The organism is Gemmatimonadaceae bacterium (genome assembly GCA_040882285.1).
In the GTDB taxonomy this organism is placed as follows: domain Bacteria; phylum Gemmatimonadota; class Gemmatimonadetes; order Gemmatimonadales; family Gemmatimonadaceae; genus JACDCY01.
Map to the genome: position 1 here is coordinate 408829 of JBBEBQ010000010.1, position 44247 is coordinate 453075.

The window sequence follows — 44247 nt, forward strand, 5'->3', positions numbered from 1 at the left end:
CGAGGTCTGTGCCGTTGAAGGTGGTTATGCGCGCAAAGGCCGGGCTACGAGGATCCCGGTCGACCGCCGTATCGCGGCCACGTACTCCGGCAGTGTCGTCCGCGTGATCTCGACCACGCCTCCGGACAAAGGCGCGTGCAGCACGCGCAGGACGTTCGCTGCATCGCGGTACGCGAACGCCGAGTGTGTCACGTCCAGACCGGGGATCGCGGTGGCGAACGCCAGAATGTCGCCCGACTCGATGCGGTCGGATACTTCCGGGATGCGCGCGGTGGGGATCACGTGCCGCGGCCGGCCGTCGAGCGTGCGCTCCATCTCGCCGATCTCGTGGTACACGTCGTCGTTCGCGAGCGCGGGGTAGCTGCTCCGGTGCTCCGTCATGAACCGCAACGGCCGCCTGTCTTCGACTCCGCCCAGCTCGGCGCCGAGCTCGCGGTGCAGGCCGCGCTTCGCGCCGTCGGTGATCCACTCGCTGAAGTAGTGCAGCCGCGACGTGTAGCCGCCGCGCATGCCGCCGCGGTAACGCATGCGCTCCATCTCGTGGCCGTACTTCTCCCAGGAAGGAGCGCCGGGCTCGTCCGCGGCGCGGGACACGGCGATGCACGATTCGACCAGCGAGACGCAGTCGAATTTCGTGAGCGACAATGTGAGCGGCTCGGTGCGGACCGGGCTGCCTCCCGCGCGCAGATAGGCTTCCAGCGTGTACGCCTCGTACGGCGTGCCGACCGCGAGCTCGCCGACGCGGGTGGCGCTGCGTCCGAGCGGCACGTCGGTGCGGGTGAGCTCTTCACGGCGAATCGTCGCGATCCAGGCATCGAGCCGGGCTTCGTCCGGACTCGCCGGTGCGGCGGTGTCGGCCGCCGCGGTGCTCGCGTTGGCCCGCGGCCTCTCGCAGGCGACAAGTCCTATGCCCGCCGCGGTCAGGGCAACGTTCTTGATGAGGGCGCGTCGGGAAATGGCGTCTGACATGGTGCGCACCGGGGAAAGGGCTCCGGACTACAAGCTATGCCTATCATTATAGATACACCTGGACCGAAAGGAGAGAAATATCCCGACCGACATGCGCTCTCCGCCGACTGACGAGCGATACTCTTCGACCGCTCTCAGCGTGGACCGCGCCCGCGTCCTCGCGCGCTCTCTCGACAGCGCGGTCCGGATCCCGGGCACGAACATGCGCTTCGGGCTCGACGCGGTGATCGGGCTCGTCCCCGGCCTCGGCGACGTCGCCGGCGCGGCGATGGGGAGCTACCTCGTTGTGCTCGGATCCCGGCTCGGCGCGCCCAAGCCCGTGCTCGCGCGCATGGTGCTCAACGTCGCGCTCGACACGCTCGTGGGGATAGTTCCGGTGGCGGGCGATCTGTTCGACGTCGCGTGGAAGGCCAACATGCGCAACATGGCCCTGCTCGAGCGGTACATCGACAGGCCGGCCGCGACGAGAAGATCGAGCAGCGCTTTCGTGTTGGCGATCGTCGCGGCGCTCGCGCTGCTCGCCGTGGGCGGGATCATGTTGGCGGTCGTCGTGGTCCGCTGGCTGTTCGGGGCGCTGAGTTGAAGGAGATACTCGGCCTGCACCACGTCACCGCGATCGCGGGCGACGCGCGCGAGAACCTGGAGTTCTACACGCGCGTGCTGGGCATGCGCCTCGTGAAGCGCAGCGTGAATCAGGATTCGCCGGGCACGTACCACCTGTTCTACGCCGACGCCGTCGCGCACCCCGGCACCGACCTGACTTTCTTTCCCTGGCCCGAGATGGCGCCGGCGAAAGCGGGGATCGGGCTGACCATGGAAGTCGCGCTCGCGATTCCGGCGGGCGCGCTCGAGTTCTGGATCGAGCGGCTGGAGAGCAGCGGAGTGAAGACCACCGCGATCGAAGAGCGCCGCGGCGAGCGCTGCCTTCCCTTCGCGGATCCGCACGGACTGCCGCTCGTGCTCGCCGAGACCGCGGACGCGCGCGAGTTCGCCGTGTGGGACAAGAGTCCGATCGCCGCGAGTCGGCAGATCATGGGTCTGCACTCGGTGCGGTTATGGGAGCGCTCGCTCGAGGAGACCTCGACATTCCTCACGCGCGTGCTCGGCTTCGAGGAGCTCGGCGCGGAGGGTGAGTGGCACCGCTTCGGCGTACATGGCGGCGGGTCCGGCAAGTTTCTCGAGATCCGCGAGCTGCCGGAGATCGCGCGCGGCGCGTGGGGCACCGGCGGAGTGCATCACATCGCTTGGCGCGTCGCCGATCTCGACGCCGAGCTCGCGGTGCGCGAGCGCATCAGCGTCGCCAAGAGACGACCGACCGATGTGATCGATCGCTTCTGGTTCAAGTCGGTGTACTTCCTCGAGCCGGGCGGCGCGCTGTTCGAGATCGCGACCGACGGCCCTGGATTTACGGTGGACGAGAAGTTGGAGTCCTTGGGGGAGAAGCTCGTCCTTCCGCCTTGGCTCGAACCGAGCCGTGCGGTGATCGAAGCCGCGCTGCCGCCATTAAAGCGGTGACTAGTGACTAGTGACTAATCACTAATCACTAGATCACTAATCACTAATCACTAATCACTAATCACTAACGCTCAGTCGGCTAACAGTTCAAATCCGCGGCTTGCCGGGCCCACGGCGGCGGCTCGAGACCGGTCCTTTGCGTCGCAGGCCGGTCTTCTGCGGACCCGCGGGCTCGGGCGCTGCCTTCGGACTCGAATCCGCGGCTTTCGGCGCGGGCCTCGCTTTCTTCTCCTTCGAGCGCGTACGGTCTGCGCTCCGCTGCGCGCGCATCTTGGCCAGGCGCTCGGCGAGCGGGATCTCCAGACTCTCGGCGGTCTTCGCGGAGTAGTCGAAATCGGGGACGGTGACGCGCAATAGCGGGTGACCGACCACCCGTTCGATCGCGTGCAGGTCGCCGAGCTCGCCGGGCGCGACGAATGTGAACGCGTCGCCGGTCAGCTCGGCACGAGCGGTGCGGCCGACGCGGTGGATGTAGTCCTCGGGCTTGTTTGGCACGTCGAAATTCACGACGTGGCCGAGGGCCTCGACGTCGATCCCGCGCGCGGCGATGTCCGTCGCGATCAGCACGCGGTACACGCCGTTCTTGAATCCTTCCAGCGCTTCGGTGCGCTGCGGCTGCGTGCGATTGCCGTGGATGCGCGCGGCGTTGATCCCGCGCTTGTCGAGATACTCCCACAGCCGGTTGGCGCGATGCTTGGTGCGGGTGAATACGAGCGCGTCGTGCATGATCTCGCGCTCGAGCAGCGTGAGCAACAGCTCGGATTTGCGCTCCTGCGGCACGAGGTAGATCGCCTGCGTGATCCCGACAGCGGGCTTGGACTGGCGCTCAAGGTTGATCGTCGCGGGATCCTTGAGCATCTCCCGCGTGAGCTGCACGATCTGGCCGGGTATCGTCGCGCTGAAGAACAGCGTCTGGCGCTTGGTCGGCACGTAACGGAGCAGGCGGCGGATGTCGGGGAGAAATCCCATGTCCAGCATACGGTCCGCTTCGTCGAGCACCAGATGCTCGATCTTGTCGAGCTTCGCGTACGGGAAGCGCAGGTGGTCGAGCAGGCGGCCGGGAGTCGCGACGATGACGTCAACGCCGGTTCGGAACGCGTGCTCCTGCGGTCCCATCGCGACGCCGCCGAAAACCGAAGCGGAAGTGATGGGCGTGTGGACCGCGAGATCCTCGAGGTCTTCCAGGATCTGCGCGGCTAGCTCGCGAGTGGGAGTGAGAATGAGCGCGCGCGTGGTGCGGCGCGGCTTGGCGAGCAGGCTGTTGAGGATCGGCAGCAGAAAAGCCGCGGTCTTGCCGCTTCCCGTCATGGCGCAGGCGAGGACATCCTTGCCCGCAACGGCGGGCGGAATGGCGTCGGCCTGGATGGGCGTGGGCCGGGTGAAACCCAGCTCCTTGACACCCTTGAGAAGATCGGGGTGGAGGTCGAACGAACCGAAAGGCATGAAGTGTTTTATGGGCTTAGGTAAGTGTCTTACATAAGGAAGATAGGCCGTTGCAGGGCCAACCACTGCGATTCCGGGCGCTTTCGGGGCGGCTTCAACCTTGACTAGTCTGACTAGATAACATTACAGTAGAGGATGAAATACACCTACTCCCTCTACGATGCGAAGGCCAAGCTCTCGGCGCTCGTTCGGAAGGTCCGGGAGGGTCATCACGTGACCATCACGCTTCACGGCGAGCCGGTCGCCGAGCTGCGGCCGGTCGCCAAGACGGAGGGAGGACTCGCCGCGCGCCTGAAGGACCTGAAAGAGCGGGGAGTCATTGTTCCAGCCGCGACCCGTCCAGGTCCCATACGCGCCGTCGCGAGGCGTCCTGGGGCGCTCAAGCGTTTTCTGGACGAACGCGACTGAATGAAGGTTGGGTACGTAGATACGTCGTGTCTTGTCGCATTGGCCCTGGCTGAGCCGGCCGCGGCCAGGATACAACGCAGGCTGAGTGGCTTTGACGAGCTCCATGCTTCGAATCTGCTCGAGGCCGAGTTGAATTCAGTCATGCTGCGCGAGCGCTCCGCTTCTACGCCAGCGCTGTTCAAGGGTATCAGCTGGGTAGTTCCTGATCGGCCGTTGCACGCGGAGATCGCGCGAGTTCTCGAGGCAGGATACGTGCGTGGCACCGATTGCTGGCACCTCGCCAGCGCGTTGTATCTGGCTCGTGAGCCGGAAACGTTGATCTTTCTGACACTGGACATGAGGCAGTTGGCCGTCGCCCGCAAGCTCGGATTCCAGGAATAGCGATGCCCAGGCTCCCGCTCGTCCTCGTGCACGGCTACTCCGCGGACGCGGGCTCGTTCCGGAAGTGGTCCGCCGAGCTTGGCGCGCGCGGCTACGACGTGAGCACGATCCACGTCTGCAATTACCGGTCGCTAACCAACGAAGTCACGATCCGCGACATCGCCGAGGGTTTCGACCGGGCGCTGCGCGAGCGCGCGGGACTCGACCGGGACGAGCCGTTCGATGCCATCGTGCACTCGACGGGAATGCTCGTCGTGCGCTCGTGGCTCACCGCGTACGCCAAGCGGCGCGACCGGCTCAAGCACCTCGTCGCGCTCGCGCCGGCGACGTTCGGCTCGCCGATCGCGCACAAGGGACGCAGCTGGCTGGGCGCGCTGTTCCAGGGGAATCGCGAGCCGGGTCCCGATTTTCTCGAGGCAGGCGACAAGATCCTCGACGGGCTCGAGCTGGGCGGCCGGTACACGTGGGACCTCGCGCACCAGGACATGCTCGGCACGGAGACGCACTACGGCCCGACCGGCAACACTCCCTTCGCGTTCGTCTTCTGCGGTGACCGCGGCTACAGCGGACTCGGCGCGATGGCCAATTCGCCCGGCAGCGACGGTACCGTGCGCTGGGCCGGCTGCGCGCTCAACATGCGGAAGATTTCGCTCGATCTCACCGTCGATCCCGCGCGCGTCGGGGCGACCGGACGCGTGAACGTGGAGCCGTGGCCGAACGTGGACATCCCGGTGATCTTCGTGGCCGGGAAGAATCACGGGACGATTCTGAGCGATCCCGGGCGGTGGCTCGTGGACATGGTGGACCGCGCGCTCCAGGTGTCGGACGGCGAGCAGTTCGACAAGTGGCTCGCGACGGCCGAGCGCGACGCGGATGCGGCGCGACGGGGGGTGGACGAATGGCAGCAGTTCGTGATCCGCGCGGTGGACGAGCGCGGCGATCCGATCACCGACTACAACGTGCAGCTGTTCTCGCGCCGCGGGCACGACGAGCAGCCGATCCCGTTCGCGGTGGACGTGCACACGTACCTGGCCGACGCGAGCTTGCGCTGTTTTCACGTGAACTTGACGCAGCTTCGCGTGGAGGACATGACGAGTCTGTGGATTCGCGTGATCGCTTCATCTGGTTCGGCGCTCGTCGGCTACACCGGCTTCGGCAGCGACAAAGTCGGCGATGTGTCCAGCGGCACCTCGCGAGATGGGAAGTGGGACGGAGAGCTGAACCTGTCGTCGCTGGTCGGCGACGCGAAGGTGAAGTTCTTTTATCCGTACACGACGACGCTGGTCGAGCTGAAATTGAATCGCGAGCCGTTGCCATTGGCCGGGCGCAACGAGGTGTGCTGGTTCTGAACTACAGCTAGCTGCTAGCTGCCAGCTGCTTGTTAGACTTCGGCATGAGTTCCGTATTCCTCCTTTCTCCCGCTAGTACCGCCGGCAAGCGGGCGGCGATTCTGATGAATCCCGGGGCGGAGTTCGAGCTGGCGAGGCGGCTGCGGAACGACGAGCTGAGTATCGGAGAGGTATTCAGCTTTCTCAGTGGTTTGTACTTCCGTGGAAAGCTCGCCTACGCCAGGAAATTTGCGGCGGCGCCGGAGAGCATCTTCGTCATCACGTCGAATCACGGGTTGGTGTCGCCGGACACGCTCGTCGACCTCGACGAGTTGCGCGAATTCGCGGCGGTACCGATAGATCTGGAGGAGCCGCGGTACGTGCGGCCGATGGCCGCCGGCGCGCGCAATCTCGCTGCCTCGGCTGACCGGACAACGCGGATCGTTCTGCTCGGCAGCATCGCGACCAGGAAGTACGTCGAGCCTCTCGGTGAAGTGTTCGGAGAGCGACTGGTCTTCCCATCCGAGTTCGTGGGCCGCGGCGACATGAGTCGCGGCGGGCTGATGCTGCGGAGCGTGCTGGCGGGAAAGGAGCTGGACTACATCCCCGTCGCCACTGCCGTACGTCGCGGAGCGCGGCCGCCTAAGCTGGAGAAGATTCCCCGGTAGCGGTCAATCGCGCAACGAGGATGCGCATCTCGACGCCGTCGGCGTAGTAATCGTTCACGCTCGCCTCATCGGTGAAGCCGGCGAGCGTGAGCAGCTCGGCGTAGCTCTTCATCTCCGGCAGATCGGGAAGCTCCGCGACGATCAACCGGGCGCCGCCGGCCGAGAGCTCCTTGACCGCGGCCGAGAGCGCCGCGATCCCGCTGGCTTCGTCCGCGCGCGCGATGCACGAGATCGCGCCCGTCCTGTCGGCGCCGGCCACGAAGTTGAAAGAGACGAACGCGCGCAGCTCGGCGCCTGCGAATGAGCCGAGCGCGGAATGCTCTCCGTCAGCGTTCGCCGCGATGGTGTCGAGCACCCAACTGGGTCGCTCGCCGTTGTCCGCCCAGCATGGATCACACGACAGCAGATCAGCCGCGGCCGGCACGTCGGCAGGGCCAAGCGCCCGCTCACTCATACAAGCCAGCGCGCAGGCCGCAGGACGGAGGGCGCAGGGTCGTTAGCACGCAGCACGCAGCGCAGTTCAAATGTGAATCGACCGCCCAAGCACGCCGAGCGCCGCTTCCTTTACCACCTCGGACAGCGTCGGATGCGAATGCACCGTGATCCCGATGTCCTCCGACGAGCCGCGGTACTCGAACGCGAGCACCACTTCCTGAATCAGCTCCGATGCGTTCGCGCCGATGATGTGGCAGCCGAGCAGCTCGTCGGTCTTGGCGTCGGCGATGAACTTCACGAAGCCGCTCGTCTCGTTCATGCTGCGCGCGCGGCCGTTCGCGGAAAAGGGAAACTTGCCGACCTTGAACTTGCGGCCGCTGTCCTTCACCTCCTGCTCGGACAGGCCGACGGTCGCGATCTCGGGCCAGGTGTACACCACCGAGGGCATCGACCTGTAATCCATGCGCGCCTTATGGCCCGCGATCACCTCCGCCGCGACGACGCCTTCCTCTTCGGCCTTGTGCGCGAGCAGCTTGCCGCCGACCGCGTCGCCGATGGCGTACACGTCCGGGAGATTGGTGCGCATCTGGCCGTCCACCACCAGCTCGCCGCGCTGACCGACGTTGAGGCCAAGCGCCTTCGCGTCGATTCCCTGAAGCGACGGCTTGCGTCCGACGGAGACGAGCACGCGGTCCGCTTCGAGCGTCTCGGTCTTGCCGTTCGCGTCTATGTCCACGAGCACGCGGTTCTTCTCGACGCGCGCGCCGGTGACCTTGGTGCCGACGCGGAGGTCGAGCCCCTGCTTGCGGAAGATCTTGTCTGCTTCCTTGACGACCTCGTGGTCGGTGCCGGGAAGAATCGTCGGCGTCAGCTCGACGACGGTCACTTTCGCGCCGAGCCTGCGCCAGACGGAGCCGAGCTCGAGTCCGATGATTCCGCCGCCGATGACGACGAGATGCTTCGGCACTTCGGCAATCCGCAGCGCGCCGTCATTGGAGAGCACGCGGTCCTCGTCGAACTTGAGAAAGGGCAGCTCAATCGGGATCGAGCCCGTCGCGATGATCACGTGCTTCGCCTGGTAGCTGGTGGTCTTGCCGTCCTCGCCCGCGACGTCCACGACGTTGCCGGCCTTCAGCGTTCCGCGTCCCTTCGCCCAGGTGATCTTGTTCTTCCGGAAGAGGAACTCGATTCCCTTGGTGTTCTGCGCGACGACGTCGTCCTTGCGCTTGAGCATCGCGGCGAGGTCCAGCTCGACGCCGGACGTTTTCACGCCGTGCGCGGCGGCGTGCAGCCGCGCGAACTCGTAGTGCTCGGACGAAGTCAGCAGCGCCTTCGAAGGAATGCAGCCGATGTTGACGCACGTTCCGCCGAGCGTCTTCGCCTGCTCGACGCAGACGGTGGCGAGTCCGAGCTGCGCGGCGCGGATCGCGGCGACGTAGCCGCCGGGGCCGCCGCCGATGATTACTACGTCGACGGTGGACGGGGAATTGTCAGGCATTGGAAAAAGCTAACGGCAACGGCGACAGATAACTGCGAGGGGCGGGGACCGGCGTGGGGGCAACTCCTCGCACCTACGCGCTCGCTGCGCTCGCGCTAAGACGGTGCTTCGGAGTTGCCCCCACGCCGGTCCCCGCCCGGGGTGCGCCCGCCGGTTCCTCTACTGCCGCCTGGCTGTGAACCGGCCGCTGACGCGGTCGCCGCCACCGGTCGGCGTCGCGACGAACGATCCGACCAGTGAGTCGCCCTCAACCCGTCCGTCGGTCGTGGTGTTCACCTCGGCGCTGCCCACCGTCGGGCTGGTGTAGGGCCCGAACGCCGTGCGCATGCCGGACTCGGTGGCGGATTCTACGCGGATCGGGATATCGGTCGTCTGGCCGCTGAAGCGAAGCGTGCCGGTCAGATCGGGGCCCGCCGGGGTGAAGGTCATCGTCCAGGCCGAGCCGGTGTCCGATGCCGGCGCATTGAGGCGGTACGAGCGGCCGTTCCACGTCCCAGCGTACATGGACTGCGCGGGCGTCAGTGCGGGCGTGGCCGGCTCGATCGCCGCGGTGGTGTCGGTCTCGGCGTCGTCGCCGCCCTTGCATGCGACGAGCGCGAGAGCCATTGAGGCGAGAATCAATTTTTTCATGCAGCCTCCTGTGGGGGAAAACGGTGAATCCGAATCAATCAGTCCACCAGCATCGCCGCGGGGTCTTCCATCAGCTCCTTGAGCCGTACGAGGAAAAGCACGGAGTGCTGTCCGTCCACGATGCGGTGGTCGTACGACAGCGCGACGTACATCATCGGGCGCGCCTCGATCTTCCCGTCGATCACGACAGGCCGGTCCTGGATCTTGTGCAGCCCGAGAATGCCCACCTGCGGGTAGTTGATGATCGGCGTGGACACCAGTGAGCCGAAGACGCCGCCGTTGGTGATGGTGAACGTTCCGCCGGTAAGGTCGTCCATCGTCAGCTTGCCGTCGCGCGCGCGCTTGGCGACGTCGGCGATGCCGCGCGCGATCTGGATCATCCCTTTGCTGTCGGCGTCCTTCACGTTCGGGACGACGAGCCCCTGGTCGGACGCGACCGCGATCCCCATGTGCACGTAGTGCTTGTACAAAATGCTGTCGCCGTCGAGCTGCGCGTTGATGTTCGGGAAGCTCTTCAGCGCGAGACACGCGGCCTTCACGAAGAACGGCATGAACGAGAGCTTGACGCCGTGCTCCTTTTCCGTGCGCTCCTTCAGTCGATCGCGCAGCGACATGACGGCGGTCATGTCGATCTCGTTGAACGTGGTCAGGTGCGCGGTCGAGTGCTGGCTCTCGAGCAGGTGCTCGGCGATCCGCTTGCGCCGCGTCGACATCTTTTCGCGTGTCTCGCGAGAGCCGTCGGTGGCTGGTGTCTGTGTGCGGGCGCCCCGATCCGGGCCGACTGCAGCGGCTAGCTTGGCTCCCTGCGGCGCCTGCTGCGCAGTCGCCTTGGTCGCCGAAGACGCCGCCTCCGTCGATCCGGCATCGGGGCGCCCCTCGGGCACGGTGCCGGCCGCGGTTCCGGCGCGGGCAGCCTCGAGAACATCAGGCTTGCTCACGACGCCGCCGCGCCCTGTTCCTTGAACCGCACTGATGTCGACCCCGGACTCGTCGGCAACGCGGCGCGCGGCGGGCGAGGATTTCATTTCGGCAGCCGGCGCGGGCGGCGCTTCGGCTTTGGACGGGGCGGCGGCGGGCGCGGTACTCTCGGTCTTCGTGTCGTCGATCTCGCCCAGGACTTCGTTCACCTTCACGACGTCGCCTTCCTTCTTGGCGTGTCGAGCGACGACCCCGGCTTTCAGCGCCGGGACCTCGACGGTGATCTTGTCCGTCTCCAGCTCCACCACGGTGTCGCCGGCCGCGACGGCTTCGCCTTCCTGCTTGGTCCAGCGCGAGACGGTCGCTTCCACGATGGATTCGCCGAGCGGCGGGACTTTAAGCGAGATCATGCGTTCAGTGCCGGAGTGCGGGAAACCGAAGAGGGCCGTAAACTTCACCGAGCCAACAGCCAACAGCCAACAGCCAATAGCCAACAGCCAACAGCTTCGTTTCAAAATATAGCCGCAAGCAAAGTGCGAGCACTCACGATATCCACTCACGGCGGGCTCGACTCGCTCGAGTACCGTACGGACCTGCCGGTGCCGGAGCCCGGACCGGGGCAGCTCCGCGTCCGCGTGCGCGCGGCGGCCCTCAATCATCTCGACATCTGGATGCTCGGCGGTCTGCCGGGCGTCACGATCCAGCCGCCGTGGACGCTCGGCGCCGACGCGTGCGGCGTGGTGGACAAGCTCGGTAAGGACACGGCGGATGCAGCCGCCAACGTCGGTGACTACGTCGTCATCAACCCCGGCATCAGCTGCCGGCGCTGCGAGTTCTGCCTGCGCGGCGAGCATTCACTGTGCGTGAAGTTCGGGCTGCTCGGCGAGCACCTTCCCGGAACGCTCGCGGAATACGTGATCGTGCCCGCGACCAACGTGCGCGCCATACCGGCCGAGACTCAGCCCGAGATTGCGGCGGCGTTCACGCTCGCGACGATTACCGCGTGGCGCATGATCGTGTCGCGCGCGCAAGTGCAGGCGGGAGAGACGGTGCTCATCTGGGGGATCGGCGGCGGCGTCGCGATCGCGGCGCTGCAGATCGCCAAGCTGCGCGGGGCGACGGTGTGGGTGACCTCGAGCAGCGACGCCAAGCTCGCGCGCGCCCGCGAGCTCGGCGCGGACAAGGCGCTCAATCACGCGGCGGTGGACGTCGCGGCCGAAGTCCGCGCGCTCACCGGCAAGCGCGGCGTGGACGTGGTCGTGGACGACGTCGGGCCGGCGACGTGGGAGAAATCGCTCGGCTCGCTGGCGAAGTCCGGACGGCTCGTCACGTGCGGCGCGACTTCGGGTCCGAAAGTCGAGACCGACGTGCGCAAGCTGTTCTGGAACCAGTGGACGATCCTCGGCTCGACGATGGGCAGCGACGCCGAGTTCGACGCGATCGTCGGCGAGCTGGCGCAGGGACGGCTCCTGCCGCCGGTAGACAGCGTGTTCGACCTGGAAGACGGACGCGCGGCGTTCGAGCGGCTCCAGACGGCCGGCCGGTTCGGAAAGGTCGTAGTGCGTATCTCTAATGAATGAAGAGCAGGCGGGTGGCGAAGCGCAGTACACCGCGGCGGAGGTGGACCAGATCCGCCGCGCATGGTCGGGCGAGCACCCACCCGACTGCCCGCGGTGCGGCTCCAGGCTGACCCGGCGGCGGATCGGCGGGGGATCGTTCGGCCTCGGCTACGCCCGGCGGCGGGAGTGGCTGATCTGCCCGGGGTGCAAGCGGAGCGCGCTGTTCGACTTGAAGCGGGGGACCAGGAACTAGGTGACTAGTGTCACAAGTCACTAGTCACCAAAACGTGCTAATTTCATCGACACATGCAACATTCCTTCGCGCAGCTAACAGACACCTTCCCCAGCCAGCTTCCCGACGTCGAGCCGGTGGGCTTCGCGGAGCGGCTGCGCTACAGTCTGGAGCAGCTGTACCAGTACGTGCCCGCGCTGTTCGGCGCGCTGGTCATTCTCTTCGCGACGTATCTGCTCGCGCGACTGGCGGAGAAGGGACTCGAGCGGCTCCTGCGAAAGATCCACTTCAACCGCCTGCTCGAGCGCGGCGGCGTGATGCAGGCGGTCGAGCGATCGGGGTCGCATCTCAACCCGACGCGGGTCACGGCGCACGTCGTCTTCTGGTTCATCATGTTCCTGGGGATGCTCGTCGCCGCGAACGCGCTCGGCCTCGAGTCGCTGGCGAACGTGTTCTCGCAGCTCGTCAGCTACATCCCGAGCGTGATCGCGGCGATCGCTATCATCATCATCGGCATCGTGCTCGGCAGCTTCGTCGGCGGGCTGATCATGGCGTCGGCGGGCGGACTCCACGGCGGCCCGACGCTCGCGCGCGTCGGGAAGGCGGGAGTGGTGCTGCTCGCGGTGTTCATGGCGCTGCAGGAGCTGGGGATCGCGACCGAAATCGTCACGACCGCGTTCGCGCTGCTGTTCGGCGCGGTGTCGCTGGCGCTTGCACTGTCGTTCGGGCTCGGCAACCGCGAGCTGGCCGGCGAGATCACGCGCGAGTGGTACAACCGGTACCGGGCGGAGCGCGAGGCGATCGACCGGGAGAACGCGGAGCTGGACCGGGAGGAGGAGATGGAGTTTGGGACGTATACGGGTCAGCATTCCGCGCCCCGCTATGGAGATGAGCAGGGGGATGAGACCGGGGGATGATTTGGCGGGGAAAAACGCTGCGTGCTGCGTGCTGCGTGCTGCGTGCTGCGTGCTGCGTGCTGCGTCCTCGCGGGTAACGGTGAGTAGTTGACCTTTCGTCATTCAGCCGCTGGGTACTGAACAGCTTCTCCTTTTCGTCCTTGCGGTCGCATCCGGGGCGACGGCGACGGTAGCGGGGTTCGGAATTGGCAGCGTCCTTACGCCGTTCCTCGCGCTCAGGATTGGGACACCCCTCGCCGTTGCCGCCGTAGCGCTACCACACGCATTGGCCGCGGGATTTCGACTCACATTACTGTGGACTGAAGTTGACTGGGCCGTGCTCAAGCGGTTCGGGATCGCGAGCGCGGTGGGATCGCTCGTTGGCGCGCTGCTGCAGCCGATGTTTGGATTGCGCGGGCTCACGCTCGTGCTCGGCGCGCTGCTCGTGCTCACGGCGATCGTCACGATCACGGGCTGGCTCGAGGCGCGCGCGTTTCCGCGCGAAGTCGCGTACGGGCTCGGCGGAGTCTCCGGCTTGTTCGGCGGGCTCGTGGGCAATCAGGGAGGCGTGCGATCCGGCGCGCTGCTCGCTTTTGATCTCTCGCCGCGCGCGTTCGTCGCGACGGGCACTGCGTCGGCGGTGCTGGTGGATCTCGCGCGGACGCCGGTGTACCTCTGGCGCGCGGGGGGCGAGCTCGGCGAGCTGCTGCCGACGATCGCGGTGATGGCAGTCGGCGTGCTTTTAGGAACGCTCGCGGGGGAGCGGTTTCTCCGTCGGTTGCCGAAGAAGACGTTCAGGAAAGTGGTGGCGATCGCTGTCGGATTGGTGGGGATCTGGTTGATCGTGAGCGAGCTGTAGGACAAGAACAGTTCTTGACGAGTAGGCCGAAGGCTTGCCGAGAACGCCGCTCCAGGTGTGCGACTGGATTTCTTAAGCCTAATCCCTGGAGCCTGCTCCGGGCTCGCTCAACCCAGTACCAAACCGTAGTTTTGGCGCGGCATGCTTCCCCCCCAAACAACCCTGAATCGGCTCGCGTCCGCCCTCGAGGGCCGCTACTCGATCGTCCGCGAGATCGGCACCGGCGGGATGGCGACGGTCTACCTCGCCGAGGACGTCCGGCACAGGCGCAAAGTCGCCATCAAGGTGCTGCACCCCGAGCTGACCGCGGTGCTCGGTCCCGAGCGGTTTCTCAACGAGATCGAGCTCACGGCGAACCTGCAGCACCCGCACATTTTGCCGCTGTTCGATTCGGGCGCCGCGGACAACCTGTTGTTCTACGTCATGCCCTTCGTGGAAGGCGAGACGCTGCGGCAGAAGCTCATGCGCGAGCAGCAGCTCCCGATCGCGGAGGCGGTCAGGATCGCGAGCGACATCGCCGACGCGCTGGAGTACGCGCACAAGCACGGCGTAGTGCATCGCGACATCAAGCCGGAGAACGTGCTGCTGCACGAGGGACGGCCGCTCGTGGCCGACTTCGGGATCGCCCTCGCCGTGCAGCACGCGGGCGGCGAGCGGATGACGCAGACCGGGATGTCGCTGGGAACGCCGCAGTACATGGCGCCGGAGCAGGCGATGGGCGACAAGGCGGTCGATCATCGCGCCGACATCTACGCGCTCGGCGCGGTGACATACGAGATGCTCACCGGCGAGCCGCCGTTCACCGGGCCGAACGCGCAGGCTGTCGTCGCGAAGATCCTCACCACGGATCCGTCGCCGCTCGTAGCCAAGCGCCGCTCGGTGCCGCCGCAGGTGAACGCCGCGGTGCTCACGGCGCTGGAGAAGATGCCGGCCGACAGATTCGCGAGCGCGGCGGAATTCTCCGAGGCGATCGCGGGCCGCGGGCCGACGCTCGCGCACACCAGCGCGACTGTCGCGACGGTCACTTCCGCCGCCGCGCCGCGCTGGCGAGTGGCTGCGCTGGCGGCGTCGGGAATTGCGGTAGCGGCGCTCGCGCTGGCCGCGTGGATGGCGACGAGTGGCCCGGGCGCCGGCGCGGAAACGCCCAACTGGCAGTACGTCGAGATGGGCGACACCGCCGGCGTCAGCATCGCGAACGCCGGCCTGGCGCTCTCTCCCGACGGAGCGACCCTCGTTTTCCGTGACGCCATCGCGGGCGGCCGTCTCTGGATCAAGCATCGCTCGGAGCTCGACGCGCGCGCGATCCCCGGCACCGAGCGCGCGTCGAATCCGACTTTCTCCCCCGACGGCGAGTGGGTCGCCTTCATAGCCGACGGGAGGCTGAAGAAGATCCGCGTTCGGGGAGGCGCGGCGATCACGATCGCCGATTCCGTCGCCGGCCCATACGGCGGAGCGGCCTGGCTCGAGGACGGGTCGCTGGTCTATGTGGCGCCATCTCTCATCGAGCTCCGCCGAATCGGCGAGGCCGGCGGATCGTACTCGGTGGTGCTGCACGACACGCTGACGGGCGGGCGGGGGATGGGCTATCCCACTCCGCTCCCACGCGGACGTGGCGTGCTGGTGCAGATGTGCAGCTCCGGCTGCGTCTCAGTCGGAGTGCACGCGGTGGATTTCAGAGCGGGGACACGGAAGGCGATCATCGAGGATGCAATCCAGGCCTGGTATCTGCCTTCCGGCCACCTGCTGTACGTGCGCGCCGACGGAGCGGCGCTTGTCGCGCCCTTCGATCTTGAAAAGCTCGAGATCACCGGAGGAGCCGTGCCCGCGCTCGAGAGCGTGTTTCGGGGAGGAGGCTTTGCGCAGCTCGCCTGGTCGCGCTCCGGCAGCCTGGTCTACTTGTCGGGAGCGGTCGACTTCCGCGACGCGATCATCGTCCGCGTCAGCGCGGAAGGAAGCGTCAGCCAGGTAGATACGTCCTGGTCGGGCCAGTTCAATTCGCTTGCGATTTCGCCCGACGGCCGACGCCTCGCTGTCGGCGTCGGCGTGGGAAGCAGCGCATTGAATATCTGGGTCAAGCAGCTGGACCGCGGGCCGCTCACGCGCCTGACTTTCGGGGGTCGGGACCGGCGCCCAGCCTGGTCACCGGACGGTCGGCTCGTGGCATTCATCCGCGACACGCTCACGACCGGCATGGTTGTCACCCGGCCCGCGGACGGAAGCGGCTCGGATCGTCTCCTGCTCCGCCTGCCGCAGCAGCTCCAGGAAGTGACGTGGACGCGCGACGGTCAGTGGCTGGTGGTCCGGACCGACAACGCCGGCCAAGGTGCCGGCGACCTGATTGGAGTTCGCACCAGCGGTGATACCACGCCGGTGCTGCTCGCGGGTAGCGGGTTCACCGAGCTGCATCCCGAAGTCTCGCCCGACGGCAAATGGCTAGCGTACACATCCATCGAATCGGGACGGGATGAAGTGTACGTGCGGCCGTTCCCGGTCACCGGCGGCGGCTTGTGGCAGGTGTCCGTCGGCGGCGGGAGCCAGCCGCGCTGGTCCAGGGATGCGAAGCGGATCTTTTACCTCGACGCGGGCAACCGCCTCACAGCCGCGGACGTGCGCGCCGCTCCCGCCTTCGAGGTTGTCGGACGGCGCGCTCTATTCGCTGCGAACGATTTCATTTTCGACGCGTTTCACCAGTCTTACGACGTCGGCCCCGACGGAAGCTTCTTCTTCGTTACCATCCGCCAGCGGACCGGCGCGCGGCGGCAACAACTGGTGCGGGTGGACAACTGGTTCCAGGACCTCCAGGCGCGGCTGAAGCAGTGAGCAATCCTGTGGAGCGCCTGACGACCGCGCTCGCCGGTCGATACGAGATCGAGCGCGAGGTCGGCCAAGGCGGAATGGCGACGGTGTATCTCGCGCAGGACGTGCGGCACCACCGCAAGGTGGCGCTCAAGGTGCTGCGCCCCGAGCTGTCGGCGATACTCGGCGGCGAGCGCTTCCTGCACGAAATCCGCACGACCGCAAATCTGCAACATCCGCACATCCTGCCGCTGCATGACTCCGGGGAAGCCGACGGCTTCGTCTTCTATGTAATGCCGTTCGTTTCCGGCGAGTCGCTCCGGGATCGGCTCTCGCGCGAGACGCAGTTGCCGGTGGATGACGCCGTGTGCATCGCGCGTGAAGTAGCCGACGCGCTCGACTACGCCCACCGCCACGGCGTGATCCACCGCGACATCAAGCCCGAGAACATTTTGCTGCACGACGGCCGCGCGCAGGTCGCGGACTTCGGAATCGCGCTCGCGGTGAGTTCGGCAGGCGGCGGCACGCGCATGACCGAAACAGGCATGTCGCTCGGCACTCCGCACTACATGAGCCCCGAGCAGGCGATGGGCGAGCGGGAGATCTCGGCCAAGAGCGACATCTACGCGCTCGGCTGCGTGCTGTACGAGATGCTCGTCGGCGAGCCGCCGTTCACCGGGCCGAGCGCGCAGGCGATCATCGCGCGCGTGGTAACTGAGGAGCCGCGCTCGCTGACGTTGCAGCGCAGATCCATCCCGCCGCATCTTGAGGCCGTTGTCCGCCGCGCGTTGGAGAAACTTCCCGCTGATCGTTTCCAGAGCGCAGCGCAGTTCGGGGCGGCGCTCGCGAACCCCGAGCTCGTCCCGGTGCCCCCGCGGCGCGAGAGCGCTCTCACGGGCCACGCTCGACTGCCGGCCGGTGGGTGGCGCTCGCACCGCTTCGCCGTTCCCGCATTAGCCGCGCTGCTCGCTCTCGCAATCGCGGGAGGCGCGTGGGGATGGATGCGGCCAATGCCGGTGCCGGTCAATCCGGTGGCCACGTTTGCGCTGCCGCTTCCGGATGACGCTCCGTTCGTCGAGACGGGTGGACGCGCGATAGCGTTTTCGCCCGACGGCGACCGGATCGTGTACACCGGCAGAACGAAGCAGGGGGAGCAACACCTTTTCCTGCGGAGCCTCCGGCAACTTCAGCCTGCTGCAATTCCTGGAACCCGGGACGCGAGGGACCCGTTCTTCTCTCCGGATGGAGCGTGGATCGGCTTCGTTACCGCGGACGACAAGATCCAGAAGGTCGCGCTCGCAGGCGGGCCGCCGCTGACGATCGCAAGCGCGGACAGCGGGTATCTCGGAGCAAGCTGGGGCGCGGGCGATATCGTGGTCGTGGCTACCCTATTCGGACTGCGACAGGTGCCGGCGGCCGGCGGGCGATTGACGTTGCTGACCAGGACCGATTCGCTGCAGCTTGCGGCGCATCGGTTTCCTGAATTTCTCCCGGATGGAAAAACCGTCCTCTTCCAGCTTCGGGACTCCGCCGGCATAGATCGACTCGCTGCGGCAAGTTTGGGGGATGGGACCGTAAAGCAGCTCAATGAAGTCGGCTCCGATCCTCGTTACGTGAACTCGGGGCACGTCCTGCTCAGCAGCCTCATGGGAACTGTTGTAGCCGTCCCGTTCGATGCATCCCGCGTAGAGGTCACGGGCGCCGCTATCCCGGTCGCGGAGGGTGTCGTTGTCGGCTCCGGAGGTGCCGCGAAAATGGGCGTTTCGCGACGGGGATCGATTGCATATAGCCCGGGTGCTTCCGGCGCCCGCTCGCTGGTGCTGGTAGACCGAAGTGGGGCCGTGCAGCAGATATCAACTGAAAATCGGAGTTACGAGTCTCCCCGTTTTTCACCGGATGGGAAGAGCGTTGCGGTTGCCGTAGACGAAGGTTCGAGCTCGAGCATCTGGGTGTTCGAGCTCGCGCAAAAGACACTCACCCGGCTCACCTTCTCCGGGAATTCCAGCCGGGCCTTCTGGACGCCGGACGGCGCCCGGGTTACGTACACGGCATTCGACGGACCCCCGGCCATCTGGTCGGTTCGCGCGGATGGGAGCGCTCAGCCGGAGCGGGTGATCGCCAGCGGAAGTGGCAGGATCGGCGATGATTGGAGCCGCGATGGTCGAACTCTCGTGTTCCATCAGGGCGGAGCCGCCCGAAACGACATTATGCTGTTGTCCACGGACAGCGGCGCTGCGCCGCGACCATATCTCGACAGCGCGGCGGACGAGTTCGCACCGGCCGTGTCTCCCGATGGTGCGTGGGTGGCTTATACGTCCAGCGAATCGGGTCGAACCGAGATTTACGTGCGCTCGTTTCCTGTTCCGGGTGGCAAGGTGCAAGTCTCGCTCGCTGGTGGATCCCAGCCCCGATGGTCGCGCGACGGGCGCGAGCTTTTCTTCCTGAACGGCGAGCAAATGATGGCGGCCACAGTGCAGCTTCGGCCGACGTTCACCGTGACGGGGCGAACGGAGCTGTTTCGCGGGGCGTTTCGGAGCAACCTGTACTTTGCCCAGTACGATGTCTCACCCGATGGCCGGCATTTTCTGACAATGAAGAGCGAGCAGGAATCGCAGGGGTTGATCGTCATGCTGAACTGGTTCGACCAGCTCCGCGGCAACCGTGCCGACGCGCGAACGCAAGCGGCGGCGGGTCAATAGCATGACTGGTTCCAGCAACGTTCTAGACAAGCTCTCCACCGCGCTCGCGGATCGGTACGAGATCGAGCGCGAGATCGGACAGGGCGGAATGGCCACCGTGTATCTCGCGCAGGACATTCGCCACCGCCGCAAGGTCGCGATCAAGGTGCTGCACCCCGAGCTCACCGCCGTGCTCGGCCCCGAGAGATTTCTCAACGAGATCGAGCTCACCGCGAACCTGCAGCATCCGCATATCCTGCCGCTGTTCGATTCGGGTGCGGCCGACACGCTGCTGTTCTATGTGATGCCGTACGTGCAGGGCGAGACGCTCCGCACGCGTCTTGCGCGCGAGCAACAGCTCCCGATCGCCGAGGCGGTGCGCATCGCCAGCGACGTGGCCGACGCGCTCGAGTACGCGCACAAGCACGGCGTAGTCCACCGCGACGTCAAGCCCGAGAACATCCTCCTGCACGACGGACGTCCGCTCGTGGCGGACTTCGGCATCGCGCTCGCCGTGCAGCAGGCAGGCGGGTCGCGCATGACGCAGACCGGAATGTCGCTCGGTACCCCGCAGTACATGGCCCCCGAGCAGGCGATGGGCGACAAGTCGGTAGATCACCGCGCGGACATCTACGCGCTGGGCGCGGTGACATACGAGATGCTCACCGGCGAGCCGCCATTCACCGGTCCGAACTCGCAGGCGGTCGTCGCGAAGATCCTCACCACGGATCCTTCGTCACTCGTTTCGAAGCGACGCTCCGTGCCGCCGCATGTCGAATCGGCGGTACTCACGGCACTGGAGAAGATGCCCGCGGACAGATTCGCGAGCGCGGCGGAGTTCGCCGACGCGATTGCCGGACGCGGTCCGGTCCTGGAGACGCGCGCCACGGCGAGCGCGCGCGCAGTGGCGGCGAGGCCGGGCGCCCGTCAGCGCGCCCTGCACGCGCTGCCGTGGGCGGTCGCTGCCATGGCGATTGCGGTCGGTGCGTGGGGTTGGTTGCGGGATGAGCCCTCGGTCCAGGCGCCGGTTGCGCGCTTTTCCATAACCTTTGCCGAAACCGCGCGCTTCACCGACCTCCCGGGCAGCGGTATCGCGGTATCGCCGGACGGTGCTCGCTTCGTCTATACGGGTGTGAATGCCGCGGGTGTGGGCCAGCTGTTCATGCGTGCGCTCGGGCAGCTCGAGCCGGTGCCGATCGAGGGGACTCGTGGAGCCACAGCGCCCTTCTTCTCGCCGGACGGAGCGTGGATCGGATTCGTAGCCACGGGGCGGCTACAGAAAATAGCTCTCTCGGGCGGCCCGCCGCTCACCATCTCCGCCCTGGACAGCGGCTTTTTCGGTGCCACCTGGGGCGACAACGACGTCGTGGTTTTCGCCATGGAGGACGGGTTGCGACAGGTGCCTGCGGCCGGCGGCAAGCCGGCGCTGCTGCTGCAGCTGGACACGACCGATGGTGTGACGGGTTACCGTTTTCCTCATTTCATGCCGGGCGGAGATGCCGTGCTGTTCCAGCTGTCGGCGGGGCTTAATACTTTCTCGCCCGCTGCAGTGACGCTGGGCGACCGTCGCGTGAAAAAATTTCAGGTCGCGGGGGGCAACCCCAGCTACGTCTCGACCGGACACATCGTACTCTCCAACTCCGACGGCACGATAACCGCCGCGCCGTTCGATCCGCGATCACTGGAGTTCCGGGGGAACGCCGTACCGATAGCGGAGCAAGTCGCCGTCGGCCTCGGAGGCCCCGCCGAGTTCGGCATTTCCCTGCGGGGGACTTTCGTGTACGCGAGCGGGACCGCCACCGCGAGGTCCGTGGTGGCGGTGGAGCGCGGCGGCAGCGTGAGTGAGCTCACGACGGAGATGCGGACATACAGCGCGCCACGGCTATCGCCGGACGGGACGCGGATCGCCGTGGAGATCGCCGAGAGCGGGGCGAGTTCCATCTGGGTCTACGAAGTCGCGCAGAAGACGCTGACGAAGCTGACGGTCACAGGCACGGCGTCGCGCCCCGTGTGGACGCCCGATGGATCGCGACTTACCTATACGATGGACGTCAACGGAACGCCGGATATCGGCTGGATCAGGGCCGACGGCAGCGCGCTGGCGGAGCCACTGCTCGCGATGCCGGGTCGCCAGTTGGCGGACGAGTGGTCCCCCGACGGCAGGTGGCTCGTGTACCACCAGAACAACGCCTCGGTGAGCCGCAACGACATCATCCTGATGTCGGCAGACAGTGGTCGCGCGGTGCGGACTTACCTGCAGACTCCGAACGACGAGTTCGCGCCGGCCGTTTCACCCGACGGGCGCTGGCTGGCGTACACATCGGATGAGTCCGGCCGCTATGAGATTTACGTACGATCCTTTCCCGAGCCGGGCGGGAAAGTGCAGATCTCACTCGACGGCGGGGGAGAGGCCCGTTGGTCCCGCAACGGTAGTGAGCTTTTTTATCGGAACGGCGAAAGGATGATGGCCGCCCGCGTCGTCACCGCGCCCGGGTTCTCGGTTCAGAGTCGCACCGAGCTGTTTCGCGGGATCTTCACAAGTTATCCCTTCCACGCGCAGTACGACGTGACGAGGGACGGCCGCTTCATCACGACGCAAGGTCCGGCGTCGTCGGGCGCGGTAGTGGTGGTCCTCAACTGGTTCGACCAGCTGCGCGGCGAGGGCCGCGCGCGGCAGCAGAGCGGCGGGCAGTAAATGTGACGGACACCACCAGCGCCCTCGACAAGCTCAACGCTGCTCTCGCGGACAAGTACCTGGTCGAGCGCGAGATAGGTCAGGGCGGAATGGCGACGGTGTATCTCGCCGAGGACGTGAGGCACCATCGCAAGGTCGCGATCAAGCTGCTGCATCCGGAGCTGAGCGCGGTGCTCGGTCCGGAGCGGTTCCTCAAGGAGATCGAACTCACCGCCAACCTGCAGCACCCGCACATACTTCCGCTGTTCGATTCGGGGAACGCGGACGGGCACCTCTACTACGTGATGCCGTTCGTCGAGGGCGAGACGCTGCGCCGCAAGCTCGAACGCGAGCGGCAGCTGCCCGTGCCCGACGCAGTGCGAATCGCTGCCGATGTCGCGGACGCGCTCGACTACGCGCACAAGCGAAACGTGATCCACCGCGACATCAAGCCGGAGAACATCCTGCTGCACGACGGCCGCCCGATGGTGGCCGACTTCGGCATCGCGCTGGCCGTGCAGCACGCGGGCGGCACGCGCATGACGCAGACCGGCATGTCGCTCGGCACCCCGCAGTACATGAGCCCCGAGCAGGCGATGGGCGAGCGCGATGTGGATCACCGCGCGGACATCTACGCTCTCGCCGCAGTGACGTACGAGATGCTTACCGGCGAGGCGCCGTTCAGCGGACCGACCGCGCAGGCCATCGTCGCGAAGGTCATGACCAATGATCCCGTCCCGCTGCGGGAGCTCCGCAAGACGATTCCGCCGCACGTGGAGGCAGCCGTTCTCACGGGCTTGCAGAAGCTGCCGGCCGACCGCTTCGTGACTGCCGGCGATCTTCGCGCGGCGCTGACGGATCCGCGCAGTGACGCGGGCGTCCGCGCCGCGGCGCCGATTCAACCAGCGGCAGGCGCTCTGGCGCGGCGAAAGTGGCTTCTGCCAGCGGCCGCGCTCGCGCTGGTCGCGCTCGGAGCGGCGGCGGCGTGGATCGCGAAGCCGGTGCCGACATCGGGTCGACTGCCCGTGCAATTCGCTCTCTACGTCGATTCGGCGCACCAGGCGGGCACCGCCTGCTGCGGCTACCAGGTGGCGATCTCTCCGGATGAAAAGGAGCTCGTTTACGTCGGCGCGCACAATGGCCTTCGCCAGCTTTATGCGCGGCAGCTGAACGAGCTCGTCGCGCATGCCGTCCCCGGAACGGAAGGCGCCCTCGAGGTATTCTTCTCTCCGGACGGCAACTGGCTCGGATTCAGGACGAGACGCGGGGGAGGCGGAGGACGAGCGGGAGCCGTCGGTGACTACGAGCTGAGAAAGGTGCCGGCGCGCGGTGGAGCCCCACTCACGATCGCGACCGTACAGGGCTTTCCGTACGGCGCGACCTGGCTGTCCGATGGAACCATCGTTTTTGCGGGCGAGGGAAAGTTGTACGCCGTCTCGGCGGACGGCGGCACTCCGACGAGGATCGGCGTGCCTGATTCGAGCTACCGGTACCCATCGAGCGTGGCCGGCACCAGCGCCGTGTTGTACGCGCGCTTCCGCCCGGACGGCGGTCCGCGAGTCGGGGTGGTGGATATCCGCAGCGGCGCCGAGCATTACATCACCGACGGCGCCCGGCCGGTGTATAGCGCCGCTGGATACGTGACCGTCGCACGCGGAGGATCGCTCGTCGCGCAACGCTACGAGCCGCGACGGGGCGCCACGAGCGGGTCACCCCGCACCCTGACCGATAACCTCAGCCGGCCGATCGATTACGACATATCCGCACGCGGACTGTTGATTTATCAGTCCGGCACGGCGGGCGGAGCCGTGGATTTCGTGGAAAACGGGGTGGCGCGGGAGATCAACATCCCGGTGAACGCGAATCATTATGACAGCCCGCGGATCTCTCCCGACGGCCGGCGCCTGGCGGTCGCGATGGGTGGGATTGCGGGCGGGCACCAGATTGTGGTCCACGATCTCGAGCGCAAAACGACCTTGCGGCTCACGTTCTCCGGAAACAGCGAGTATCTCGCCTGGACACCTGACGGGCGCAGCCTGGTGTACGCCGGCGATTCGCTGGTGAGGATCCAGCCCGCCGACCGCAGCGCACCCGAGCGAGTCCTCCTCTCGGTCAGTCCCCGGCTCATCAATCAGGTTTCCGTCGGCGGCAAGTGGCTTGCCTACGCGGTGCAGGACCCAGCCGATGCTAACACTTCGGACATTTTCATAGCTTCGCTCGATTCGACACGGGGACAACCGTACCAAGCCACTCCTTTCAGCGAGACGGCCCCTGCGCTCTCGCCTGACGGCAAGTGGCTGGCGTACGTGTCGGACGAAAGCGGCCGCGCGGAGGTGTACGCGAGCGCGGTGCCGGTCGCGGGCGCGCGCGAGGTCATCTCGAACAATGGCGGGCAGGAGCCGGTGTGGAGCCGTGACGGGCGAACGCTGTTTTATCGCACGCTCGAAGGGGCTGTCATCGCCGTCGCGATCACCGGCCAGGCTGCTCCCACAGTCGCCGGCCGTCGTGAGATCTTCCGGTCGTCACACGAGCTCTCCGAAGACGGCTCAGACTACGACGTCCTTCCTGACGGGAAGGGGCTGGTGATGGTGCGGTCTGCCCGCGCCGGCGCCCCGATCGTGGTTTTCACCGACGCGTTCAGCGACATCTTCCGGGCGGCTAGGTGACCGAGTCAAGCCGCCTGAGCGCGACGCTCGCCGACCGCTATACCATCGAGCGCGAGATCGGCCAGGGCGGAATGGCGACCGTGTATCTCGCCGAAGACGTGAAGCACCACCGCAAAGTCGCGATCAAGGTGCTGCACCCCGAGCTGAGCGCGCTGCTCGGCCCCGAGCGGTTCCTCAAGGAGATCGAGCTCACCGCGAACCTGCAGCACCCGCACATCCTGCCGCTGTTCGACTCGGGGAACGCCGGCGGGCACCTGTATTACGTGATGCCGTTCGTCGAGGGAGAGACGCTGCGCCGCAAGCTCGAGCGCGAGCAGCAGCTGCCGATCGCCGAGGCGGTGCGAATCGCGAGCGACGTCGCCGACGCGCTCGAGTACGCGCACAAGCGCGGCGTGGTGCACCGCGACATCAAGCCGGAGAACATCCTGCTGCACGACGGACGTCCGCTCGTCGCGGACTTCGGCATCGCGCTGGCCGTGCAGCAGGCGGGTGGCGCCCGCATGACGCAAACGGGAATGTCGCTTGGCACGCCGCAATACATGGCCCCAGAACAGGCGATGGGCGACAAGTCCGTGGATCATCGCGCGGATATCTATGCGCTCGGCGCGGTCACTTACGAGATGCTGACGGGCGAGCCGCCGTTCATCGGACCGAACGCGCAGGCGGTAGTAGCGAAGGTACTCACGACGGATCCGATCTCGCTCGCGGTCAAGCGGCGGTCGGTGCCGCCGCACGTGGAAGCGGCTGTGCTTACCGCGCTGGAGAAGATGCCGGCGGACCGGTTCGCGAGCGCGGCGCAGTTCGCGGACGCGATTGCCGGACGCGGTCCGGTCCCGGAGACGCGCGCTACGGCGAGCGCGCGCGCAGTGGCGGCGAGGCCGGGCGCCCGGCAGCGCGCCCTGCACGCGCTGCCGTGGGCGGTCGCTGCCATGGCGATTGCGGTCGGTGCGTGGGGTTGGCTGCGACCTCCGGAGCGGTCGGTCCGTCGTGACCGCATCATGCTGTGGAAGACGGTGACTCCGGTATCCGTCGTGGGGCGCTTCCTCGCGGTGTCCCCGGACGGCGAAACGCTCGCGTTCGTGGATACCATAGGAAAGCAGCAGCTCTGGCTGAAGGAGCCCGACAAGCTCGACGCCGTTCCGATCGTCGGAACGGATGAAGCCGCCGGCCCGGCGTTTTCGCCGGACGGTGAATGGATCGCGTTCGGTGCCGAAGGGAAGTTGAAGAAAGTGCCGGCGTTCGGTGGGTCCGCGATAACCCTGTCCGATTCCGCAGCGATCCAGCCGGCCGTGGCATGGCTGGACGACGGAACGATTCTCTTCACCACAGCATCTTTCAATCTGCTCGCCGTGCCCGCCGCGGGCGGACCAAGCAGACGGGTAGTATCGGCGGACTCCATGGGCCGGGGCGTCGTAAACGTCACGGGACTTCCAGGCAGCGCCGGCGCCATAATCACTACCTGCCGGCCCGGCTGCGACGACGCCGACGTGCGGGCGCTCGATCTCGAGACCGGCGAGTCCAATGTGCTGGCCGCGGAGTCGCTGCAGGGATGGTTTCTCGATGGAAACATCGTGTTCGTGCGACGGGATGGCGGGGCGTTCGCCGCGCCTTTCAACATCCGCAAGCGCGTTCTTACCGGGCCGGCCGTGCCCGTGCTCAGCGGTGTTCGGACCGGTGTCGTGGTCGCGGACATGACGGTCGCGCGGAATGGAACGCTCGTGTACATCCCCGGCGCCTCGCAGGCGGGGTCGTTAGTGGAGCCGGTGTGGGTGACCAGGTCGGGATTGACATCGCCGGTGGACTCGGCGTGGTCGTTCGTGACGTCGGCGAACTGGGGGATGGCGTTGTCGCACGACGGTCGAAGGCTCGCGGTCGGAGCGCGGGTTTCCGGAAGCGACGACATCTGGGTGAAGGAGTTCGACGGGGGCGCGCTTCGGAGGCTTACCTTCGAAGGAAGCAACACGCGCGCGGCCGCCTGGTCGCCGGACGGAGCATCGGTGATCTACACGTCGGTGCAGGGCGGGAACTCGGACTTCCGGATTCGGCGCGCGGACGGTACCGGCGGCGAGGAGATTCTGGTTGATCTGCAGCGGGGCCTTTTCGAGATCGCGCTGACCAGGGATCCGGCGCAGATGATCGTGCGGGTCGGCGCGCCGCCGAGCCGGGATATGCTGCTGTTGTTCCGCCGCGACAGTGGTGCCGTCCCGCTCATCGCCTCGGAGCGGTTTCAGGAAGTCGGACCGGCACTCTCGCGGGACGGGCGCTGGCTGGCATACGCATCGGACGAGACCGGCAGATACGAGGTGTACGTGCGGCCCTTTCCCAACGTCAACGAGGGAAAGTGGCAGGTATCGCGCAATGGCGGGTTCGAGCCCTTCTGGGCGCGCAACGGAAGGGAGCTGTTCTATCGGGAGGCTGCCGGGAACATCATATCGGTCTCTCTAGTGTCCGATTCTACGTTCCGCACCGGCGACCAGCGCATTCTTTTCTCGACCCGCGGCCTCAATCTTCTCCCTCAGGGTCGATCGTACGACGTCATGCCGGACGATCAGCGCTTCATTTTCACCCGCCCAGTGGGTGCCGAGGTGAGCAATGCCCCGGTGCCGGTTGTGGTCGTCCAGAACTGGGGCGCCGAGATCAGAAACCTGGCGCGCGGACAGCGCTAACCGTTCGCCACACCGGGTAATTATCTGACCAGCATCGACAAGCTCTCCACCGCGCTCGCCGACCGGTACGCCATCGACCGCGAGATCGGCGTCGGCGGGATGGCCACTGTATACCTCGCGCGCGATCTCAGGCACGACCGCCTCGTCGCGCTCAAGCTGCTCCGCCCCGAGCTGGGAGCCGTGATCGGCGCGGAGCGATTCCTCGCGGAGATCAAGCTGACCGCGAACCTGCAGCACCCGCACATTCTCCCGCTGTTCGACTCCGGCGCGGTCGACGGATTGCTCTTCTACGTGATGCCGTACGTCGAAGGCGTGTCCGTGCGCGAGCGGCTGAATCGCGAGAAGCAGCTCCCCATCGCGGAGTCGGTCAAGATCGCGACCGAAGTCGCGAGCGCGCTCGACTACGCGCATCGCCGCAACGTGATCCACCGCGACATCAAGCCGGAGAACATCCTGCTGCACGACGGGCAGGCGCTCGTCGCCGACTTCGGGATCGCCCTCGCGGTCAGCACCGCCGGCACGCGCATGACCGAGACCGGGATGTCGCTCGGCACCCCGCACTACATGAGCCCCGAGCAGGCGATGGGCGAGCGCGAGATCACCGCGCGCTCCGACGTGTATGCGCTTGGCGCCGTCACGTACGAGATGCTGGTCGGCGAGCCGCCGTTCACCGGCCCGACCGCGCAGTCAATCGTCGCGAAGGTTCTGACCGAGCAGCCGCGGCCGCTCCTGCCCAAGCGGCACACGATCCCGCGGCACGTCGAGCTGGCGGTGCTCACCGCGCTGGAGAAGCTCCCGGCCGACCGGTTCGCGACCGCCGCGGAATTCTCCGCGGCGATCAACACGCCCGGCGTCGTAACGGCGGCGGCGCGCGCGACCGGCGCCGTTCGCTCCGCCGCTATTCCGTGGTGGCGGCGGCCTCTCGTGGCGCTCCCGGCGATCGCGCTGGCCGCGATCGCGCTCGGCTACGCCATCGGAAGCGCGGCGTCCGCCGATCAGCGCGCGGTTCCCGCCGTATCGCGCTTCGTCGTCGCGACGCCGCCGGACCATCGCCTGGACGGATCGGGGCTGACGATGCTCACGATCTCTCCCGACGGCGGAACGCTGGTGTACGCCGGTCACGGCGCGCGCGGAGTGCAGCTGTACCGCAGGCGGCTGGACGAGCTGGTCGCGACTCCCATCGCCGGAACGGAGGGAGCGGCGAACCCGCTGTTCAGCCCCGACGGGCAGTGGATCAGCTTCACCGCCGGCACGACGATGAAGAGGATGTCAGCGGCGGGCGGCGCCGTCGTCCCGGTTCCCACGGGCGCGCTGTTTCCGCAGGGAGGGATCTGGCTCGACAACCTCACGCTCGCCGTCACCGGTCTCGACGGCGCGATCTACGCGATCGACGGCGAAGGCAAGAGCCGCGTCGTCGCCGGCCCGGATTCGTCGAAGGGCGAGTCCGCGCTGATCGTGACGCACGCGGTCGATGGCGGGCGCTCGGTGATAACTATCGCCGCACCGGGCGCGGGCGTCATCGGCCGGCCGTACCTCATCGACGTCGCCAGCGGCAAGCGGAAGCTGATACTCGACCAGGTCGTCGCGGGCGTGGCGTACGACCGCGGCTACATCGCGTGGATCGATCCGGAGGGAACGCTGTTCGGCGCGGCGTTCGATCTGGACGACGCGAAGCTCACCGGCACGCCGGTGACGCTGGCGCAGCAGGTCCTGCTGCCGGTGGGCGGACCGCCGCAAGTCTCGGTCTCGCACAACGGCTCGCTGGTATACGTGCCGCAGCTTCCGTTCGAGCTGATGCTGGTGGATCGGGCCGGCGTCGCGACGCGCGCGGCGGACGTGCAGCGGCGCTTCCACAGTCCCCGCTTCTCGCCGGACGGAGCGCGGATCGCGGTGGACTTCACGCAGCAGGGGACGCGCGACGTGTGGACGCTCGACCTGCGGGACCGCACGCTCACGCGCCTCACCTTCGACAACGACGGGCACGATCCGGTGTGGGACGCGAGCGGCCGGCGGGTGGCGTACGCGAGCGCGCGCAACGGTGTGATCGGGATGTTCGCGCGGAATGCCGACGGGAGCGGCGCCGCGGATTCAATCTACGTCGGCGCGTCGGCGCAGACCGTGGCTGCGTTCCTTCCCGGCGACCAGCGCGCGCTGACGATTCTCACGGGGGCGGCCGGCAGCTTCGATCTCGCGCTCACGCCGCTCACCGGCGACCGGAAGGAGCAGCCGTTCCTCGCCACCAATTTCAATGAGTACTACCCCGCGATCTCGCCGGACGGCCGCTGGCTGGCGTACGTGTCCGACGAGTCGGGCCAGAACGAGGTATACGTGCGTCCGCTCGACGGTCCGGGCGGAAAGATGCTCGTGTCGCAGAGCGGCGGCATCGAGCCGGTCTGGTCGCGCAACGGAAGAGAGCTGTTCTACCGCGGGACCGGGCGGGAAGACACGCCGCTGATGGCGGTGTCGGTCCAGACCGCGCCGGAGTTCCGCGTGCTGTCGCGAACTCCGCTATTCGACGTGTCGGTGTACGAGGCCGCGATCCCGCACTCGAACTACGACGTGCGGGCGGACGGGAAGTTCGTGATGGTGTACCAGGGCCGCCTGTCCGACATGGTCGTGATTCAGAACTGGACGGAGGAAGTGAAGCGGAAGGGCAGGGCGGCGGGACGTTAGGGAGAAAAGGCCGGGCGTGATACCGGCGGCGTCTTCTCCGGCGGCGCGCGGCCAACCACGATGGTGACGTTGTCGGTTCCGCCGCGCTCGAGCGCGAGATCGAGCAGCTCGCGCGCCAGCTGCTCGGAGCCGGTCATGCGGCTCATGCGCTCACCGATCTCCTCGTCCGTGACGTGCTTGGTGAGGCCGTCCGAGCAGAACAGCAGCGTGCCGCTGCGCTGGATCTCTATGCACGTGACTTCGGGAGTGGCCTCGCCGCCCCCGATCGCGCTCGCGAGCACGTTGCGGTAAGGCGAGATCTCCATGCGCTCCGCGGGCAGCACTCCCTTGTCCACCAAGTCCTGCGCGATCGTCTGATCGCGCGTGAGCCGCTTGAGCTCGCTGCCGTTCCAGTAATAGCCGCGGCTGTCGCCCACCTGCACCACGTACGCCCACGGCCAGATCACGAGCCCGACGGTGAGCGTGGAAGCCATGCTCGTGGGCGGTGTACGACCCGCGCCGTCGGCCAGCACCGCGTCGTGCGCCTCGCCGATCGCGGTGCGCAGCGAATCGAGCAGCTCTTCGTCCGACGCTTTCCCGGCCGCGTGGTACGAGCGCAGCGTGCACGACACGTACTTCGTGACCGACTCGGTCGCGAGCTGCGCCGCCTCGCTCCCGAAGTCGCCGCCGCCCACGCCGTCGGCCACGACCAGAATCGTCGCGAGCCGCGACCCGCGCAGCGGCAACTTGTCCACGTGCGGCAGGCTCGTCTTGTGCACCACGACCTGCGGGTGCACGGTGCAAACGAGAAAATGATCCTGATTGGTCTCGCGGACCTTGCCCTGGTGCGTCAGCCCGAAGAGATCGAGCTCGTCGTCGCGCGGACGTTTCAGCTCGGGTGACGCGATCTCGGCGGGCGGAGGACGGTCGTCGCAGTGGGGCATGGAAGATCAAGAGTAAAGCTAGCAGCTAGCAGCTATGAGCTCACAGGAACCGCGAGACGATGGCACGCCACTGGTTTCCTCGATCTTTTCGCTGCTAGCTGCCAGCTGTCGGCCTGCCAGCTCTTCTTATCGATTCCTCGGATCGTCCGCCGGATTCACGTACGTCACCACCCACGGTCCCATCGCGTGCAGCTGCACGACCGTCTCTCCGACCGTGTGCACGAAGTGCCGCATCCCCGGCCGCATCGCGATGAACGAGCCCGGCTGCAGCTCGTTCCAGCCGCCCGCCCTGAACGTGTCGCCCATGCCGATGTGGAACAGTCCACTGATGACGGTGATGTGCTCCCACTGCGGGTGATAGTGCGGCTGAATCGTGTAGTTGTTGGGGAGCTTGAGCCGCAGCGTGAACAGCTCGGCCTTGGTCGGATCGCCGTCGAGCACTATCATCTGCGCGCCGGCCGGCAGCGCCGCGGGTCCCGCGCCCCACCCCATGAGGTTCGCGTGCGCGAGCACCATCCCTTCGGTGGATCGATGCACGGGCGTCATCGAAACTTCCGCCGCCGGCGGCGGGGGCGGCACCGCAACAGTTCGCGCGCACGCCAGCGCTGCCGCCGCCGGCAAGATTACCAGGAAAAAGCTTCGCACGGGGACCTCCCTTTGTGGAACCGGAGAAAAGTCGCTCCCCCTGAACTTCGGCGCGGCCCACGGCCGGCGAAAGTCCCACCTTTTGGGGGCGGGTTCCGACTACTACCGCTGGCAGTCCTAAGCTGTTGAATCGCAGGCACTTACCACGGATGTTCACCATTGATTAAGCCCGTCGGAAATCGTATATTGCAGGGTTCGGCGGATTCCCCTACCGCCCGCCACCCACTCACCCGATTAGATGACCGCGCCCATCATCCGCGAACGCATCCTTCCGCGCCTCATAGACGACGAGATCAAAGAGTCGTTCATCAACTACTCGATGAGCGTCATCGTGTCGCGCGCGCTCCCCGACGTGCGCGACGGGCTCAAGCCCGTGCACCGCCGCGTGCTGTACGCGATGAACGAGCTCGGTCTCGTGCCGGGCCGGCCGTACAAGAAATCGGCGACCGTCGTCGGCGACGTGCTCGGCAAGTATCACCCGCACGGCGACTCGTCGGTGTACGATGCGCTCGTGCGCATGGTGCAGGATTTCTCGCTGCGCTATCCGCTGGTGGACGGGCAGGGGAACTTCGGCTCGGTGGACGGCGATCCCGCGGCCGCGTACCGGTACACCGAGGCGCGGCTCACGCGCGTCGCGATGGAGATGCTCGCCGACATCGACAAGAACACCGTCGACTTCACGCCGAACTTCGACGACCGGCTGATGGAGCCGAGTGTGCTCCCGTCGGCGGTGCCAAACCTGCTGGTGAACGGCTCGTCGGGGATCGCGGTCGGCATGGCGACGAACATCCCGCCGCACAACGTCCGGGAAGTCGTCAACGCGCTCGTCGCGCTGATCGAAGATCCTGAGATCGAGCCGGGCGCGGTGCGGAAGCTCATCAAGGGCCCGGATTTCCCGACGGGCGGCTACATCTACGGCCGCGCCGGCATCCGCGCCTACCAGGAGACGGGGCGCGGCCGGATCGTGATGCGCGCGCGCGCCGTCATCGAGGAAAAGGAATCCTCCAACAAGTCGCAGATCGTCGTGAACGAGCTGCCGTACCAGGTGAACAAGGCCAAGCTCATCATCGACATGGTCGAGCTGGTGAAGGAAGGGAAGCTCGAGGGGATCTCCGCGCTGCGCGACGAGTCCGACAAGGACGGCATGCGCATCGTGATCGAGCTCAAGCGCGACGCCATCCCGCGCGTGGTGCTGAACCAGCTGTACAAGCACACGGCGATGCAGTCCACGTTCGGCGTGATCATGCTGGCGCTGGTGCCCGACCCGGGCACGGGCCAGCTCGTGCCGAAGATCATGCCGCTGCGCGACGTGCTGCTGCACTACATCGAGCACCGGCATACCGTGGTGATCCGTCGGACGCAGTTCGATCTCGACAAGGCGGTCGAGCGCGAGCACATCCTCGAGGGTCTCAAGATCGCGGTCGACAACATCGACGCGGTCATCAAGCTCATCCGCGCCGCCGACGACACGGCGACGGCGAGCGGGCAGCTGCAGAAGAAGTTCAAGCTCAGCGAGCGGCAGGCCGAGGCGATCCTCAACATGCGGCTCGCCAAGCTCACGGGTCTCGAGATCGAGAAGCTGGAGGTCGAGCTGAAGGAGGTGCGCGCGACGATCAAGGACCTGCGCGACATCCTCTCGTCCAAGCCGCGCCGGATGCGGCTCGTCCGCGCGGAGCTGGAGAAAGTCGCCGAGACGTACGGGGACGAGCGGAGATCGGAGATAACGAGCGACGAGGGCGAGTTCACGATCGAGGATCTGATCGCCGAGGAGGACATGGTGATCACGATCTCGCACTCGGGCTACATCAAGCGCACGAGCGTGTCCACGTACCACAAGCAGCGGCGCGGCGGGCGCGGGCTCAGCGGCCAGGGGCTCAAGGAAGAGGACTTCATCGAGCGGCTGTTCATCGGCTCGACGCACGACTACATGCTGTGCTTCACGCACGACGGCCGCTGCTTCTGGCTCAAGGTGCACGAGCTGCCGCAGGCCGGGCGCGCGGCGCGCGGCAAGCCGATCGTCAACCTGATCAACGTCTCGCCCGAGACGCAGATCAAGGCGATCGTGCCGGTGCGCGCGTTCAGCGACACCGAGTTCCTCCTGTTCTGCACGCGCGACGGCACGGTGAAGAAGACCGCGCTGTCGCAGTATGCCAACCCGCGCGCCAACGGGATCAAGGCGATCAAGATCGACGCCGGCGACGAGCTGATCGACGTGCAGGTGACGAGCGGCACCAACGACGTCGTGCTCGCGACCAAGCACGGCCTGTCCATCCGCTTCCACGAGCAGCAGGTCCGGCAGATGGGACGCGACACCACGGGCGTGAAGGGCGTGGAGCTGCGCGCGAATGACCATGTCGTGGGGATGGTCGTCATCAAGCGTGAGGCGACACTGCTCGTCGTGACGGAGCGCGGGCTCGGCAAGTGCTCCAATATCGACGACTACCGCGTGCAGAATCGCGGCGGCAAGGGGATCATCACGGTGAACCGCACCGAGAAGACCGGAGACGTCGTGGGAATCATGGAAGTGCTGCCGGAAGACGAGATCATGATCATCACCCGCGGCGGAGTCATCATCCGCTCGCCGGTCTCGCAGATCCGCACCACCGGCCGGATCGCGCAGGGCGTGCGGCTCGTGAATCTCGATCCGGGCGACGTCGTGACCGCGGTCGCGCGCGTGGTGCCGGAGGACGAGGGCGAAGATGGCGGCCCGGGCGGCCCGGGCGGCCCGGGCGGCCCGGGCGACACCGGCGGCGACGAAGCCGACGAGGCAGTAGAGGCCGGCTCCGAGAGCTGATGGCGCCGACGGTGAAGACTCCGCCGGAAACGCGCGCGAAGCAGCAGCAGGACGAGACGATAGAAGTCCTGCGCGCGGCGCTCCAGAAGATGGAGGCGGAGCTGCACCGGGTCCGGGAGGAAGCGCAGAACCGGGGACATCTCGTGGACATCCTCCACGAGGTCATGGGGAATCTCGCGAGCGACGAGATCTTCCACATGCTCACGCGCCGCCTGGCGTGCGCGCTCGACCTGTCGCAGGCGTCGGTCGTGCTCGCCAAGCCCGGCGACGAGATGGGCGTGGTGGCCACCGCGTTCGAGGCGCCCTCGCTGCAGAACCTGCAGGTCAAGGTGGACCGGTATCCCGAGATCGCGGCCGCGCTGCTCGACCAGCGGCCGGTGCTGATCCGCGACATCCACCAGAGCCCGTGGTACACCGAGCTGCGCAAGCGCTGGGAGCAGGAGGGCCTGCACGTCTCGGTGAAGTCGGTGATCGTGCTCCCGTTCTACCTGGACGACGACACATCGGGCGTGTTCCTGCTGCGCCGCGACCAGTCCAGGCCGGAGGTCGACGAGGGCGACGTGGAATTCGCCAGCACGGTCGTGGGCAGCGCGCTGGCGGCGATCCGCCGCGCGCACGCGGTGGAGCTGACCCGCGCGGACAACCAGCGGCTCGAGGTCCTGGCGCACACCGACCCGCTGACGCAGCTGCTCAACCGCCGCGCTCTCACGCTGCGGCTGGTGGCGGAGATGGACCGCGTGCGCCGGTACGACTCGATGCTGTCGCTGCTGATGGTGGACCTCGACTACTTCAAGTTCATGAACGACACGTACGGCCACCTCGCGGGCGACGAGGTGCTGCACGAGGTCGCGGCGCTGCTCCAGCGCTCGACGCGCACGGTGGATTTCGTGGCGCGGTACGGCGGGGAGGAGTTCGTGGTGGTTCTGCCCGAGACCACATCCCAGGGCGCGGTCGCGTTCGCCGAGCGCGTGCGGGAGCGGATCGAGCGCCACAGCTTTCTGGGCACCGATCGCGGGGGCGCGAAGCTCACGACCAGCATCGGCGTGGCCACGTTCCCGTCGCCGGGAGTGGACACGGTCGAGACCTTGTTTGTAAAGGCGGACGAGGCGTTGTACCGGGCCAAAGAGCAGGGGCGAAACAGGGTCTGCGTATAGCGCTGTAACTGCGAGGGGCGGGGACCGGCGGGAGGGTAACGTTCTCGCGCCTACGCTCGCAAACTACGCTCGCTAAGACGGCGCTTCGGAGTTACCCTCCCGCCGGTCCCCGCCCGGGGCTGGTGAGCTATACTCTACCGTGTCCTCAACGGCCTTGCCCATGACACGTCCTGACCACGATCTCCGCAGTTTCCTTCTCGCCGCGCTCGCCCCCGTCGCTCTTGGCACGTGCGTAGCCAGCGACGATAGTGCACCCACGACGGATACATCCGCAGCCACCGCGCCGGTCGTGATGCGCACGCCCGTTAATAAGGGCACGTACGGGATGGCGTCCTTGACGAAGTGGGCGCTGTCGAGCGATCGGAAGAACATCATCGCGGTGGTGGATCCGGCGGGAGTGGAGGCGGAGCCGGTGCCGAACGGGTTCTTCGTCGGCATGGAAGGGAACGGCTTCCAGGTGCAGGTGGACAGCGTGTGGGACGTCGCGCCATCACCGGACTGGAGCGCGATCGCGTACAGCCGCGCGTACAACCTGTCGCACGGAGAGTCGCCGCTCATACCGGACGAGATGTGGGTGAATCTCAGCCGGCAGACGGGAGTGGATACGGCGACGCTGCGCGCGGCGTCGTTCCCGAGCAGCGGGATGTCGTACGCTCGCGCGGTGTCGCGCCCCGCGGTGATCAACGTGCCGCGCGATCCGAGAGCGGCGGGCGCGGCGGACAGCGCGCGGCCGCGGATGTTCACGGTCGGGCCGGGCTGGCGGGTGCGCTGGACCAGCGACGGAACTATCCTCGCGGTCGGCTCCACGCCGCAGCGGGTGCAGGACTACGAGCCGTCGCCGTCGTACGCCGCGCTCGACCCGAAGAGCGGCGTGCTGCACGGCTCGCTGCCCGCGGGCGCGAAGCTGGTGCAGCCCGCCTGGAAGACGGGGCCGACGATCGACATCTCGATTCCCGTGGACATGTCCACGGCGCCGAACATCCAGGTCGGCGAGGGTGCGAGCGGGATGATCATCGAGAGCGCGCGCGGGATCATCACCCTGCGGCCGCTCGCGTCCACCGCGGGCGCGCAGCCGATCACCGTGGGACCGGGAATCGCCCTGGCCGCGACGGCCACGGGGCGATTCATCCTCGCGCTCGCGCCCAGGCAGAAGGCGGGGCAGTACGAGCATCCGGTGGAGCTCGTCGTATACACCGTTACGCGGTGAAACTGTGACTAGTGACTAGTGACTAGTGACTTAGTGACTAGTAACGGCGAACTGCGAAGCGGCGAAACCGGGGGAAGCCTTTCTGCGTACGGCTCTCCGTGTCATGCTTGTCGGGTAGTTCACTAGTCACTAGTCACCAGTCACTGGTCACCATCCAGCCCCTATTCCAATGCTCTACGCCCTCATCGCCATCCTCACCGGCCTGCTCCTACTGGCCGACACGTTCGTCAGCATGCGCGGGTTCAGCGGAGTGATCGCGGCGCTCAAGCCGTACGAGACGGTCATCGGGATCGTCGCGCTGATCGCGGGGATCCTGCACTTCTTCACCCTGCTCGGCATCGCGCTCATCATGGGCGGGCTCATGCTCGGCACCCGCGCGCTCACGACGGTGCCGAGCATCGGCGATGAGCTGGGCTCGGCGTCCAGCGCGTTGACTCCGTTTCGCGGGATCATCGGCGGGGTTACGCTGGTGCTTGGAGTGCTTGCGCTACTTTAAGCTTCTCGGCACGTATCGGTGACTAGTCACTAGTCACTAGTCACTAGTCACTAGTCACCATCCAGCCCCCAGCGGCACCCTTCGGATAGTCCTCGGGCTTCGCCACCGCCGGATTCAGCCACTCGATGATCGCCGCGTAGCCCCGGCTCTCCGGATCGTGCAGCAGATAATCGCTGACCACCGCGAGCACGTGGAAGCCGTTCCGCAGCTGGAACGACAGCGTCGGATCCTTGCACTCCCCCCGCACCACGCACCGCACGTACTCTTCGGCGGACATCCGCTCGGCGTACTCGAGGTAGCCGCGCAGCCGCGCGCCCGCGCGGATTCGCAGGAGCCCCAGCCGCTCCGCCAGCTCCCGCCGCGCCGCGTACAGCATCTTCCCGATCCCCCGCCGCTGGTGATCGGGGTGCACCATCACTTCGGCGCCGTACAGCGTGCGGCCGTGCTCGGGATCGTGGTTGGAGAAAGTCCCCGCCGCGGTGAACTCGCGCCAGCTCATGTGCGACTGGTAATCGTCCCACAGGATCACCAGACTCGCGGCCATTCCCACGACCTTGTCGTCGGGCGTCACCGCCACGAACTGTCCTTCGGGAAACACGTCGAGGTGCCGCCCGAGCTGGTCGCTGTTCCACGGCCTCGACGTGGGATACACCGCGCGCGTAAGCGCCGTGATCCCGGGCAGGTCGCGCGCCCCGGTGTTGCGCACGCGGATGTCCGCGCTGGCGTCCGTCACAGCGCGATGATCTCCGGGTTCTCCACCAGCTTCGCCGTGCGGTGGCTGTCGAACAACGGGAGCACCGTGCCCGTGTCGCGCGTGTCGAGAATGGTGTGCAGGTTCAGCTCGCCGATCACCATCATCTCCTGATTCGGATTTCCCTCCGCGAGAATGCCGTCGCGCGAGAAGGGGAAATCGCTCGGCGTGAGAATCGAGGCCTGGCCGTAGTTCAGCGAGACTGCGGGCACCATCGGCAGCGACCCCACCGTGCACGAGTGAATCACGTACATCTGGTTCTCGATCGCGCGCGCCTGCGCGCAGTACCGCACGCGCAGGAACCCCTGCCGGTCGTCCGTGCAGCTCGGCACCACCAGGATGTTCGCGCCCGCGCGCGCGGCGGCGCGCGCCATCTCCGGAAACTCCACGTCGTAGCAGATGGCGACGGCGAACCGGCCGAACTCGGCCTCGAACACGTTCAGCCGGTCGCTGGGCGCGACTATCCAGTCCTCGGACTCGAACCGCGTCATGTGCAGCTTGCCCTGCACGCCGTGCTTGCCTCCGGGCCCGAACACGAAACAGTGGTTCCGGATCGTCCCCTCGGAATCCTCCACGGGGATCGTGCCCGCGACTATGTAGATGCCGTGCTCCTGCGCGAGCCCGCTCATCATCTCGGTGAAGCGCGGCACCTGGTCCGCGAGGTCGTTGATCTGCTGCGAGATCGGCCGCTTGATGTCGCCGAGCGTGAGGAGCTGGACGGTGAAGTACTCGGGGAAGACGAGCAGCGAGCACTTATAATCGGCGGCGGTGCCCACGAGACCCACGACCTGGTCGCGAAACTGCTCGAAGGTCGTGACCGGCCGGATGAAGTACTGCAGCGACGCGACGCGAACGCGGTCCATGTTACCTCCCGATCCGGCGCAGCTCGACCATCATGCACCGGTCCTGCACGACGTCGATCCCGGCGCGCGCGAGTTTCTCCGCCGCTTCGTCGTTGGTGATCCCCAGCTGGAACCACACCGCGCGCGGCTGCTTCGCGATGATGTCGTCCACGTGCGGCGGGATGTCCTTCGGCCGGCGAAACACGTTCACGATGTCCACCTCCCCCGGCACGTCGGCGACTTTGCGGTACACCTGCTTGCCGAGTATCTCGGTCACTTCGCGATAGTATACGGGCACGGGGATGATCTCGTACCCGGCGGCCATCGCGTACGCGGGGACGAATCGGGCGGGCTTGTGCAGCTCGACTTTAATGCCGAGCACGGCGATGCGCTTGGAGGATTCGAGCAGGGCGGCGATCTGATCGTCGGATTCCAGGAGGTGCTTGCGCCAGGCGTTGTCTGTTTCGGTCATGGCTCTTTTGGTTGGCAGGATGCGAGCCAACGGGGGCGGCTACAGGGATTCCCTTTGGAATACCCCAGGAGCCAGTGTCCGCCGTTTATCTTGCCGATGCAACCCGAACCTGGGAGTCCTCCGCCACATGCGTTTGCTTGTCCTCGGTGCCGGCCTTCAGGGGTCCGCCTGTGCCTACGACCTGCTGCAGAACCCCGAGGTCGAGCAGATCAGGCTCGCTGACATCAGCATCGAGCACGTGCGCGATTTCCTCGCGCCGTACTCCGGCAAGCGGCTGATTCCCACCCCGCTGGACGTGCGCAACACGGAAGCCGTGCGCGCGCTGATGACCGAGTCCGACGCGGTGATGAGCGCGATCCCGTACTACTTCAACTTCGAGCTCGCCAGGCACGCGGTCGAATGCAAGGTGCACTTCTGCGACCTCGGCGGCAACACGCCGATCGTCTTCCAGCAGAAGGAGCTGGATCCCCAGGCGAAGCACAACGGCGTGAGCGTCGTCCCCGACTGCGGGCTCGCGCCGGGAATGGTGAACATCCTGGCCGAGCACGGAATCAAACAGCTCGACCGCGTCGACAGCGTGAAGATCTACGTGGGCGGGCTGCCGCAGCATCCCGAGCCGCCGCTCAACTACATGGTGGTGTACTCGCTCGAGGGGACGCTCGACTACTACACGAGCCTGTCGTGGATCCTGCGCGACGGCAAGCGCATGCAGGTGAAGGCGCTGTCGGAGCGCGAGCCGGTGGATTTCCCCGCGCCGGTCGGGCGGCTCGAGGCGTTCCACACCGCGGGCGGATTGTCGACGATGGCGTTCCGCTACGAGGGGAAGATCCCCAACATGGAGTACAAGACGCTGCGCTATCCCGGCCACGCGGAGATAATGGAAGCGATCCGCGAGATCGGGCTGCTCGATTCGGAGCCGATCGACGTGAAGGGAGTCCGGGTCGCGCCGCGCGACGTGGCGGTGGCGGCGATGTCGGAGAAGCTCACCATGCCCGGCGCGCACGATCTGGTCGCGCTCCGGATCGTGGTCGAGGGCAAGAAGGGCGGCAAGCCCGCGAGGCGCGCGTACGAGATGGTGGACAGGTATGACGCGAAGCTCGGCGTCAGCGCGATGATGCGGACGACCGGTTACTCGCTATCCATCATCGGCCAGATGCAGGCCCGCGGCCAAGTCCCGGCCGGAGTTCACACACCGGACGAAGCGATCCCGGGCGATGAGTACATCGCCGAGCTGGCCAAGCGCGGCATCGTGATCGATCAGAGGAGCGAGTAGAGATCGCAGTTGTAGTTACTAGTCACTAGTCACCAGTCACTAGTCACTAGTCACCGCGCGAAGCGCGCAATCGTCTCCCCCATCGCATCGATGCTCGCCCGCGCGTTCCACCGGTCCGCCCCGTTGTAGATGAAGGAAAACGCGACCACCTCGCCGTTCTCCGACGTGACGTAGCCCGCGAGCGCCAGCACGTTGTTCGTCGTCCCCGTCTTCGCGTGCAGGTTTCCGTCGGCCGGAGTCTGCCGCATGCGCGTCCGCAGCAGCTCCGACTTGCCTGCCACCGGGAGCGACGCGTGGAACGCCGGCCCCCACGGCGCGGCGTGGGCGTAGCCGAGCAGCTCCGCCATCTGGAAGCCCGTGACGCGGTCGAGCGTGGAGAGTCCGCTGCCGTCGGCCACTGCGAGTGTGGAGGCATTCGTCCCCAACTTGTCCTGGAAGAACCCGCGCAGCAGCGACTCGGCGGCCGGCACGGATCCCTGGCCTTCGCGCCCCGGCCCGCGCACCGCGTTTCGCAGCAGCAGCTCGGCGAACAGGTTGATGCTCTCGCGGTTCATGATCGCGACGATCTGCTCGAGCGGCGGCGACAGCAGCGACGTGACCTTGGTGGCGTTGGCCGGCGTCTTTCTGAGCTGCGCTCCGCCGTCCACCTGCACGCCCACAGCGCGCAGCGCCGCGTGGAACGCGCCGGTGGTGAACGCCGGCGGATTGTTGACCACGAGCCCGTACCGGCGCACCGGCGAGCGCGTGCCGATCCGGCCGCTCACCTGGATGTTGCCGTCGGGCATGTACCTCGCGCGCACCGCGGCTCCGCCGCCCGCGACCGTGCTCACGCGTCCGCGGATCGCGATCGTCGTGGTCGCCGGCTCGAGGGTGACGACGGCGTCCCTTCCCGATCGCTCGGCGGGGTCCACCGTCACCCACAGCACGTTCTCCGCGAGCGACAGCGCCGACACGCGCGCCGCGTAGGACGATCCCTTGTACCGCTCGAGCCAGCCTTCGGGGTAGAGCACGTTGTCGAACGCGGTGGCGTCGCCGATCACCGCGCCCGTGATGCGCCTGATGCCGGCGGCCGCGACCGCGCGCGCGAGCTTGTCCACCGGCTCCGAGTACTTGCCGGGGTGGAACCGCCTGGAGAACGAGGGATCGCCGTCGCCGCGGATGTAGAGGTTGCCCTTGAGCGTCCCGTTGGCGTCCACCTCGCCGTCGCGCAGCACGTCGGTGGAGAAGCGGTAGTGGGGGCCGAGCCGGTCGAGCGCGATCGCGGCCGTGAGCAGCTTCATCGTGGACGCGGGGAGCACCGGAATGTCGGCGTTGGCCGCGAACAGCGTGTCGCCGCGCGACAGCGAGATGACGCTGCTGCTCCACATGCCCGAGCGGGTGCGCGACGTCATGATGGACATGAGGTCGGCCTTGAGGGCGGCCGCGCCGCGCGGGCTGGTGGCCTTGGGCGGGGGGGGCGGCGGCGGCGTGCGCCGGCGGCGCTGGGCCGCGCGCCTCTGGGCCGCTCTCCGCTGCGCGGCCGTCTGCCGGCGCGCCTGGAATTCCACCGCCTCGCGCCCGCTGACGGACGACGGCTCGGCGAACGGCGAGGCGCGGGGCTCGACCGCGCCGATTCCGAGGAGGAGTGCTAGGGCGCCGGCGGCGAGTGGACTGAATCGCGCGTACGCGCGCGGCAAAGCTTTCATATCTTTCACGAGTGCATGAATCCGGGATGCGAGGGGAGGTCGTTCGTCGAAGCCAGTGCAACCTCCTTGCCGCCGCGTGACCAGCTCGATCTGGCGCGCGGCGCCAAATGGCCACTCAGCGCTGAAAGACTCCGTCGAGCGCCAGAATAAGTGCCGCTAGCGGGATGATGGTCGCTGTCCAGAACGCGAACATCGCCTTGTACATCCGCGTTTCGCATCGGGCGAACTTCGCGTCGATTCGCTCTTCGAACGCGGGAAAACGAGCCTCGAGCGCGGCAAGTCTCGTCTCGATCGCCGTGAACCGCGCGTCGAATCGTTTATCCATTTCCGCGAATCGCTTGTCCATCTCGGCCCGGATGGACGCGCCCTCCGCGCGCAGCTCGGAGCGAAACCGCTCCCAGTTGAGGTCGTTCAACTCGCGCAGTTGATTGCGATACGTTTCGTCCACGGCGTTGAACCAGTTGACCAGCTCGTTCGCGACATCGTCTCCGAGCTGGTCGTAGAAGCGGCGTGAAAGCTTGGCGGTGACAGGCAAGGGCGCTCCGGTGCGGTTCGCCCTCAATCAAACGATAGGCCGAGCACCACGCGTAATCAACCGATTTCGGCCGGTGCCGAACCAATCAGGCCCGCGCCACCTCGCTCGTGCAGTGCGCGCAACGCGTAGCCGCCGCGTCGATGCTCATCCGGCAGAACGCGCACGTCTTGGTCGCCGGCGCTGCCGGATCCGGCTTGATGAACATCTTCGCCATCCGCCACACCACGAACCCGATGATGACGAAGTTGAGCGCCGCGCTCGCGAAGTCGCCTACGAGGAACTCTACAGATCCGACTGTCCATGTGGCTTCCCGCCACGCGCCACCGGGAATGAGCACGCCCACGATCGGCATGATGAAATCGTCCACGAACGCCGTCACCAGCTTTCCGAACGCCGCGCCAATGACGACGGCGATCGCCAGCGCCATGACGTTCTGCTTGAGGAGGAAGGCTTTGAATTCAGACCACATAAGGGCGGTGACTAGTGATTAGTGACTAGTGACTAGTAAGATCAAAATCGCGGTCAGCTCGAAGCCGGCAGCTCCCAGCTGGCAGCTCGCAGCTTGGCAGTTCTATGTGGCAGTTGCCGTTCAAACCTTGAGGAATATTCTCTTCTTGTACAGGATCCACAGAATCCCCAGCCAGACGAGCACGAACGTGAAGGCAAACGCCAGCGACGCCAGCTTCGGCGGCAGCCAACTCACGTACGCGCTCTCGTACACGCAGCGCTGCAGCGCCACCTTGTTCTCTCCGCCGCACGGCACCTTGATCACCGAGTAGATCAGCCGCGCCATCGCCCCCGACCCCCAGAACGCGACGATCGGATTCATCCCGTAAATCGCGAGCGGCTTGGTCCACCATGTGACCCGGTGCTGGTCGATGATCCACATGCACGTCGCGAGCGTGGCCGCGCCCATCCCCGCGGTGAACAGCACGTACGAGCTGGTCCACAGCGATTTGTTGATCGGGAAGGACCAGTTCCACATCAAGCCGGCCACCATCGCGATGCATCCCGCGGCGAACAGTCCGGCGATGCGCTCCGGCAGCGGCTGCTTGCTGTTGATCCACCTGCCGGCGATGACGCCGAGTATGACCGTGCCGATCGCGGGGATCGTCGAGAGCAGCCCTTCGGGGTCCCAGGTGCGCGAGCCCGACCAGAGGTGTCCGCCCATGACCGCGCGGTCCACCCACGCCGCGAGGTGCTGATCCTTGGTGTGGAGGAAGAACGCGCCAGGGAGTCCGAACTTTCCCGGCACGGGAACGATCGTCATCAGCACCTGGTAGCCGATGAGCAGTATGCCGGAGGCGATTATCTGCTGCTTGAGATTCGTGCGGAACGCGATGAGCGCGCCGAACATGTAGGCGAGCCCGATGCGCTGGAGGACGCCGGTGTAGCGGAGCTGGGTGAAGCGCTCGATCTTCTCGTACGGGAACATGTTCAGCAGCAGGCCGAGCGCGATGATGACGAGTCCGCGCTTGAGGATCTGCCGGACGAGGTCGCCCTCGGAGGCGCCGCGCGCGCGGCGGGACTCGAGCGAGATCCACGTGGTGATGCCGACGATGAAGAGGAAGAACGGGA

At 66.7% G+C, this 44247-nt stretch carries 36 protein-coding genes; 21 read left to right on the top strand and 15 right to left on the bottom strand.

Translation table 11 applies throughout. The features are described from left to right. Nucleotides 1-24 precede the first annotated feature (24 nt). Nucleotides 25-969: an N-acetylmuramoyl-L-alanine amidase-like domain-containing protein gene (locus tag WEA80_07430; GenBank protein ID MEX1186405.1), complete on the bottom strand. Its 945-nt coding sequence runs from the start codon at nucleotides 967-969 to the stop codon at nucleotides 25-27. Between the two features lie 91 nt (nucleotides 970-1060). Here WEA80_07430 and WEA80_07435 point away from each other — a divergent pair, with 91 nt between their 5' ends. Both WEA80_07435 and WEA80_07440 read left to right on the top strand, forming a co-directional pair. Next, nucleotides 1061-1552: a DUF4112 domain-containing protein gene (locus WEA80_07435; protein ID MEX1186406.1), complete on the top strand. Its 492-nt coding sequence runs from the start codon at nucleotides 1061-1063 to the stop codon at nucleotides 1550-1552. After that, nucleotides 1549-2484: a ring-cleaving dioxygenase gene (locus WEA80_07440; protein ID MEX1186407.1), complete on the top strand. Its 936-nt coding sequence runs from the start codon at nucleotides 1549-1551 to the stop codon at nucleotides 2482-2484. The genes WEA80_07435 and WEA80_07440 overlap by 4 nt, the downstream gene beginning before the upstream one ends. Nucleotides 2485-2571: 87 nt before the next feature. Here WEA80_07440 and WEA80_07445 read toward each other — a convergent pair whose 3' ends face one another. After that, complete coding sequence (locus WEA80_07445) at nucleotides 2572-3927, bottom strand: DEAD/DEAH box helicase (protein ID MEX1186408.1); 1356 nt, start codon at nucleotides 3925-3927, stop codon at nucleotides 2572-2574. Between the two features lie 135 nt (nucleotides 3928-4062). Between WEA80_07445 and WEA80_07450 the strand changes: the two genes are divergently transcribed. The 4 genes from WEA80_07450 (at nucleotide 4063) to WEA80_07465 (ending at nucleotide 6712) form a co-directional block, all read left to right on the top strand. Next, nucleotides 4063-4335, top strand: a complete 273-nt coding sequence (locus tag WEA80_07450) for a type II toxin-antitoxin system prevent-host-death family antitoxin (protein MEX1186409.1) — start codon at nucleotides 4063-4065, stop codon at nucleotides 4333-4335. Further along, nucleotides 4336-4716 carry a PIN domain-containing protein gene (locus WEA80_07455; protein ID MEX1186410.1) on the top strand — a complete coding sequence of 127 codons (381 nt, stop codon included), beginning with the start codon at nucleotides 4336-4338 and terminating at the stop codon, nucleotides 4714-4716. A 2-nt stretch (nucleotides 4717-4718) separates the two neighbouring features. Beyond that, nucleotides 4719-6065: a hypothetical protein gene (locus tag WEA80_07460; GenBank protein MEX1186411.1), complete on the top strand. Its 1347-nt coding sequence runs from the start codon at nucleotides 4719-4721 to the stop codon at nucleotides 6063-6065. Nucleotides 6066-6169: 104 nt separating this feature from the next. After that, a complete protein-coding gene (locus tag WEA80_07465) occupies nucleotides 6170-6712 on the top strand; it encodes a hypothetical protein (protein MEX1186412.1) in 543 nt (180 codons plus the stop codon). Here WEA80_07465 and WEA80_07470 read toward each other — a convergent pair. The 4 genes from WEA80_07470 to odhB all read right to left on the bottom strand — a co-directional run bounded on the left by WEA80_07470 (nucleotide 6687) and on the right by odhB (nucleotide 10603). After that, complete coding sequence (locus tag WEA80_07470) at nucleotides 6687-7166, bottom strand: hypothetical protein (GenBank protein ID MEX1186413.1); 480 nt, start codon at nucleotides 7164-7166, stop codon at nucleotides 6687-6689. The two genes, WEA80_07465 and WEA80_07470, sit on opposite strands and share 26 nt — an antisense overlap. 66 nt (nucleotides 7167-7232) lie before the next feature. After that, entirely contained in the window at nucleotides 7233-8645 is a 1413-nt protein-coding gene (gene lpdA, locus WEA80_07475) for a dihydrolipoyl dehydrogenase (GenBank protein MEX1186414.1), read from the bottom strand. Nucleotides 8646-8804: 159 nt separating this feature from the next. Beyond that, nucleotides 8805-9275, bottom strand: a complete 471-nt coding sequence (locus WEA80_07480) for a hypothetical protein (GenBank protein ID MEX1186415.1) — start codon at nucleotides 9273-9275, stop codon at nucleotides 8805-8807. Between the two features lie 38 nt (nucleotides 9276-9313). After that, a complete protein-coding gene (gene odhB, locus WEA80_07485; protein ID MEX1186416.1) occupies nucleotides 9314-10603 on the bottom strand; it encodes a 2-oxoglutarate dehydrogenase complex dihydrolipoyllysine-residue succinyltransferase in 1290 nt (429 codons plus the stop codon). A 123-nt stretch (nucleotides 10604-10726) separates the two neighbouring features. Here odhB and WEA80_07490 point away from each other — a divergent pair, with 123 nt between their 5' ends. From WEA80_07490 to WEA80_07535, 10 genes are all read left to right on the top strand, one after another. Continuing rightward, complete coding sequence (locus WEA80_07490) at nucleotides 10727-11773, top strand: zinc-binding dehydrogenase (protein ID MEX1186417.1); 1047 nt, start codon at nucleotides 10727-10729, stop codon at nucleotides 11771-11773. Next, a complete protein-coding gene (locus WEA80_07495) occupies nucleotides 11766-12005 on the top strand; it encodes a hypothetical protein (protein ID MEX1186418.1) in 240 nt (79 codons plus the stop codon). The genes WEA80_07490 and WEA80_07495 overlap by 8 nt, the downstream gene beginning before the upstream one ends. Nucleotides 12006-12058: 53 nt before the next feature. After that, the gene (locus WEA80_07500; protein MEX1186419.1) at nucleotides 12059-12901 is read left to right on the top strand and encodes a mechanosensitive ion channel; all 843 of its coding nucleotides are present in this window, start codon (nucleotides 12059-12061) and stop codon (nucleotides 12899-12901) included. A gap of 109 nt (nucleotides 12902-13010) precedes the next feature. Beyond that, entirely contained in the window at nucleotides 13011-13739 is a 729-nt protein-coding gene (locus WEA80_07505; GenBank protein MEX1186420.1) for a sulfite exporter TauE/SafE family protein, read from the top strand. A gap of 141 nt (nucleotides 13740-13880) precedes the next feature. Further along, nucleotides 13881-16559 carry a protein kinase gene (locus WEA80_07510; protein ID MEX1186421.1) on the top strand — a complete coding sequence of 893 codons (2679 nt, stop codon included), beginning with the start codon at nucleotides 13881-13883 and terminating at the stop codon, nucleotides 16557-16559. Next, nucleotides 16556-19234 (top strand): protein kinase, encoded by a 2679-nt coding sequence (locus WEA80_07515; GenBank protein ID MEX1186422.1) that lies wholly within the window; start codon nucleotides 16556-16558, stop codon nucleotides 19232-19234. The genes WEA80_07510 and WEA80_07515 overlap by 4 nt, the downstream gene beginning before the upstream one ends. A 1-nt stretch (nucleotide 19235) precedes the next feature. Next, complete coding sequence (locus tag WEA80_07520) at nucleotides 19236-21908, top strand: protein kinase (protein ID MEX1186423.1); 2673 nt, start codon at nucleotides 19236-19238, stop codon at nucleotides 21906-21908. 2 nt (nucleotides 21909-21910) lie between these two features. Continuing rightward, nucleotides 21911-24553 (top strand): protein kinase, encoded by a 2643-nt coding sequence (locus tag WEA80_07525; GenBank protein ID MEX1186424.1) that lies wholly within the window; start codon nucleotides 21911-21913, stop codon nucleotides 24551-24553. Further along, complete coding sequence (locus WEA80_07530; protein ID MEX1186425.1) at nucleotides 24550-27219, top strand: protein kinase; 2670 nt, start codon at nucleotides 24550-24552, stop codon at nucleotides 27217-27219. The genes WEA80_07525 and WEA80_07530 overlap by 4 nt, the downstream gene beginning before the upstream one ends. 72 nt (nucleotides 27220-27291) lie before the next feature. Beyond that, nucleotides 27292-29892: a protein kinase gene (locus tag WEA80_07535; protein ID MEX1186426.1), complete on the top strand. Its 2601-nt coding sequence runs from the start codon at nucleotides 27292-27294 to the stop codon at nucleotides 29890-29892. Here WEA80_07535 and WEA80_07540 read toward each other — a convergent pair. Both WEA80_07540 and WEA80_07545 read right to left on the bottom strand, forming a co-directional pair. After that, nucleotides 29889-30815 (bottom strand): PP2C family serine/threonine-protein phosphatase, encoded by a 927-nt coding sequence (locus tag WEA80_07540; GenBank protein ID MEX1186427.1) that lies wholly within the window; start codon nucleotides 30813-30815, stop codon nucleotides 29889-29891. The genes WEA80_07535 and WEA80_07540 overlap by 4 nt on opposite strands. Nucleotides 30816-30941: 126 nt before the next feature. Further along, nucleotides 30942-31460: a cupin domain-containing protein gene (locus WEA80_07545; protein MEX1186428.1), complete on the bottom strand. Its 519-nt coding sequence runs from the start codon at nucleotides 31458-31460 to the stop codon at nucleotides 30942-30944. A gap of 238 nt (nucleotides 31461-31698) precedes the next feature. Between WEA80_07545 and gyrA the strand changes: the two genes are divergently transcribed. The 4 genes from gyrA to WEA80_07565 all read left to right on the top strand — a co-directional run bounded on the left by gyrA (nucleotide 31699) and on the right by WEA80_07565 (nucleotide 37111). After that, nucleotides 31699-34254 (top strand): DNA gyrase subunit A, encoded by a 2556-nt coding sequence (gyrA, locus tag WEA80_07550; protein ID MEX1186429.1) that lies wholly within the window; start codon nucleotides 31699-31701, stop codon nucleotides 34252-34254. Beyond that, nucleotides 34254-35408 carry a sensor domain-containing diguanylate cyclase gene (locus WEA80_07555; GenBank protein MEX1186430.1) on the top strand — a complete coding sequence of 385 codons (1155 nt, stop codon included), beginning with the start codon at nucleotides 34254-34256 and terminating at the stop codon, nucleotides 35406-35408. The genes gyrA and WEA80_07555 overlap by 1 nt, the downstream gene beginning before the upstream one ends. Nucleotides 35409-35568: 160 nt before the next feature. Further along, nucleotides 35569-36615 carry a hypothetical protein gene (locus WEA80_07560; protein ID MEX1186431.1) on the top strand — a complete coding sequence of 349 codons (1047 nt, stop codon included), beginning with the start codon at nucleotides 35569-35571 and terminating at the stop codon, nucleotides 36613-36615. Between the two features lie 169 nt (nucleotides 36616-36784). Beyond that, on the top strand, nucleotides 36785-37111 hold the full coding sequence (locus WEA80_07565) for a hypothetical protein (GenBank protein MEX1186432.1): 327 nt from the start codon (nucleotides 36785-36787) through the stop codon (nucleotides 37109-37111). A gap of 43 nt (nucleotides 37112-37154) precedes the next feature. Here the strand turns inward: WEA80_07565 and WEA80_07570 are convergent, their stop codons facing one another. Genes WEA80_07570 through WEA80_07580 form a run of 3 tightly spaced genes read right to left on the bottom strand, consistent with a single transcriptional unit; the run spans nucleotide 37155 to nucleotide 39176 of the window. After that, nucleotides 37155-37844, bottom strand: a complete 690-nt coding sequence (locus WEA80_07570) for a GNAT family N-acetyltransferase (GenBank protein ID MEX1186433.1) — start codon at nucleotides 37842-37844, stop codon at nucleotides 37155-37157. Beyond that, the gene (locus WEA80_07575) at nucleotides 37841-38725 is read right to left on the bottom strand and encodes a carbon-nitrogen hydrolase family protein (GenBank protein ID MEX1186434.1); all 885 of its coding nucleotides are present in this window, start codon (nucleotides 38723-38725) and stop codon (nucleotides 37841-37843) included. Before WEA80_07575 ends, WEA80_07570 begins: the two co-directional genes overlap by 4 nt. 1 nt (nucleotide 38726) lies before the next feature. Next, the gene (locus tag WEA80_07580) at nucleotides 38727-39176 is read right to left on the bottom strand and encodes a CoA-binding protein (GenBank protein ID MEX1186435.1); all 450 of its coding nucleotides are present in this window, start codon (nucleotides 39174-39176) and stop codon (nucleotides 38727-38729) included. Between the two features lie 127 nt (nucleotides 39177-39303). Here WEA80_07580 and WEA80_07585 point away from each other — a divergent pair, with 127 nt between their 5' ends. Next, nucleotides 39304-40449, top strand: coding sequence for a saccharopine dehydrogenase C-terminal domain-containing protein (locus WEA80_07585; protein ID MEX1186436.1), 1146 nt, complete (start codon nucleotides 39304-39306; stop codon nucleotides 40447-40449). 50 nt (nucleotides 40450-40499) lie between these two features. On the opposite strand, the gene dacB is transcribed toward WEA80_07585, so the two are convergent. From dacB to WEA80_07605, 4 genes are all read right to left on the bottom strand, one after another. Next, nucleotides 40500-42134, bottom strand: a complete 1635-nt coding sequence (gene dacB / locus WEA80_07590) for a D-alanyl-D-alanine carboxypeptidase/D-alanyl-D-alanine-endopeptidase (protein MEX1186437.1) — start codon at nucleotides 42132-42134, stop codon at nucleotides 40500-40502. Between the two features lie 115 nt (nucleotides 42135-42249). Further along, a complete protein-coding gene (locus WEA80_07595) occupies nucleotides 42250-42669 on the bottom strand; it encodes a hypothetical protein (GenBank protein MEX1186438.1) in 420 nt (139 codons plus the stop codon). Between the two features lie 85 nt (nucleotides 42670-42754). Further along, entirely contained in the window at nucleotides 42755-43138 is a 384-nt protein-coding gene (gene mscL / locus WEA80_07600; GenBank protein MEX1186439.1) for a large conductance mechanosensitive channel protein MscL, read from the bottom strand. A gap of 120 nt (nucleotides 43139-43258) precedes the next feature. Then, the coding region (locus tag WEA80_07605; GenBank protein MEX1186440.1) for a hypothetical protein at nucleotides 43259-44247 on the bottom strand (989 nt) is incomplete at its 5' end.

Coding starts and splice junctions, on each gene's coding strand:
- WEA80_07430 (MEX1186405.1), bottom strand. CDS start 969: ATGTCAGACGCCATTTCCCGACGCGCCCTCATCAAGAACGTTGCCCTG.
- WEA80_07435 (MEX1186406.1), top strand. CDS start 1,061: ATGCGCTCTCCGCCGACTGACGAGCGATACTCTTCGACCGCTCTCAGC.
- WEA80_07445 (MEX1186408.1), bottom strand. CDS start 3,927: ATGCCTTTCGGTTCGTTCGACCTCCACCCCGATCTTCTCAAGGGTGTC.
- WEA80_07450 (MEX1186409.1), top strand. CDS start 4,063: ATGAAATACACCTACTCCCTCTACGATGCGAAGGCCAAGCTCTCGGCG.
- WEA80_07455 (MEX1186410.1), top strand. CDS start 4,336: ATGAAGGTTGGGTACGTAGATACGTCGTGTCTTGTCGCATTGGCCCTG.
- WEA80_07460 (MEX1186411.1), top strand. CDS start 4,719: ATGCCCAGGCTCCCGCTCGTCCTCGTGCACGGCTACTCCGCGGACGCG.
- WEA80_07465 (MEX1186412.1), top strand. CDS start 6,170: ATGAATCCCGGGGCGGAGTTCGAGCTGGCGAGGCGGCTGCGGAACGAC.
- WEA80_07470 (MEX1186413.1), bottom strand. CDS start 7,166: ATGAGTGAGCGGGCGCTTGGCCCTGCCGACGTGCCGGCCGCGGCTGAT.
- lpdA (MEX1186414.1), bottom strand. CDS start 8,645: ATGCCTGACAATTCCCCGTCCACCGTCGACGTAGTAATCATCGGCGGC.
- WEA80_07480 (MEX1186415.1), bottom strand. CDS start 9,275: ATGAAAAAATTGATTCTCGCCTCAATGGCTCTCGCGCTCGTCGCATGC.
- odhB (MEX1186416.1), bottom strand. CDS start 10,603: ATGATCTCGCTTAAAGTCCCGCCGCTCGGCGAATCCATCGTGGAAGCG.
- WEA80_07495 (MEX1186418.1), top strand. CDS start 11,766: ATGAATGAAGAGCAGGCGGGTGGCGAAGCGCAGTACACCGCGGCGGAG.
- WEA80_07500 (MEX1186419.1), top strand. CDS start 12,059: ATGCAACATTCCTTCGCGCAGCTAACAGACACCTTCCCCAGCCAGCTT.
- WEA80_07510 (MEX1186421.1), top strand. CDS start 13,881: ATGCTTCCCCCCCAAACAACCCTGAATCGGCTCGCGTCCGCCCTCGAG.
- WEA80_07520 (MEX1186423.1), top strand. CDS start 19,236: ATGACTGGTTCCAGCAACGTTCTAGACAAGCTCTCCACCGCGCTCGCG.
- WEA80_07540 (MEX1186427.1), bottom strand. CDS start 30,815: ATGCCCCACTGCGACGACCGTCCTCCGCCCGCCGAGATCGCGTCACCC.
- gyrA (MEX1186429.1), top strand. CDS start 31,699: ATGACCGCGCCCATCATCCGCGAACGCATCCTTCCGCGCCTCATAGAC.
- WEA80_07555 (MEX1186430.1), top strand. CDS start 34,254: ATGGCGCCGACGGTGAAGACTCCGCCGGAAACGCGCGCGAAGCAGCAG.
- WEA80_07560 (MEX1186431.1), top strand. CDS start 35,569: ATGACACGTCCTGACCACGATCTCCGCAGTTTCCTTCTCGCCGCGCTC.
- WEA80_07565 (MEX1186432.1), top strand. CDS start 36,785: ATGCTCTACGCCCTCATCGCCATCCTCACCGGCCTGCTCCTACTGGCC.
- WEA80_07575 (MEX1186434.1), bottom strand. CDS start 38,725: ATGGACCGCGTTCGCGTCGCGTCGCTGCAGTACTTCATCCGGCCGGTC.
- WEA80_07580 (MEX1186435.1), bottom strand. CDS start 39,176: ATGACCGAAACAGACAACGCCTGGCGCAAGCACCTCCTGGAATCCGAC.
- WEA80_07585 (MEX1186436.1), top strand. CDS start 39,304: ATGCGTTTGCTTGTCCTCGGTGCCGGCCTTCAGGGGTCCGCCTGTGCC.
- dacB (MEX1186437.1), bottom strand. CDS start 42,134: ATGAAAGCTTTGCCGCGCGCGTACGCGCGATTCAGTCCACTCGCCGCC.
- mscL (MEX1186439.1), bottom strand. CDS start 43,138: ATGTGGTCTGAATTCAAAGCCTTCCTCCTCAAGCAGAACGTCATGGCG.